General features: G+C 34.4%; 52 protein-coding genes and 1 other annotated feature. Of the genes, 5 read left to right on the top strand and 47 right to left on the bottom strand.

The window, feature by feature from the left end; genetic code table 11:
• Positions 1-45 precede the first annotated feature (45 nt).
• From P6936_RS06175 to P6936_RS05975, 41 genes are all read right to left on the bottom strand, one after another.
• Positions 46-1,815, bottom strand: a complete 1,770-nt coding sequence (locus P6936_RS06175; protein WP_276881131.1) for an acyltransferase family protein — start codon at positions 1,813-1,815, stop codon at positions 46-48.
• Positions 1,805-2,173: a hypothetical protein gene (locus P6936_RS06170; RefSeq protein WP_276862618.1), complete on the bottom strand. Its 369-nt coding sequence runs from the start codon at positions 2,171-2,173 to the stop codon at positions 1,805-1,807. Before P6936_RS06170 ends, P6936_RS06175 begins: the two co-directional genes overlap by 11 nt.
• Entirely contained in the window at positions 2,170-3,186 is a 1,017-nt protein-coding gene (locus P6936_RS06165) for a threonine aldolase family protein (protein WP_276881130.1), read from the bottom strand. The genes P6936_RS06170 and P6936_RS06165 overlap by 4 nt, the downstream gene beginning before the upstream one ends.
• 182 nt (positions 3,187-3,368) lie before the next feature.
• Complete coding sequence (locus P6936_RS06160) at positions 3,369-3,953, bottom strand: DJ-1 family glyoxalase III (protein ID WP_276881129.1); 585 nt, start codon at positions 3,951-3,953, stop codon at positions 3,369-3,371.
• 23 nt (positions 3,954-3,976) lie between these two features.
• On the bottom strand, positions 3,977-4,459 hold the full coding sequence (rlmH, locus tag P6936_RS06155) for a 23S rRNA (pseudouridine(1915)-N(3))-methyltransferase RlmH (RefSeq protein WP_060929825.1): 483 nt from the start codon (positions 4,457-4,459) through the stop codon (positions 3,977-3,979).
• On the bottom strand, positions 4,459-4,857 hold the full coding sequence (locus P6936_RS06150) for an ATP cone domain-containing protein (RefSeq protein WP_004837467.1): 399 nt from the start codon (positions 4,855-4,857) through the stop codon (positions 4,459-4,461). Before P6936_RS06150 ends, rlmH begins: the two co-directional genes overlap by 1 nt.
• A gap of 437 nt (positions 4,858-5,294) precedes the next feature.
• Positions 5,295-6,662, bottom strand: a complete 1,368-nt coding sequence (locus tag P6936_RS06145; RefSeq protein ID WP_276881128.1) for an ABC transporter permease — start codon at positions 6,660-6,662, stop codon at positions 5,295-5,297.
• Positions 6,649-7,674, bottom strand: coding sequence for a COG1361 S-layer family protein (locus tag P6936_RS06140; protein WP_276881127.1), 1,026 nt, complete (start codon positions 7,672-7,674; stop codon positions 6,649-6,651). The genes P6936_RS06145 and P6936_RS06140 overlap by 14 nt, the downstream gene beginning before the upstream one ends.
• Positions 7,664-8,380, bottom strand: a complete 717-nt coding sequence (locus P6936_RS06135; RefSeq protein WP_004837464.1) for an ABC transporter ATP-binding protein — start codon at positions 8,378-8,380, stop codon at positions 7,664-7,666. Before P6936_RS06135 ends, P6936_RS06140 begins: the two co-directional genes overlap by 11 nt.
• Positions 8,380-9,405 (bottom strand): lipid II:glycine glycyltransferase FemX, encoded by a 1,026-nt coding sequence (locus tag P6936_RS06130; protein WP_276881126.1) that lies wholly within the window; start codon positions 9,403-9,405, stop codon positions 8,380-8,382. The genes P6936_RS06135 and P6936_RS06130 overlap by 1 nt, the downstream gene beginning before the upstream one ends.
• A 109-nt stretch (positions 9,406-9,514) precedes the next feature.
• Positions 9,515-9,958, bottom strand: coding sequence for an 8-oxo-dGTP diphosphatase (locus P6936_RS06125; protein ID WP_060929821.1), 444 nt, complete (start codon positions 9,956-9,958; stop codon positions 9,515-9,517).
• 231 nt (positions 9,959-10,189) lie between these two features.
• Positions 10,190-10,450: a M48 family metallopeptidase gene (locus P6936_RS06120; RefSeq protein WP_276862627.1), complete on the bottom strand. Its 261-nt coding sequence runs from the start codon at positions 10,448-10,450 to the stop codon at positions 10,190-10,192.
• A 391-nt stretch (positions 10,451-10,841) separates the two neighbouring features.
• Positions 10,842-11,927: a 1-propanol dehydrogenase PduQ gene (locus tag P6936_RS06115; RefSeq protein WP_276881125.1), complete on the bottom strand. Its 1,086-nt coding sequence runs from the start codon at positions 11,925-11,927 to the stop codon at positions 10,842-10,844.
• A complete protein-coding gene (locus P6936_RS06110; protein ID WP_276881124.1) occupies positions 11,924-12,784 on the bottom strand; it encodes a MerR family transcriptional regulator in 861 nt (286 codons plus the stop codon). Before P6936_RS06110 ends, P6936_RS06115 begins: the two co-directional genes overlap by 4 nt.
• Positions 12,785-12,786: 2 nt before the next feature.
• Positions 12,787-13,416 carry a DUF4125 family protein gene (locus P6936_RS06105; protein WP_276881123.1) on the bottom strand — a complete coding sequence of 210 codons (630 nt, stop codon included), beginning with the start codon at positions 13,414-13,416 and terminating at the stop codon, positions 12,787-12,789.
• 1 nt (position 13,417) lies between these two features.
• Complete coding sequence (locus P6936_RS06100; protein WP_276881122.1) at positions 13,418-14,344, bottom strand: DUF4037 domain-containing protein; 927 nt, start codon at positions 14,342-14,344, stop codon at positions 13,418-13,420.
• A 1-nt stretch (position 14,345) separates the two neighbouring features.
• Positions 14,346-15,131, bottom strand: coding sequence for a hypothetical protein (locus P6936_RS06095; RefSeq protein ID WP_004837456.1), 786 nt, complete (start codon positions 15,129-15,131; stop codon positions 14,346-14,348).
• Positions 15,132-15,136: 5 nt separating this feature from the next.
• Positions 15,137-15,412, bottom strand: a complete 276-nt coding sequence (gene eutM / locus P6936_RS06090; RefSeq protein ID WP_276863928.1) for an ethanolamine utilization microcompartment protein EutM — start codon at positions 15,410-15,412, stop codon at positions 15,137-15,139.
• A 39-nt stretch (positions 15,413-15,451) separates the two neighbouring features.
• Entirely contained in the window at positions 15,452-17,044 is a 1,593-nt protein-coding gene (locus P6936_RS06085) for an acetaldehyde dehydrogenase (acetylating) (protein WP_276881121.1), read from the bottom strand.
• A 31-nt stretch (positions 17,045-17,075) separates the two neighbouring features.
• Positions 17,076-17,357: an ethanolamine utilization microcompartment protein EutM gene (gene eutM, locus P6936_RS06080; protein ID WP_026065049.1), complete on the bottom strand. Its 282-nt coding sequence runs from the start codon at positions 17,355-17,357 to the stop codon at positions 17,076-17,078.
• Between the two features lie 138 nt (positions 17,358-17,495).
• Positions 17,496-18,140, bottom strand: coding sequence for a phosphate propanoyltransferase (locus P6936_RS06075; protein ID WP_004837449.1), 645 nt, complete (start codon positions 18,138-18,140; stop codon positions 17,496-17,498).
• A gap of 1 nt (position 18,141) precedes the next feature.
• Positions 18,142-18,438: a hypothetical protein gene (locus tag P6936_RS06070; RefSeq protein ID WP_276881120.1), complete on the bottom strand. Its 297-nt coding sequence runs from the start codon at positions 18,436-18,438 to the stop codon at positions 18,142-18,144.
• A gap of 9 nt (positions 18,439-18,447) precedes the next feature.
• Complete coding sequence (locus P6936_RS06065; protein ID WP_004837443.1) at positions 18,448-18,717, bottom strand: EutN/CcmL family microcompartment protein; 270 nt, start codon at positions 18,715-18,717, stop codon at positions 18,448-18,450.
• The gene (locus P6936_RS06060; RefSeq protein WP_276881119.1) at positions 18,711-19,004 is read right to left on the bottom strand and encodes a BMC domain-containing protein; all 294 of its coding nucleotides are present in this window, start codon (positions 19,002-19,004) and stop codon (positions 18,711-18,713) included. Before P6936_RS06060 ends, P6936_RS06065 begins: the two co-directional genes overlap by 7 nt.
• A 3-nt stretch (positions 19,005-19,007) precedes the next feature.
• Positions 19,008-19,769 carry an ethanolamine utilization protein EutJ gene (eutJ, locus tag P6936_RS06055; protein ID WP_423775388.1) on the bottom strand — a complete coding sequence of 254 codons (762 nt, stop codon included), beginning with the start codon at positions 19,767-19,769 and terminating at the stop codon, positions 19,008-19,010.
• A 64-nt stretch (positions 19,770-19,833) separates the two neighbouring features.
• Positions 19,834-20,382 (bottom strand): cobalamin adenosyltransferase, encoded by a 549-nt coding sequence (locus P6936_RS06050; RefSeq protein WP_276861761.1) that lies wholly within the window; start codon positions 20,380-20,382, stop codon positions 19,834-19,836.
• On the bottom strand, positions 20,370-20,825 hold the full coding sequence (locus tag P6936_RS06045) for a EutP/PduV family microcompartment system protein (protein ID WP_060929814.1): 456 nt from the start codon (positions 20,823-20,825) through the stop codon (positions 20,370-20,372). Before P6936_RS06045 ends, P6936_RS06050 begins: the two co-directional genes overlap by 13 nt.
• Positions 20,822-21,160, bottom strand: a complete 339-nt coding sequence (locus P6936_RS06040) for a BMC domain-containing protein (RefSeq protein ID WP_004837438.1) — start codon at positions 21,158-21,160, stop codon at positions 20,822-20,824. The genes P6936_RS06045 and P6936_RS06040 overlap by 4 nt, the downstream gene beginning before the upstream one ends.
• An 8-nt stretch (positions 21,161-21,168) precedes the next feature.
• The gene (gene cutD / locus P6936_RS06035) at positions 21,169-22,131 is read right to left on the bottom strand and encodes a choline TMA-lyase-activating enzyme (protein ID WP_004837437.1); all 963 of its coding nucleotides are present in this window, start codon (positions 22,129-22,131) and stop codon (positions 21,169-21,171) included.
• A gap of 17 nt (positions 22,132-22,148) precedes the next feature.
• Positions 22,149-24,698: a choline trimethylamine-lyase gene (cutC, locus tag P6936_RS06030; RefSeq protein ID WP_276881118.1), complete on the bottom strand. Its 2,550-nt coding sequence runs from the start codon at positions 24,696-24,698 to the stop codon at positions 22,149-22,151.
• A gap of 8 nt (positions 24,699-24,706) precedes the next feature.
• Positions 24,707-26,140, bottom strand: a complete 1,434-nt coding sequence (locus P6936_RS06025; protein WP_276881117.1) for an aldehyde dehydrogenase family protein — start codon at positions 26,138-26,140, stop codon at positions 24,707-24,709.
• A gap of 10 nt (positions 26,141-26,150) precedes the next feature.
• Complete coding sequence (locus P6936_RS06020) at positions 26,151-26,441, bottom strand: BMC domain-containing protein (RefSeq protein WP_004837434.1); 291 nt, start codon at positions 26,439-26,441, stop codon at positions 26,151-26,153.
• 8 nt (positions 26,442-26,449) lie between these two features.
• A complete protein-coding gene (locus tag P6936_RS06015) occupies positions 26,450-26,743 on the bottom strand; it encodes a BMC domain-containing protein (RefSeq protein ID WP_004837433.1) in 294 nt (97 codons plus the stop codon).
• A gap of 8 nt (positions 26,744-26,751) precedes the next feature.
• Positions 26,752-27,015, bottom strand: coding sequence for a hypothetical protein (locus tag P6936_RS06010; protein ID WP_004837432.1), 264 nt, complete (start codon positions 27,013-27,015; stop codon positions 26,752-26,754).
• Positions 27,015-28,109, bottom strand: a complete 1,095-nt coding sequence (locus P6936_RS06005; protein ID WP_004837431.1) for a hypothetical protein — start codon at positions 28,107-28,109, stop codon at positions 27,015-27,017. The genes P6936_RS06010 and P6936_RS06005 overlap by 1 nt, the downstream gene beginning before the upstream one ends.
• A gap of 476 nt (positions 28,110-28,585) precedes the next feature.
• A complete protein-coding gene (gene ileS / locus P6936_RS06000; RefSeq protein WP_276881116.1) occupies positions 28,586-31,699 on the bottom strand; it encodes an isoleucine--tRNA ligase in 3,114 nt (1,037 codons plus the stop codon).
• Positions 31,700-31,978: 279 nt separating this feature from the next.
• Positions 31,979-32,464 (bottom strand): hypothetical protein, encoded by a 486-nt coding sequence (locus tag P6936_RS05995; RefSeq protein WP_004837428.1) that lies wholly within the window; start codon positions 32,462-32,464, stop codon positions 31,979-31,981.
• Positions 32,465-32,467: 3 nt separating this feature from the next.
• Complete coding sequence (locus P6936_RS05990; RefSeq protein ID WP_004837427.1) at positions 32,468-32,944, bottom strand: glutathione peroxidase; 477 nt, start codon at positions 32,942-32,944, stop codon at positions 32,468-32,470.
• A gap of 199 nt (positions 32,945-33,143) precedes the next feature.
• Positions 33,144-34,025 carry a MetQ/NlpA family ABC transporter substrate-binding protein gene (locus P6936_RS05985; RefSeq protein WP_004837426.1) on the bottom strand — a complete coding sequence of 294 codons (882 nt, stop codon included), beginning with the start codon at positions 34,023-34,025 and terminating at the stop codon, positions 33,144-33,146.
• A gap of 69 nt (positions 34,026-34,094) precedes the next feature.
• The gene (locus P6936_RS05980; protein ID WP_004837425.1) at positions 34,095-34,760 is read right to left on the bottom strand and encodes a methionine ABC transporter permease; all 666 of its coding nucleotides are present in this window, start codon (positions 34,758-34,760) and stop codon (positions 34,095-34,097) included.
• On the bottom strand, positions 34,747-35,778 hold the full coding sequence (locus P6936_RS05975; RefSeq protein ID WP_004837424.1) for a methionine ABC transporter ATP-binding protein: 1,032 nt from the start codon (positions 35,776-35,778) through the stop codon (positions 34,747-34,749). Before P6936_RS05975 ends, P6936_RS05980 begins: the two co-directional genes overlap by 14 nt.
• Positions 35,779-35,829: 51 nt before the next feature.
• Positions 35,830-36,059: a binding site (T-box leader), on the bottom strand.
• 199 nt (positions 36,060-36,258) lie between these two features.
• Here P6936_RS05975 and hydG point away from each other — a divergent pair.
• Both hydG and hydF read left to right on the top strand, forming a co-directional pair.
• A complete protein-coding gene (gene hydG, locus P6936_RS05970; protein ID WP_276881115.1) occupies positions 36,259-37,677 on the top strand; it encodes a [FeFe] hydrogenase H-cluster radical SAM maturase HydG in 1,419 nt (472 codons plus the stop codon).
• Position 37,678: 1 nt separating this feature from the next.
• On the top strand, positions 37,679-38,827 hold the full coding sequence (hydF, locus tag P6936_RS05965; RefSeq protein WP_276881114.1) for a [FeFe] hydrogenase H-cluster maturation GTPase HydF: 1,149 nt from the start codon (positions 37,679-37,681) through the stop codon (positions 38,825-38,827).
• A gap of 55 nt (positions 38,828-38,882) precedes the next feature.
• Here hydF and hydE read toward each other — a convergent pair whose 3' ends face one another.
• The 6 genes from hydE to P6936_RS05935 all read right to left on the bottom strand — a co-directional run bounded on the left by hydE (position 38,883) and on the right by P6936_RS05935 (position 44,255).
• A complete protein-coding gene (gene hydE / locus P6936_RS05960; protein WP_004837419.1) occupies positions 38,883-39,926 on the bottom strand; it encodes a [FeFe] hydrogenase H-cluster radical SAM maturase HydE in 1,044 nt (347 codons plus the stop codon).
• Positions 39,927-39,932: 6 nt separating this feature from the next.
• Entirely contained in the window at positions 39,933-40,190 is a 258-nt protein-coding gene (locus tag P6936_RS05955; protein ID WP_276881113.1) for a hypothetical protein, read from the bottom strand.
• A 154-nt stretch (positions 40,191-40,344) separates the two neighbouring features.
• Positions 40,345-40,962, bottom strand: a complete 618-nt coding sequence (locus P6936_RS05950; RefSeq protein ID WP_060929803.1) for a hypothetical protein — start codon at positions 40,960-40,962, stop codon at positions 40,345-40,347.
• Positions 40,955-41,650 (bottom strand): acyl-[acyl-carrier-protein] thioesterase, encoded by a 696-nt coding sequence (locus tag P6936_RS05945; protein ID WP_276881112.1) that lies wholly within the window; start codon positions 41,648-41,650, stop codon positions 40,955-40,957. Before P6936_RS05945 ends, P6936_RS05950 begins: the two co-directional genes overlap by 8 nt.
• 25 nt (positions 41,651-41,675) lie before the next feature.
• Positions 41,676-43,046 carry a magnesium transporter gene (gene mgtE, locus P6936_RS05940; RefSeq protein WP_276881111.1) on the bottom strand — a complete coding sequence of 457 codons (1,371 nt, stop codon included), beginning with the start codon at positions 43,044-43,046 and terminating at the stop codon, positions 41,676-41,678.
• 3 nt (positions 43,047-43,049) lie between these two features.
• The gene (locus tag P6936_RS05935) at positions 43,050-44,255 is read right to left on the bottom strand and encodes a S41 family peptidase (RefSeq protein WP_276881110.1); all 1,206 of its coding nucleotides are present in this window, start codon (positions 44,253-44,255) and stop codon (positions 43,050-43,052) included.
• Positions 44,256-44,442: 187 nt separating this feature from the next.
• Between P6936_RS05935 and P6936_RS05930 the strand changes: the two genes are divergently transcribed.
• The 3 genes from P6936_RS05930 to P6936_RS08185 all read left to right on the top strand — a co-directional run bounded on the left by P6936_RS05930 (position 44,443) and on the right by P6936_RS08185 (position 46,335).
• A complete protein-coding gene (locus P6936_RS05930) occupies positions 44,443-45,486 on the top strand; it encodes a hypothetical protein (RefSeq protein ID WP_276881109.1) in 1,044 nt (347 codons plus the stop codon).
• Between the two features lie 11 nt (positions 45,487-45,497).
• The gene (locus P6936_RS05925; protein WP_231723887.1) at positions 45,498-46,040 is read left to right on the top strand and encodes a hypothetical protein; all 543 of its coding nucleotides are present in this window, start codon (positions 45,498-45,500) and stop codon (positions 46,038-46,040) included.
• 217 nt (positions 46,041-46,257) lie between these two features.
• Positions 46,258-46,335 (top strand): hypothetical protein, encoded by a 78-nt coding sequence (locus P6936_RS08185; RefSeq protein WP_423775344.1) that lies wholly within the window; start codon positions 46,258-46,260, stop codon positions 46,333-46,335.
• The last annotated feature ends 98 nt before the right edge of the window (positions 46,336-46,433 follow it).

The raw sequence follows: 46,433 nt of genomic DNA, 5'->3' as shown, positions 1-46,433 counted from the left end.
CAGAAAAAAAGTGATGAGCAGAATAGATTTACCTATTCTGCAACATCACCTTTTGCTTGCTTCTAGGATAGCTTTTTTAAGTAATTTGTTGTAGGCCTCGTAGGCGTCAGTGTGGCCATAGAAGTGAACCCCATCTGTTCCTTGATAGTATTCTGGATGCTTCATAGCTTCTTCTTCCCAAGGCATATAGGTTACGAATTTGTATTTTTCTGCTATTTTCTTCATGGCGACACTAACCCTGTGAGGTTGTTCGTAGCGATTGTCGTAGCAGGAAACTACAATTACTTTTGTTCCCTTTGGCACAGCCTTAATCATCTTATCTAATGATGTTTCTGGGTCTTCAATAGCGTTAGTTCCTAGGGCGATAACTACTATTTTTCCTAGATTGTTTTCTTTTACTGCTTCTTTTATCAAATCCTCGCCTGTTTCAAGGAGTCTGCTTCCTTCGGCATTTACTGAAGTTCCCTTTATATTTTCTTCTATATATTCCCTATTACCCAAAAGAACTGAGTCTCCAAAGACGGTCGTATTTACTTCTCCATCTTTTAATGCTTGGTCAGGATTTTCTTCTTCGAATATCTGCCTATCCAAGTCTTTCTTATCCTTCTTTATTTGATCAAGGTCTTGTTTGACAGAAGATATCCAAATATTTTTTTCTAGACTTACCATATCAGCTGAAGCAAAGCTTAGGCCTGATGCACTTACAAAAGAAATAAGCATAATTGCTGAAATAGTTGCCATTCTTACCCTTGCCTTTGGATTTACTTTAAGCTTCATAAAGCTTATCTCATCTCCCCTGAAGAATGGTTCGAATATGTGGTAGTTAATGGCAACCAGAAGGCCTGTAAAAATTAAGGTTAACAAGAAGGCTGTTGGCTTGTTGGCAAAACTTTTCATGATGACAAAGATTGGCCAATGGGTGAGGTAGATTGAATAAGTGTAAGGTGAAATTCTCTTAACTATTCCTACTTCATCTGTGTCTTGATTAGAAAAGGCTGCAAGAATGGCTATAATAGTCAACAAGTCTGTTAGGAAAAATCCTAGAATGTAGGTTATTTTCATATCATAGGAAAGAGCGAAGGACATTATTAGGATGATGATAGCACATCCTATAGTCGCCTTGCTATAAGGAATCTTCCTAAAGCCAAATCTTTTGACAAAACAAGCAACAATAGCTCCCATAAAGAAGGAAGACAATCTTGTAAAGTCTGAGAAATAGACGAAAGACCTATTTTTATCAAGGGCTGTAAGAATTATAGTAAGGCCTAGGCTTAATACATAAAGAATAAAACTTACAAGGAAAAACCTATTGGAAAAGGTCTTTTTTACATTCTTACTTTTTTCACTCATCCTGTAGATAAAGTTAGTTATAATTGGCCAGAGCAAGTAGAAATGGATTTCTATTGCCAAAAACCAAGTATGAAGGAAGATGTGGCTTATAAATTGGGATTCATAGGAGCCTCCTGTAAGAATTTCGTAGTAGTTACTTGTAAAGGAAAGGGCTGCTATAAACTGGTCAAAAAAGTGGACAGTGTAGTCCCTATTTATGAAAATTGCCAAAATACTAACGACAAAGACCATAAAAAACACCCCAGGAAAGATTCTAATAAATCTCTTCTTGTAGTAAGAAACTAGGTCGATTTCATCCTTAGTATAGACTTCATCAAGGAGGTGAAAGCTTACCAAAAATCCTGAGAGGACAAACATTATATTTACTCCAAGAAAACCTGCTGGGAGAAATTCCTTGAAAATATGATAGACTAGGACGAGTCCTATGCCATAGACACGCAAATAGTCCAAACCCTTAATTCGCATTTTTTTCTTCCTCCCACTTGCCATTTACCTTCTTGTAAACTCTACCATCGTTATACTTTATCTTAACTTCCTTCTTATCCTTTATATAATAATAAGAATCTCCTATGTAGACTCCTTCACCAACAAGACGTCCCTTTTTGAAATCTCCCTTATAAAGACCTTCCTTAGTCTTTAGGACTCCCTTGCCTTGAAACTTACCCCTATAAAGCTTACCTGTATAAAGCAAACCATCTGCCAACTTGTAGTTAGTAACATTTTTAGTCTTTGGCTTTAAAATCGTATAAAGACCACCGATAATAAAAATTCCAAGACAGAGTTTGGCAAAATATGATAAAAACTTCTTATAATCCATAATCATTCAATCTCTTCCAAAAATCCTTCCACGTCACTCTTCTTTGTCCTAAAGGTCGTTACAAGCCTAATCCTATGACAAGTATCAAAAGAATCCACTATTTCAAACTTAGCTAGATTTTGCCAAAGCTTTAGCTTATCATGGTCTAAGTCTAGAAAAATTTGGTTAGACTCAAAAGCAGGATTTAGCCTATAGCCTTTTTTCTCAAGACCTTCTGCCAAAAGTTTTGCCATAAGATAAGCATGCCTTGAGCCCTTTAAGTAGAAATCTTCTTCTGAAAAGACCCTCTCCCACATAAGCCCTGAGATAAAACCCTTGGCAAGCATGGCGCCTTTTTGCTTGATAAGTTTTAGGACGTCCTTTTTTAAGTCATCATTAACTATTACTAGGGCTTCCCCAAAAAGAAAGCCTACCTTAGTCCCTCCCAAGTAGAAAATATCGCACATCTTAGTTAAATCTTTCATAGTATAATCGCACTTATCACTAGCAAGGGCTGCTGCAATTCTTGCTCCATCTATAAAAAGATACATGTCATGGGCCTTGCAAAAATCGTATATATCCATAAGCTCGGCTTTGCTATAGACTTCTCCAAGCTCTGTCGTATTTGAGATATAGACCTTCTTGGGCATAGTTGTAAACTCTGTATCAAACTTTCCAATTTCATTTTCAAGAATTTTTCTACTAAGCTTACCCGAATCAGCATAACAAAGCTCGACCTTTATTCCTGTAGCTTCAATTGAGCCTGCCTCGTGGCCCTTGATATGACCAGTCGCAAGGGCTAGGATAGAATCCTGCTGACGCATACCACAAGAAGCTCCAATAATATTTGCAGAAGTTCCGCCAGGAAGAAAATGAATATCGACACTATCATCCGCCAAGGCCTTCCTAATAAGAGCTTTGGCCTTGTCACTATGATAGTCAAAACCATAGCCGATATTAAATTCATCCATATTTTCTTTCAAAAAATCCAAAATTTCTGGATAGCAAATCGAATTATAATCGTTAACAAAAAAATACATAAAAACTCCTTTCCTATATTATAACAAAGTGCTTGGAAATATGGAAAAGTTTTTAAAACAAAATTTTTATCATCGGAAAAAATATTTTAGTTTTTCCTTACTTTTGCAAAAATAATTCTCTTTACATAAAAAACCATGGATAAGCTAATCATCCATGGAAATTTTCGAGTGATTGTAAACTATTAGAATTTAAAATCGAAATATCTTTCTACAGCCTCTTGTTGGGTGCCATATTTTAATTTTTCTACCGCCTCTTCTCCCTCTATTATACGAGCTAGTTCTAGGGCTAGATAATTTGTAACTGCTGCTCCCCTTCCTGTAGTGATATTTCCATCTGTCACTACAATCTTATCATCAATATAAGTTCCCGTCTTATCCATCTCTTCCTTCATAGCTGGAAAAGAAGTTGCTTTTTTGTCTGTCAAGATTCCTGCCTTGTTTAGGACAACTGGGCCTGCACATATTGCTGCGATAATTTTTCTTTCTTTATTAAAGTTTTGGATAAGATTAATGACCTTCTTATTATCTCTCATTGAGTAAGCGCCATCAGTTCCACCAGGTATATATAGACCAAAGTAGTCATCTGCTACGATTTGATCAAAGGTTAAATCAGCCCTAAAGCTTACCCCTTGGCTAGTTTTTAAATCTAGGCTTTCTTCAGTAGAGACTATATCGACACTTAGGCCTAATCTTCTGAGATAATCTACTGGGGTAAAAAGTTCTATTGTTTCATTTCCATTTGTTGCTAAAACTAAAAATTTTTTCATCAAAACTCCTTATATTCATAATCCTACTTATGGTAGGGATGGCCATTAATAATCCTAAAGGCCCTATAAATTTGCTCGGCAAGTATAACCCTCATTAGCTGGTGGGGATAGGTAAATCTGCCAAAAGAAATCTTCTTATTCGCCCTTTGGCTTACCGACTTAGCTAGGCCATTTGACCCACCTATTACAAAAACTAAATCACGACCTGCCCCATCTAGCATTTCTTCTTTGATAAAGCCTGCAAATTCTTCGCTAGTCATCTCCTTAGCTAGGATTTCTAGACTTACTAGATAGGCGTCATCCTTTATTTTGGAGAGGATTTTCTCTCCTTCCTTAGCCTTAATCTCTTCTAATTCTTTGGCTGAAAGACTCTCTGGAGCCATCTGGTCAGGGACTTCTATGATTTCAAGACTATTGTAGCTAGCCATTCTCTTTAAGTATTCAGAAAGGGCATCCCTGAAAAATTTCTCCTTGATTTTTCCTACAGCTACTATTTTTATATTCATTAGTCTTCCTTGATATAGGATATAAATTCCTTATAGACTTTGGAGTAGCCTTCCTTGAGTAGGGCGTCCTTGATATAGTTTTTGATTTCACTAGTCTTATAAACTTTTCTAGGATCATTATCTAGACTGTCAATCACATCGTCTACTATTATTCCTATATCAGATGTAGTCATAGCTGCCTTTTGAGAAGCTACTGCATCTTTTATTGACCTTTCTATCTTTTCTTTGGAAAACTTCTCCACAGAACCAGACTTCTTGATAACATAGGTGTTAAGCTTATCTTCCAACATATCCGCTACTAGGTCGACATCTAGACTTTGTAGGTCTTTTTTTATATCATCAAGACTTAACTTATTTTCTAGTAAATACTTCTTAATCTCTGCACTTAATTTACTCATCATTTCCTCCTCGCTTTATATATTTATACCCACTGTGATTTATAAGCACAAAAAAACGAGCTTAATTTTTCGCCCGTTTGCCTATTTATATGAAGATTGATTTAAAAAGTAAATCCAAGCTAGAGTCGAGGTAGAAGCTTTGCTTCTTACCTGAGTATCTTTTCTTGATCTTTTGTTTGCTTGGATATTAGATTTGCTAGTTAGATCTCTCCTAACTTCGTTAGTTCGAAATGGCAAGGCGGAGTCTGCCATCAATTCACTAATGTTCATTGTGGCAAGGACCATTAGAAATGACCGGTGGGCAAACTCTCTCCTTTCGCTTCGCTCGCTCTGTCGAGATGATTTTTAAAATTTATTTTCCTCTCTAGATCTCTCGTCGCTTCCTATGGAAGCTCTGTCGAGATGATTTAACTTGCTTTTAATCAAAGCAAGTTAAATCAATTTGCTCTTAGGGCTTCTATTGCTGATAGTTTTGTTGCTCTTCTTGCTGGGATGTAGCCTGCGAGTACTCCTACCATTGATGAGAAGCCTACTCCTACTAGGGCAAGCCAGATTGGTATTAGGATAATTTTATTAGATGCTTCTCCCGCAAATATACCTGAATTTGCTGCCAGTTTGTTTATTACAAGTCCTATGGCAAGGGAGATTATTAATCCTACAATCCCACCGAAAAGTCCTATAAAGCCAGATTCGATTAGAAACATAGACCTGATATCTCCAATGGATGCTCCTATTACTTTCATTACTCCTATTTCTTTTTGTCTTTCATAGATACTCATAAGCATGGTGTTGATTATGCCTATGGCTGATACTATGAAGGCAACCGATCCTATTCCGCCAAGGATTAGGGTTATTACAAGACTTGTTTTTTTGACTTCTTCGGCAGAGCCTGCTTCTGATTGAGTTTGAAAGCCAGCTTTTCTGATTTGCTCTTCGACATTTTTAAGGTCATCGACATCTCCTACTACTACTTTGAGATTGTCATAGTCGATTTTATCCCTGCTTTTATGTTCAATCGGTTTTCCCTGATTATCAAAATTTTGGTTAAGTTGGGAATTGGCAAGTTTTTTGTCTTCCTTTTGAAGTTTTTTGTAGAAATTCTCATTTATTAGAGAAGTCCATCCCGTGATAAAGGATTTGGCATTCATCTTTCCAGCAAGTTCTACTGCTAGGTCTACGAATTGGGGCTTATTGTCCTCATTATTTTGCTCATCCTTGCTTGTGAAATTGACTCCATCGTCACTTTCATCTCTCCATCCTAGCCTAAGAATGTACTTGTGTTTTTGGTAGTCAAAGTCATTGACCGGTTCTTCTGAGTAGCCACCATTAGACCTTTTAATCTTAGATGCTTTAACTTGCGAACCTAGGAGGATTTTATCTTCAGATTTATTCATCTTACTTCCCCAATCAAGCATATCGCTTGTAATTTTGTCTATGACCTTGTCGGGAACAACTTGGATTTCACCATCTATGCTATATGATTCGTCATCTTTAAGTAAAATTTGACTGTAAAAGGACTTGTAGGGAACAACTACCTTTACTCCTTTGATTTGTTCTAGCTTAGAAATGCTCGCTTCATCAACCTTTGTACTTCCACCATTATTTTCCGTTAGAATGGTGATAGAGGTTAGCCCACCAAAGGAGTCTATCATGTCCTTTTGTTTTTGGTTGATGCCTAGGGCAAAGGCCATCATGAGGATGATGGAGCTTGCACCGATTACTACGGATAGGATGGTCAAGATAGTCCTCGATTTTCTTCTGACTAAGTTTCTTAGGGCCATCGTAAGTCTATCACTGATCTTCATCTTCTATTATTAGCTCCTCGTCTTTCTTAGCTTTCATTTTCTTTCTTATTAGGATTAATAAGAGGGCAGCTATGATTATTATTCCTATCCAGAGGAAGGGTGAAGCTAAGACTGATGAATTAGTTTCTTGAGGGGCATCTCCCATCATTTCTCCAGTTTTAGGATCGACTGATCCTTCTTTACCTGGCATAGATCCCATTACTTCTCCCTTAAATTCCTTGGTCTGCTTGAAGATTTTACCCCTTGAGTCTTCGTAGATTATTTCGATTTTGCCAGATATCTTGCCTTCTTTTGTTGGAGTGATGTTGCAAGAGAAACTTTCCTGACTTCCTGCATTGAAGTTTCCTATGAATCTTTCGTCTTCATCGGCTGTAAAGCCTTCTCCCTTGACCCTTACCATAACTGTGCTTAGGTTATCCTTGCCAGTGTTGTAGATATTTACAGAAAGAGAGCTTGGTGTACCTGCACTTAGGTCATTTAGCTTTACCTTACCAAAGTTTACTCCCGACCTTTGGGTAACTGGGATGCCTATAGTTTCGACACTCTTGTATTGGTTGCCGAGATAGTCTTCATACTCCATAGTCAAATTAACTACATAGGGACCAGGATTTGCGTTTGGTAGAACGCTCATTGTTATATCCTTGCTAGTCCAGTTGCCAGGATAAATGGCTGATACATAGAAGGTATTTGACCTATCTACTGGAGTAAAAACTGATCCATCGGATACAAGGTTGTTATTATTTGAGCCTGAGCTTTGGGGAGCTTGGGCTAGGGTCTGTTCCAAGGTTACCTTTAGATTGTAAATAGTATTTTCATTGTTGGTGTTGTAGAGGGTGAAGGATAAATCAAAATCTTCACCTGCTTGGACAATCTTGGGATTTAGTTCGTAATCTGATATGATTAGCTTAGGTTGATTTCTAATAGGGCCTTGTTGGACAGATTCGGAAGCATTTTCTTGGCTTTCTGTCCTACTTGTTTGGCTTTCGTTTGCGGTGTTTGCATTACCCATCATTTTCTAATACCTCATCTATTGTTAGTTTCTCGTGGATTTTATCTAAGTGTCCATCTCTCATAAAGAGGACTTTGTCTGCAAATTCTGTCATTTCATCATCATGGGTTACCATAATGAAGGTTTGTTTGTTCTCTCTTGTAATATTTTTAATAAGCTTCATTACCTCAAAGCTAGTCTTGGTGTCAAGGTTTCCTGTTGGCTCGTCCGCAAAAATTATCTTTGGCCTTCCAACAAAGGCACGAGCAATAGATACCCTTTGCTGTTGACCACCAGATAGCTCGTTCGGTCTATTGTCCATCCTATCAGCTAAACCTACTTGCTTTAAAATTTTATAGGCTTCCTTCTTTCTATCTTCCTTATTTAGGCCCTTAAAGGTTAAGGGAAGGGATACATTCTCCCAGGCTGATAGATAGGGAAGGAGGTTGTAGGACTGAAAGACGAAGCCGATATTTAGATTCCTAAACTTAGTTATCTGCTCTTCGTTAAGATCAGTTAGGGAAATATTACCATACTTGATAGTCCCCTTGGTCGGTCTTTCAAGGCCTGCTAGCATATTTAGGAGGGTAGATTTACCAGAACCACTAGTTCCTAAAAGGGCAACAAACTCGCCCTTTTCTATATCTAGGTCTATCCCATCTAGGGCCTTTATAACATTACCGCCTAGCTTGTAATATTTTTTAAGCCCCCTAATCTCAATTAGGCTCACTAATTTTCCTTTTCTTCTTCTCTCTTAAAGTGAGGATTTTTCTCCTTGATATATTCTTCATAAAGCTTATCATCTAGAACTATATCTATTTCACCGATTAGATTTTCTACATTCTCTTCGGTAAATTTTCTCTTAAAACTGTAAAGACCATCACTATCATCAGCCTCAAAAATTCCGCCCATATCATAATAAGCATAGTCATTTTCTGAAGCGTACTTAACTTCTTCGTAGTTTATCTGATAATTTTGACCCATATCCTTATGCTCATCACTAGAGCCACCATAAAGGGCAAGGGCCCTGTTTCCATAACAAATTAGCATAGATGAGCAAAGGGCATCATCCTCATAAAAACAAGCTGATAATCTAATCTCGTCCTTGTAATTATCATAAAGGGCCTTGAAATACTCATAAGGTCTGTGGTTGATTCCAGCTCTTTCGGCAGTTTCTACTACTTGTTTGTAGAGAATATCCACCCCTTCTTCGCCCAATTCCTTAGTAACTATCCCATCCCTGTAAGACTTTCTTGTATGCTTTCTCGTATTTTTAGAAAAATTTGCAAAAATTTCTTCCGCATCTCTTCCCTTAATATCCAAAACCATATTAAGAAGGGGTTGGGAAGATGTGGTCTTATCGTGCCTAATTACAATCCCCTCATCCTCATAAAGTTTAACGAGCTTTTCGTCAAATCTTACAAGAGGATCAATACGAAGGAGGAAGCCGTCATTTTTCCTAGCAAAATCGCTAGCCTCTCCTATAAGTTTTTTCACAAGGTCTATATCATGAAGGTCTGCAACAGGCCCTCTTGTTGCATAGAAGAAATTCTTTCCAACCTTGCCATCCCTAATATAAATAACAGAAAGAGCTCCCTTAATCTCGCCTTCCTCTTCGACATAAAAATATACGCTATTCCAATTCGCCTTAATATTTGCCCAACGCATATCCTGCATAAAATTTCCATATTCTGAATTTTTAATAAAATCATTATATTTTTTCACTAAATCAGGATTATTTTTATCTAAAATCATATATTACTCACTTTCAATTTTTAATAACCGAACTGTTATGGTCTGTACCATACACTAACTAAAGTATAACAGAAAGCTAATCACTTTTCAATAATAACTTTCCTAGTTTCTATTGATAAATAACTCTTCCTTCATCATAAAACCAAGTAATCTCCCTACACTTTCCATCATAGATTTTAAAAATCTTATCCATGGATTCTGATAGGCCATCCATAGCCTTCATCTTTTCATAAGAAGCCCAAAAAAGTCTTCCCTCACGATTTTCTTCGATAAGCTTTCCAGAAAACTCATTAGTCTTATAAATAAAGCCCAAATCCCTATTCTCTCCATAAATCCAACTAATCACACCAACAAGCTTAGGATTTTTGATATCGAGGTTAGTTTCCTCCTTGGCCTCCCTTATCACAGAATCAGTAAGGCTTTCGCCTTCCTCGACCTTGCCCCCAGGAAAAGTAAGCCCTTCCCAGCCATACTTTTTAACCTTATCAAGAACAAGAACCCTCTCATTAACATCATCACAAATCATTACCATATTCATTAACTTTATATTCATAACACCCTCACTAACTTTTTCTTATCTTATTATTATATATTAATAATAGCTGAGTTAAAAGGAAAAAGGATAAATCGAGAATAAGACCTAGTTGCTTTGGATTTTTGATTTGGGATTTATTAGTTGGTATTATAAAAAGCTAAGAGCTTAAATGCTCCTAGCCTTTAAAAATTCATCCATATTGTAATAACAAGATTTATAGGATTTTCATCCTTTTATCGCAATAAATCGCTAGATGTCTTTATCCTCCTTGTTATTGTCCTTTTCCAGATGATCTAATGGCATTTGCGATGATAATTTTCTAGCCTCTTTCCATGTGGGATAAAATTCTTCTACTAAAGCATGAAATCTATTAGTGTGATTTTTTTCTATCAAATGAACCAACTCATGAGTAATGACATATTCTAAACATTCCATGGGTTTGTTTACTAATTGAAGATTTATCCATATTCTTTTCTCAGCAATGTTACACGTCCCCCATTTTGTTTTCATATTCTTAACCCTATACTCATTAGCTTTTAGGTCTGTATTTTTTTCACATTTAGCAGTAAAGTCTTTTGGAATAATATTTCTTCTGTCTATAATTTTTTCAATGTTTGGATTTGTAATTTCCTATAAATCTTTAAAGATAATAGGACTTAACTTTTTGGCAATTGAATCAAATAACTTTAGATTTATATGTCCACATTCTTTAGTCTTATTATGATTTTTTGCAATAGGAGAGCTTATAATATTTTTATAATAAATTTTTAAATACGAACGTATATAATTTTTCTATATTTTTCATAAAAAAACTGACCTCCTTTAGTTAGTTTTTAGGTCTAACTTTTGGGGGGGCAGTTCAACTTTTAAGGTCATTTTTTTACACATGAATTTTGAAAATTTAAAAAGCATCCCTTAGGATATTTGCTAAATCAAATTTTGTTACCAAGGCTGGATTTGTTGGTGTGCACCTGTCATTTAGGGCTGTAAGTGCCATTTTATCTATTGAATCTTGGTAAGTTTTTTCATCGATTTTCCCAAGGCCACTTAATTTTTCTGGAATATTGAATTTTTTATTCATTTCTTTAATGACTTTAATAAGGCAAGTGTAATCCCTATGATTTAATTTTTGAGCTAAATCATCTAATTTTTTTCTAGTATCATCGGAATTTTTGCAATTATATTCTATTACGTAAGGAAGAAGTATTGCATTTAATCTTCCGTGAGAAATATGGAAAGTTCCGCCAATTGTATGGGCTAGGGAATGGTTTATTCCAAGTCCTGCATTGTTAAAGGCAATTCCTGCCATATTTGAAACTTCGAGCATTTTTTCTCTAAGTTTTAACCTATCTCCATCATCATATACTTTTGGCAAAATTTCAAATACTGTTTCTATGCAAGTTTTTGAAAATGTATCAGTATATATTGATGCGTTTTTACTAATATATGCTTCTATTGCGTGAGTTAATACGTCCATTCCTGTATCAGCAGTAATAAAATTTGGCACGGTTTTTGTAAATTTTGGAATTAATAGGGCATAATCTGGAAGCATTATATCATCTATTAATACTTTTTTATCACTTCCAACAGTTACAACTGCAAAATTCGTTGACTCACTTCCTGTACCTGCTGTAGTTGGTATGGCAACAAAAGTTTTCTTTACTTTTTCTTCCTTGTATATATCAAAAATAATAGCCTTTGTAGCATCTATCGCAGATCCTCCACCAATTGCACAAACCAATTCAGGATTTGAAGCTTTTAAAGCTTTTTTTCCTTCTTCAACTAATTCTTGGCTTGGGTCTGGTTTGATTTCACTAAAAATATCATAAGAGATATTTTTATTTAGCAGGCTTGTTACTTGGTCTATCATTTTGCTTTCTACTACAAATGGATCTGTTACAAAAAATATTTTATTTACGTCTAAAGAATTTAAAATTTTTAGGCTATCATCTCCAACATTTATAGTAGGTTTTACTGAAAATGTCATTTATTTTCCTCTACTTTCATTTCTATCGGTATTAGTATCTCTGTTACATATTTTTCTTCATCTCTAAAAGTCCAAGAATCCACTACAAATCTTTCTATAACCTCTTTTGATAATTTATACCTATATTTTTTAGCCCAATTTATAAGTTTTTGATAGGATTTACTTAAATTTTCATATTTTCCAAAATGATAAATAGATCCATACATTCCATCTTTTATGGTGAAAATATCTTTTTGATCTTTGATAGGATTAACAGTTCTTTGAATGTATCGACCCTTTATAGGTCTATTATCGTTTTCGCACATTAATCTATCAATATAAGAATCAAAATAAAACATAACAGGACCTGTGATCTTGTTATCTTTACTTTTTACAAAATTTGCAAAGTCTAAATCTAGGACAGTATCTTCATAGTAAAAATCAAAATCCATAGGATAGGAAATTAATTCGCTTTCCTTTATGTATTTAATACTTGGAGTGTTGTTTCCTATTAGGAAGGCAGACGAAGCCTCTGATATTAGCTCGTTCCAATCTTTTATTATCGTTAATCTTTCATCTAATCTTTTTATTTCTTCACTAGTTCTTTTAATAAGTTCATTAAAGGTCTTGCTAACATCATTATATTCTGTATTAGAAATAAAATTTCTAATCTCATCCAATGTGAAATCCATAAATTGTAAATATTTTATTAAAGAAATTACAAGTATAGTTTCATCTGTATAATATCTATATCCATTTTCTTTAACAAAATCTGGTTTAATAAGCCCTATACTTTCATAATGTCTTAAGGTTCTCGTAGATACTTGTGCTTTATTTGAAGCTTCACCAATTGAGTATGGTTTTTCTTTTTTGATCATTCTTACTCCTTAATATTTAGTCTTCCAAATAAATATTTTGTATTATCATAAATATTCTCTTCTAAGTTAAAAGGAGGATGATTTATCATCTCTTCAATAGCCCACAAAGTTTTTAAAGACAAAGAAGAAATTTCAGCTATATAATAATCATAAGATGAAATTTTCTTATCTTCAGACTCTCTAGGCCTTATTTTTTCTAGTTCTTTTGGAGTATCTGTTGACTTTGACTTTAGGATATTTTTAATTTTTTCTAAAAGATGAATCTTAACCGGTGATAAGTCTTCTAAGTTTTCTTTAATAATTTCAAACTTATCCTTATCTGTAAATTCCATCATTCTAGCATACTTATCAAAAATGGGATTAAAATCATTTTTTTCTGCTTTTTTTAAGTCCTCGTATAAATAATTTATAACTTTTTCATTATAGGCTAAATATTGAGCAAGCCTCATAATAAAAAATTCTTTAGGCGAATCTTGGCAAATTGCCCTACCATTTAATCCCCTAATCTTGTCAAAACTTTTCCATTCAAAGTCCAAAATCCAAGAAAGCTCATCGAAAATACAAGATAATTTATAATCATTAAGTATATATTTCATCAAGTTTTTGTCAATATTTTTAAATAAGTACCTCATATTAATTTCCTTTCACCAAATTAATAGCCCTAATTTGTGGATTTTTAATAGAATTTTGCACCTCAATTGCATGAGTTAATAAAAAATCATCATTTGACCTAGTGATTGACCTATATTTTAAAATGTCTTTTACATAAATACTTAACTTTTCACTCAAATATAAAAGATCTTTTTTACCATTTGCTAGGATAAATTTATTCATATCTTCAAATAATTGGCTAGGATAATAATTAATTTGTACTAATCTTTTGTATCTTAACTTATAATAAGGCATATAGACTTTTGCAAATAAAAAAAGTACTCCAAATAAAGCTTCCATAAACTCAGCCTTTGCAAAAAATGTTGCTGAAATATCACTTCTATCAAGAGACCTCTTCAAGTTATATTGTCCAGCTTGAGCCATTTGAAAAAGATAGGCAGCAAGTTTTTTTCTAATTACATCTTCTGGATAAAAATCTAATAAATATTTTCTATAAGCTGAAAATAATTTACAATTATCTAAAAAAATTTCTCCATTAGTGACAGTAGCAAGAAAAGATTCTGGAATTTTTAAAAAATCTATATCATTAATTGGAAACTTTCTAACTGATGTATATTTTTCATAAAAATCTTCTACAGAAAATAAACCTACTCTTTTATCTGTAATTTGTGAATCAATTCTTTTATATCCCAAAAATTCCTTTGGTAATTTTTTCAAAACAGATTCAATCCTATTTTTATAAATTTTAACATCATCTTCACTTAGCCAAATACAAAATCCAGGACCAAAATCATGATCTTTTGATATGTCATCATCTAGGCCAAAACACTCAGATCCTTCCCCAACAAGACCAATTGATGAAATATCTAAAATTTCAGGACAATTTTTTTTGAAAATAGGATAAGCTATATCATAAAAATATTTTTTTGATAAATCTATACCATTCATTCTATATCCCCTTTTTTTTAGCTTGCTTTAAGTTTTTAATTAAAATATCTTTAATTGGACCTTCGCCGACGGTTTCGTCAAATACTTCTAGAGCTTTTTCGTAATAATATGCAGATTTATAATATTGTTCATTATTATAATAAATATTTGCGGCTGTTGCGTAGGCATTAGCCAGGTGAGGAAGTCTTAAATTGTTTTTTTCATAATACAATATAGCCTCATTAGCATTTACCAAGGCGTCAGCAAATTTCTTTTTGAGTGTCAAAATTTCTGCAAGATTAATTTTAGATACAGCTATTTTTTCTTTATTTTCTATAATTTTTAGAGCATTTTCAATATCTTTTTGTGCTAAATCAAGCATATTTTTTGCCCTATAAGCTTGGGATCTATTGTTATATACACTTGCCATAAGATATTGTGTATCTTCTAATTGATTTAAAATATTTTCAGTTTCATACAAAACATCAATTGCCAGATCATAATTTTTAGCAACTATATGACAATTTGAAATATTTATTAAAAGACTAGCATAGTCTTTTGAAATAAATCCATAGCTCTTTAATACTAATTTTTTTATTACTTTATAAATCTTATAAGCAAAGTCTGTTTGTCCCTTTACTCTAAGAAAAGATGCGAGCTCATTACCGACAGCGATAATGGCTCTTTCATCTTTCAAACTTATAGTTTTGGAAAATTCTCCCATCAAAAATAGAAGAATTTCCTTGCCATTTGATTTATTAAACTTTAGCTTTAAATCTTTATAAAAGTTTGATAAATCATATTCCATGATTTTTATTTATTTTTTGGTAAAATTGATTCTACTTCTGTGTGTGGTCTTGGAATTACGTGAACTGATACTAATTCTCCAACTCTTTGTGCTGCTGCAGCTCCTGCATCTGTTGCTGCTTTTACTGCTCCTACATCTCCTCTAACTAATACTGTTACAAGTCCTCCACCAACGTGTTCTTTTCCTACAAGAGTAACGTTAGCTGCTTTTACCATTGCATCTGCTGCTTCAATACTTCCTACTAATCCTTTTGTTTCAATCATTCCTAAAGCTTCGTTCATTTTTTTCTCCTTTATATTTTTATTTTTTTATAAACTTATTTATTTACCTTTGAAGGCATTTACTAGTGAGTCAACCATTTCTTTTAATTCTTCTAAGTTTATCTCACCTGTTTCATTAAAGTTTGAAGATCTTCTTTCTTCTTCTGTTTTACAACTGTTACAACCTGTTGAATAGTCAAAATATTTTGCTTGATTTCCATAACATGGTAATGAGTTATTATTTAATGAAGAATTATTTCCATGATATTTTTTGAATATTTTATCTTCTTCAACAACTCTATCAGCATCTATTGTTCCATAAACTAATTTTTTTAAATTAACAAGGTGTTTTGGACCAACATTTTCAGATACGCTTGATCCTCCCATTGTTCCACAACCTAAAGTTAGGGCAATTGGAAGTCCTGTTGTAAGTCCTGTTCCTCCCATTGTTCCACCAGTATTTACAAGAATTCTGCTTGCTGGTTTTATAGCAAATTTTCTTGCTATTTCTTTATCTTCTGTATGTAGGCTCATTGTATGACCTATACCATTTTCTAAAAGTTTAAATGAGAGATCACAAGCTTCCCTCCAATCATTTACTGTATAAAAACCAAGTACTGATGTTAATTTTTCATAAGATAATGGATATTCTTTTCCAACTCCATATTGTTCACCAACAAGAACTCTAGTTCCACTTGGTATGCTAATTCCTGCAGCATCTGCTATAACTTCTGCACTTCTTCCTACAAAGTTAGGATTCATTGCAGTTCCATTTCTAAATAATAAGGCGCATACTTTTTTACATTCTTCATCAGTCATGAAATATGCTCCAGCTTTTTCAAATTCTGAAATAACTTCTTGTCTATTTGACCTTTCAACAATCAATGATTGTTCTGATGCACAAATTGTGCCGTTATCAAAAGTTTTTGATGCCATTATATTTCTAACAGCTTTTTTGATATCAGCAGTTTTTTCTATATAAGCTGGAGAGTTTCCTGCTCCTACTCCTATAGCTGGTTTTCCAGCAGAATATGCTGCTTTTACCATTGCTGGACCACCTGTAGCTATAATTAATTTAACTTCATCAGCATGCATCAACTCATTTGTTGCATCCATTGAAAGTTTTGTTAATCCTTGTACTATATTTTCTGGTGCTCCTGCTCTTACAGCTGCATCATTTACAATTTCAATTGCTCTTGATGTACATATCTTAGCTTTTGGATGTGGGCTAAAAATTATAGGATTTCTAGATTTTATAGCAATCATTGAATTGTATAAAACTGTTGCTGTTGGATTTGTTGATGGAACAATTCCCATTATCAAACCAACTGGATCTGCTACAGTAATAACTTGACCTTTTTCGTCAGCATCTACTATTCCTATAGTTTTTTGATTTTTAATTTCTTCATATAAAAGTCCACTAGCCATGTGGTTTTTATATATTTTATCTTCTACTTTTCCAAATCCAGTTTCTTCTACAGCAATTTCTGCTAATTCTTTTGCGTGAATTTCTCCAGCTTCTGCGATTGCTTTTATAATTCTATCAATTTGATCGAATGTATAATTTCTTAATTTCTTTTCTGCTTCAGCTCCTTTTCTAGCAAGATCTCTTGCCGCTTGGATTGAAGATAGATCAAAATCGAATTCTGTCATACTTACCTTCTCTCTATATTAATATTTTAAATTATTCTTTGTGTGGTAAGATTGTTTCAACTTCTGTGTGTGGTCTTGGGATTACGTGAACTGATACTAATTCTCCAACTCTTTGTGCTGCTGCAGCTCCTGCATCTGTTGCTGCTTTTACTGCTCCTACATCTCCTCTAACTAATACTGTTACAAGTCCTCCACCAACGTGTTCTTTTCCTACAAGAGTAACGTTAGCTGCTTTTACCATTGCATCTGCTGCTTCAATACTTCCTACTAATCCTTTTGTTTCGATCATTCCTAATGCGTCTAATTGTGCCATTTTTTTATTCTCCTTTTTTTCTTCTTTTTTTATATTTTTATTTGCAATTTTTTTTGTTACTTCTGCCTTTGCCTCTTCATCTTTTGCAGGCTCAGTTTTTCTTATTAGTTCTTGTTTTTTTTCTGTCATCTAAACCCCTTATATAACAATTTCTATAAAGTCTTTAGGACCTAAGCCTAGAGCATTGGCTTCTTCTTGATCAATATGACAATCAAGATATCCATTGTCTCCAACCCTAACGCTTACATTTTCAAGTACTGCTGATCTTTCGCCTCTAGTTCTTATTGAAACTATATCTCCATTTTTAAATCCCCTTTCTTTTGCTTGAAAATTATTAAAATGAATATGTCTTTGAGCAACTATTGCGCCTTCATTTAAAATAACAGATCCTTCTGGTCCTATTATTGTTACTCCTGGAGTATCTTTTAAATCTCCAGATAATCTAAGTACAGGTTTTATACCAAGTTTAAAGGCATCTGATCTTAGTATTTCTACTTGAGTTTTTTTTCTTGTTGGTCCTATTATTCTAACCTTCTCTATACAACCTTTTTTTGCTGCAATTGTTAGGCATTCCTTGCATGCAAATTGTCCTGGTTGTGATAGGCTTTTTATTGGTGTAAGCTCATATCCTTTCCCAAAAAGAGTATCTAAATCTTCTTGAGATAAGTGAATGTGTCTTCCTGATATTCCTACAGGAATTTTATAAAGGTCTATATTAACTTTTTGCTTATTTTTTTTGTAATTGTCTACTAGACTTTCTAGCAACTGACTTAATTCATTCATCCTATCCTATCATCCTTTCAATATCATTTTCAGATAATAGGCCTTGTTCTATACCTTGTTTTAGTATCTTATAAATTTGATCTTCTGATAAGACTGCTGATGATTGTTTATGGTCTTTGCTTTCTTTTTTTTCTTCTATATCATTTTTTTGATCTTTACAATCACATTTTTTAAATTCTATGCCAAGATCTTTTGCCAAGTCTTTGGCAGCAGCTGTGATTATTGTATTGTCATCGATATAGATTTCTTTTTCATTTTTTTTATTTAAGACTTCTTCTTGACTTATGAGTCTTTTCATCAAAACCTCCTAGAAATCACAATCCTCATCTATTATTCCAACTATAACAGCATCTACAGGAATTTTTTGATTTTGATTTTCCTCAAGAATTGCTCTTGCGGATGAGCCTTGGGTTATAATAACCCTATCTCCTCTACCGGCTCCTATTGTATCTACTGCTACTATTTTTTTATTTTTTTCACTTCCATCTAAAATTTCTACTAACATAAATTTAAGACCATTAAGTGAATCGTATTTTCTTGTAGCCCATACATTGCCTATAAGTTTTGCAATTACCATATATCTTTTTCCTTAATTTTTTCTTCAATATTTCTTAGGGCAACTTTAACTTCTTCCATCTCTCCAATTATTGCAAGCATAATCATATTTTGTGGACATGAGCCTCTAACATCTACTACTTCTACCCCACTAGTTTTGTAGGCTATATCACTTGCCACAGTCATTTCTATTAATTTCCCTTGAACAAGCCCTAAAGCTCCAGGATTATTTTCCAATTTGAATTTTGATCTATTTTTTATAATATCAAGTGTGGCTGGGCTTGGTGCTTTTATAAGTTTAATATCCATTTTTTAATCCTCTATAAGAGATAAAGCTATTCCTATTGGAGTTACAAACATAGGATTTGATGGCTTTAATATTTTTATTTTTGTCTTTTGACCAACATAATCTTCCATTCCACTTAAAAGTGCTGTACCACCTACCAAAACAATTTTATCTATTTTTTGGTCTTTGCTTGCATTTTCGATTATGGAAATTATTTTATCTATAACAGGTCTTACAACAGGAAATATTTCTTGGTGTTTTGAAAAATCTCTTTTTAATTCTTCTGCTTTATCAAAGTCAATTTTATATGCTCCTGATAATACTAAGGAAAAATGTGTTCCACCTGTGGCTTCGTCTAAAACTTTTACTACTTTTTCATTCTTTACTATTGATATTCCAGTTGTACCGCCACCGATATCTACTACAGCTCCATTATCAAGATTTAATAATTTATTTGCAGCTGTTGGCTCGTCTAAAACTTTTTCTACTATAAAACCACTTGACTCTGCTACATTTTTTACTGCTCCGCCGTCTATATTTTCTGTTCCTGGTGGGATAGCGCATCCTGCTATGAGAAGTTCTTCTCCTAGTTTTTCTTCTAGTTGTTTTTTTAACTTTCTTACAATATCGCAAGCTCCTATATAATCCACAACCATTCCATCTTTAACAACTTGAGCAAATTCGTATGCTCCTGCAACTGGTCTTTTATCTTCATCAAATACACACAAAACTATAAAAGCAGTTCCTATATCTATGCCTGTGTAAAGTTTTTTATTTTTTGTTTTTATAGGCTTTTTTATTGATTCTTCGAAGTCTTTTATGACTTTATTAACATTTTCTAAATTGATAAGCTTATCCTCCTTTGCTAATGTTTATAAACCAGATATAAAGTCTAAGAGCTATTTTATCTATAAAATCTTCATTGTTTTTTTCTTTAATTTTATTAAGTTTATCAATACCTTCTTCTATACTTATAAAGCTTTTAAGATATGGATTATCAAGATTCATATTCATATAAATATCTATAGCTTCACTTTTTTTACAATCTATTTTCTCTAGGTCTATAATTTCATTTTTAAAAATTTTTATCGCTAAGTCATTTAGATAAGTTGCAAATTTATGGTCAAAATCTCTAAGCTCAAAAGCAATTTTTTTAATTATTAAACTCACTTCTTCATCTAATTTTTCCTCATCCAAATTTTTACAAATCAGATTATCCCCAAGCTTATTTTGTTTCTTTTTTGTGTTTTTAGACTTTGTTTTATCAACTATATCTATCCTAAAATCTAAAAGAAATTGTCTAGCTTGTGGAGTTAGCTTACTACCTTTTTCAATGATGTATGAGTCAAAAGGGCTTTTTTTGTATTTATATCTTAAATTATCTTCTGTTATAAAAAGCATCTTTTTTCCTCAGTTTCTTTTATATATTTTCTTAATTTTTCTAGTCCCTTACCTGTCTTTAGTGATATCTCAAATATATAATCACTTCCAATAGCATTTGCTATTTGTCTTAATTTTTCTAATTTTACATCATCATAAAGATCAATCTTATTGATTATTGTAATTGTTGGTCTGGTAAATGATTTTGCAAAATTTGGTGGAAAATGACAATCTTTTTGTAAATCTATCATAAAAATATTTACTAAAGATTGATTTTGTCCAACCATAATCAAGGCACTATTTAAGTAGGGATTTTCTATATATCCTTCTGATACTTCAATAGTTTTTTCTCTAAATTGAAGATCTAAACTTTTTTTTGATTTGATATTTTCATCTTCAATTAAGCTTGCAAGACTTGTCTTTCCTACTCCATCATTTCCAGCTATTAACCACTTTCTTCTCATGACATTGTTACGGAACAAGAAGTAAATTTTAACATACTTTCAAAAGTATCTTTAACTGCTTGTAGGGACTGTTTTACGCTTTCATTATCGCCTTGTAAAAGAACGCATCCATTAAATCTGTCAATAAAGCAAACTTCAACGCTTGCAGCCTTTGCTGCTACATCGGCTGCTATAATTGAGCTTTCTGTTGGGGTTAAGGTCATAATTCCTATGGCATTTCCCTTATCCAAACCAATTTTTTCATTTACTGATGGATCTGGAGATGAAATAAGATGAAGAAGTGTTATTTGTTTACCTGGTACCGATTCTTGAACTATTCTTTGCAAATTTTCCATCTTATCACCTAATGCCTTACTAAATTCACTTCGATTTTCTTTTCATCAATCCACTTTTGGATTTCATCTAACTGTTCATTGGACAAGGCAAATTCACCCTCCATTTCAGAATCCATTGGATAATCCATATCAAGCTGTACATATTTGCCAACTCCATACCTATGATAAGGAAGTAAATCTATGCCATCGAAATTTTTAAAACATTTAAAATCTTCTAAGAAATCTACGACTGCTTTTATTTCTTCGTGGCTATCATTTACACCTTTTAAAATTGGCATCCTTACCCTAACTTTTTTTCCATTTTCGAGTAAATATCTTAAATTGGATAAGATTCTTTCATTATTTACTCCAGTCCAATATTTATGTTTTACAGGATCCATTTGCTTAATATCAAATAAGAATAAATCTACATGATCTTTGATTAAATCTAAAGATTTTCTTGGAGTGTAACCACAAGTTTCTATGGCTGTATTAATTCCATCCATGTGGCTTGCTTCAAGTAGGGATTTTAAACTTTCAGCTTGAGCAGTGCATTCTCCACCGCCAACTGTTAGCCCTCCACCGCTCATCATGTAAAAATCTTTATCTTCTTTAACAACATCCATCAATTCTGTTATTGTTTTATCTTCACCTACAATTTCTATGGCTTTTTGAAGGCAATTTTTTTCACATCTTCTGCAACCTATACAAGTTATATCTCTATGAACTTTGTGTATCCCATTTTCCATATAATGAATTTTTTTGGGACAAACATTAACACATTGACCACAATTTATACATGCATTTTTTTTAAGCATTACTTGATATTCGCTTTTTAATCCTTCAGGGTTGGAGCACCACTTACACCTAAGTGGGCAACCCTTGAAAAATATTAAAGTTCTTACTCCTGGACCATCATGGACGTTGTACTTTTGAGTATTGAAAATTCTAGCAGTTCTTTCAATCCCTTCTTTTTTTGAATCTACATCCATTTATATTCCTTTCTAATTTAGAAATGTTCAAGCATTGTACGGCTTATAATTTCGTCTTGAACATCCTTACATAATTCAACGAAGAATGCTGAATATCCAGCAACACGAACTACTAAATCTCTGTGTTTTTCTGGATGAGCTTGGGCATCTAGCATAGTTTCATTATCTAAGTAGTTAAATTGCATTTCTCCATTTCCATACATACAAGCTGTACGCAATAAGGTTACAAGAGCATTTTCTCCTTCTATTGAATCTAAAATTCCTTTTTGAATTTTGAAATTGTGTACCATACCCATATTCATTGAATCATTTGCCATTTTTGATACTGATTTTATAATTGCTGTTGGGCCATTGAAATCAGCTCCTTGAGTTGGTGATATACCATCTGATAGAGGTGTCCATGCATCACGACCGTTAGCTGATGCTCCTGTCATTTGTCCAAATGGTGTATTGTTAGATATTGAAAGTGTTCCATGGCAAAGTCTTGAATAAAGTGTTCTATATTTTGCGTGTTCTCTTTCTGTAAAGTTTATAATATCGTTACAAAACTTATCTGCATAATCATCATCGTTACCATATTTTGGAGCGTCTAAGCAGTCTCTTTTGATTTGTTCATAACCTTTAAATTCTGCTTTTAAAGCTTCATTTAGTTTTTCTAGGCTATATTTTTTATCGTCATAAACTAATTTTTTAATTGCTGCCATACTATCTGCATAAGTTGCAAGTCCTGACCATACAACTCCTGGACCAAAATTATACATAGCTCCACCTGCTGAAACATCTTTACCATGTTCCATACAGCCTTCATACATTATTGACATTAAAGGCTTTGGTGCCATATCTCTGTGAACTCTTTGAGAAATTGTTGTTGCTGCTGCAGTTAATTTTGTTATATATGAAACTTGTTCTTTTACGGCTTTTTCAAATTTTTCCCAAGTATCAAAGTTTGAAAGACTTCCTAAATCAGGTGTAACTTGTTTTCCATACCAAAGTGGAACACCGTGGTTTAATGTTAATTCTATTGCTATTGGCCATTGTGTATATGAAGTTGATGTCCATTGATATAATCTTCCAGATTTTTGTGGTTCAACGCATCCCATCATACAATAATCTCTAGCATCTTCTACGCTTACTCCTTTTGCAAGCATCATTTTAATGTGAGTGTCATCAAAGTGGCAAGCAGGGAATCCCATTCCAGCTCTTACTACGTCTACGATTTTTCTCAAATATTTTTCTGGGGATTTATTGTGTATTCTTGTTGCAAGTGATGGTTGATATACTTTTACATGTCTTACTGCATCCATCAAAAGATATGTTAAATCATTTGTTGCATCTACACCTTCTCTTGTGATTCCACCGATTGTCATATTAACGAATGGTTGGTATCCTGCAAAGAATTTTGATGAACCTTCGCTTGTTAGCCACATCATTTCGCTCATTTTTATTAGCATACATCCCGCAAGTTCAAAAGCTTGGTAATCATTCATTCTTCCGCTTTCAATGTCCGCTTTGTAGAATGGATACATATATTGGTCAACTCTTCCTATTGACATTCCTGTTTGGTTTTCTTCAACTACAAGCAAGGATTCTATTGTCCAAACTGCTTGAATTGCTTCCCAAAATGTTCTAGGTTTATTTGCTGGAACATGAGCATTTACTTCTGCTATTTTTTCCAATTCCATTTTTCTTTTTGGGTTTGTTTCTTTTTGAGCTAATTCATTTGCATATTCACTTAGTCTTTTAGCATAAATCATTACTCCTTCAGTTGTTTCAATAACTGACTTGTAGAAGTAAATTTTATCTATATCTTCTGGATTTGAATAATCAAGTTTTTCTAAGTGATCTTTCGCTTCTTGTTGGATATCTTTCATTCCTTTTTTCATTAGGATTACATCATATCCTGGGTTTGAATCTCCTCCTCCGTTTACTTGGTGGTAAGAACAGTCTGATACGAAAGATTCTCCTGATAATTCCCATACTCCTGCATCTCTATATTGGTCTTCACAAACTTCATCAAGACTTCTTCCTTCCCAAAATGGGAATAATACATCTTTACAATATTGTTTGTCTTCTTCTGAAATGTGGAATGGATCTTGAGGTCTATTTTCAATTGTATCTAATTCATCTCTTAACCATCTCCAAGAAATATCTGGAGAAAATGCTCCGCTTCTTGGGGCTCCACAAGGTGAACCTACTATTAATTCATTATCTTGAATAACAAGTGGTGCTGTTTCACAATTTTTTCTAAAGGCTTTTGCTCTTAATACATTTTTTGGCATTCCTGGATTTTCTTTTGTTAGTTCTGTTACTATTTTTGCCCTATGCAAGGTTATAGTTGGAACTTGTTTTAAAAAGTTTGCCTTTAAATCAATAAGTCTTTGAGTAGGTCCATTAGGAATTTGTGTTCTTTCACTTTGTATTCCCACACTTAAATCACAATTTTTGTTATCTTCTTTGTTTAATTGGTCTTGTACTTTTTCAAATAACTTGCGTACACTTTCTTTTTCTGAATCTGACATATGCTCTGTTGCAATTGCCAATTTCTTAGAAAATTCTTTTAAGTCCATTTCTCCTCCTAATAATTTTTTTCTAATGAATTTAGTATTTTTTCAAATAAATCTCTATCTTTTTTGACAGTTTTTTCGCTTAAAAAGGAGCTTATATCTTTTTGATCACATATACCTATTTCTCTAAATTTCATAAAATGATTTGGTGTTAGTGATGTTTGTTCGCATCCTTCTATTTTTTTTGTTGATAAGCTAAAACTTATGGGAAGGTTTGTCCCTATTCCTACTGAGCCTAAACCAGTTGGAGAGTTTACTAAAACTCTTGCTACAGGTTTTTTTTCTATGAATTGTTCTATCACATATGCATCGTTGGAATATATTGAAAGGCTTTGACCTTTTTTGTCGTTTAAAATTAATTCAACGCATTTTTCGCAAGCATTTAACCAATCATTTTCTATATATAGGGAAAGTATAGGATTATATTTTTCTTTTGAATAAGGGCTTTTTTCTGATACGTATGGTTTTGTAACAACTAAAATTTTTGTATCTGAACCAACTTTTATTCCTGCAATTTCGGCGATTTGCCTTGCGCTTCTTCCTATAAGTTCCTTTCTGCAATTATGGTCTTGATCATATAATATTTTTTCAAGTTTTATATGTTCGTCCTTGCTTAGAAAATACGCTCCATATTCTTTGAATTTTTCTACAACCTTTTCATAAGCATTTTCTTCTACTACTATTGATTGCTCAACTCCTGGCAAAAGGCCGTTATTAAATGCTTTTGAATTTATAACTTCACAACTTGCCTTATCTATATCACAATCTTTGTCTATAAATACTATGTTATTTCCTATTTCCGCTTTAAAAATTTGAGCCTTATCGTTTCGGATTTTTCTTTTGTTTTCGCTTAGAAGATTTTCTAATATGAATGAAACTTTTTCACTTTCATATAAGGTTTTTTCTCCTAAGTCCGAGTTATAGGTTAAAATATCTAAAAAACCTCTTGGATAAAAATTTTCTTTTAGGATTTTTTTTATATCTTCAACCATTTTTGTTACAGTCTTATCACATCGTAAATCACTTACTACAATAAGAGGGTTTAAAGCTCTTATCGCAAAATATATGGCTTGAAAACTAGTAAGTGTTGATAGGTATGGGGCTATGAATACAAGACTAACACCTTTTGAAAGAGCTACTTGTTTTGAATTTTTTCCATTTACTATGTCGAATATTTGAGGATAGGCATTTAGTTCATCATCTAAATTATCTAAATAATAATTTCCAAGTTTTATCTCATCCTCATATTTTCCATATGATGTTTCTTCAAAAGACATTTTTGCAAGTTGGTCTATGTTAGTTTTGTAATATTGTTTTATTTTTTTTAATAGTTCATTTCTTGTTTCTTTGTCAATACCAAGAAGAATTTCCCTAGAATTTTCTGCCTGTTCTAATAAAATTCTTGCTTGTTGAATCGAAAGAAGATCTGTATCTATTACTTTCATAGTCCACCCCTTAAATCAAATTATCTAAATTATAAATTTCGGTTACTTTTTCTAATTCTGGATGTGGGCTTGGTATTACTAATGACGAGTAAACTTCTGCTCCCATAGCTTCTACTGCCTTAACTCCTGCTTGTACTGCTGATTCAACTGCTGACACATCTCCTTTTACAAGTATTGAAATATATCCACTAGCTACGTTTTCGTAACCAATAATTTCTACACTACCTGCTTTTTCCATTGCATCTGCAGCTTCTAGCACATATACTAAACCGAAAGTTTCTATGCCTCCTAATGCTTGCATCTTTTCTCCTAATCTTCTACTTTATGAACTGATATTACCTTGCTTACATTTGTTACTGGTCGTTTCATAACATTATGAGCTGTTATTTTTCCAATTTTTTCGCCTTCAGCTACTCCAGCTTTTACTGCACTCATACATGATGAAACATCTCCTCTTACTATTACAGTAACTAGAGTTGATCCTACGTTTTCATAGGATACAAGTTTTACATCTGCTGCTTTTAGCATAGCATCTAATGCCTTTATAGCTGGCAACATACCCAAAGTTTCTATAAGACCTATTGCTTGTGATTCGTACTGCATATTTTCACCTACTTAATATACGAATTTATAGTTTGTTTTTGTTCTTCGCTTGCTTTATAATATACGACTAGTTCGTCATTTATTAGCGTATATGAATCTTCATCTACTAGGCCATTTTCTTTTGCTGTCATTAGACTTTCCATTATGTTTGCCTTAGTAAAAGCTTTGTGATCTTTAAATTCATTTTCTAAAGCTTGATAAACATCGTTTGCAGATGCCTTATCAACCTTAGTAAAATGTTTTAATATTTCATAGTTTAATGGTCTTCTCATTATCTGTTACCTCTTTTTAAATAATCAAGCGGATTTACACTCATTATGAATATTCCTAATGCCATAAGAAGTGAGCCGAACCATGCTATTGGTGCTATTTCATAACCTGGATTTTTTAAAATTATTCCAAGTATAATCCAACAGAAAAAAGGTCCCCAGAAAGTGTATGTACCATTACATGCCATACCCAAGGCTGCTCCACACATTGAAGTTCCTTTATACCAAAAAGCAAATGATATAAAAGTAAAAAATCCACTGGCAAATAAGATCAAAATAGTTGGATCAGTGAAAGCTTTTATGAAAAGACTTGATATAAGGTGGATTCCACTTCCTTCGATTAATCCAAAAATTGGTAAGACTATAAATAGGTTCGCTAATGAAGATGTTGTTTGTCTAATTGCAATTCCAATTTCAGAATCAATCATTGATGTACCAAATCCTGCTATTACTCCTTCAAGTCCCCAGCCAAAAGCTGCAATTATTGCAAGAATTATTCCTAAAATCATTCCATCTTTAACTTCTCCAGTAAGGCTTGTTGCACCTATTAATAGAGATGATGCTAGGCAAATAACAATTCCTAAAATTGTTCTTGCTGATAATTCTTGTTTCAAAATTACTCTTCCAAGAATTGCTCCGATAGCAACATTAAGACCTGCTATAGGTATAACAACTGGTCCTCCCATTTGAACAGCAAGAATATATGTAACTCCTGCTATAGGTCCTCCGACTATAGCTGCAAACACCATTATCATTCCAGGCTTTGTTTTTAAAGTTTTTATAAAATCTCCAAATTTCCCTTTAAAAATTGAATTTGCTAAAGCCCAGATTGCTGATGTTAAATCGTTTATTCCTGTCGCAAGAGTTCCAAGAATAAAAGATAATGTAATATAGGAAAGTCCTGCTTTTCCAGAATACCAAAACTTCCATATTCCATATACTGTGGCTGTAGTTACTAATGCTGTATAAAGTCCATAGTAAATACCAGATTGAATTCCGATATTCAATCCCCTATTAAAATACTTTTTATCAAGTTCTTTTTTAGTGGATTCTGCTTTACTAACAGCTGCCGAATAATCTTTTGTTTTTTCCACCACTTTGTCTCCTTTTTCTTATTTGAAAACATACAAATGTTTTCCTTGATTAAATATTAACAATTTACCTAACGTAAAAGTCAACTTTTTTCTTAAAATAAATTTCCTAATTGAAATATCAGGTTTTAATTGATATTATTTTGTCATTGAGCTAACTATTTTTTCGTCTAGCTTTTACCTAAGCGTAAAAGTTTTTGTATCATTCCTAATTTTTTTTAGATATTTTTACTCAAGAAAATTTATAAATCAATAAATTTCTTTTATTTTTGTCTATATTCCAATAAATTTCCCTATATTTTTCATCATGAATTTTTAAAATCTCTGGCATGGATTCGCTCATCTTGTCCATTTTTTTCTTTTTATCTAAAACTAAAACTTTTTTTATCGTGAATTTTTACCATATTCATAAGTTTGAGTTTCATTTTTTTCCAAGCCATAAAAAAAGAAGCAAGTTTCCTCGCTTCCCTTTGTTTTTATTCTTACTTTCTTTCTAGTTCTATTTTTACTTTTTTGTCATTTAGTTCTAATTGTTCACTAGCAAGATCTTTTCTTTCGAATTTATCTGCTAGGGTTTCTTTTTTGATTTCTTCTTTGAATTTTTCTAGAGAGGCTTCTAGTTCATCATCTGCTTGGTAGTAGATGTTTATTCTATCTGTTACTTCAAAGCCACTATCTTTTCTCATGTTTTGAACTTTTGAAGTAAATTCTCTTGCGTAGCCTTCGTCTAGGAGGTCTTTAGTTATTTCTGTATCTAGGATTAAAAAGACATTGCCGTCCATTTCTACATCGAAGCCTTCTTTGGCGGTGATTCTTATGTCGAGATAGTCTTTGCTTACCTCATATTTTGCATCTGCTAGGGTGATTTCTTGTGGAGCTTTTTCTACAGCTTCAATAAATTCTTTGGCATCTACACTTGCTAGGAATTTGGCAAAGTCGTTAACCTTGGATTGGAAGATTTTTCCTACTACTCTAAAGTCTGGTTTTAGGAAGTAGTCCATAAAGTCTGATAGGTCATTTTCGAAGTCGACTTCTTTGATGTTTAGCTCTTCTTTGATTAGGCCTGTAAGATCTGCGATTTTATCTTTGTAGGCTCCATCTACTATGATTTTTGATAGAGGTTGACGAACCTTGATTGATTCTTTTTCTCTTGAAGCACGTCCTAGGTTTACTATTTTTCTTACAAGGTCCATGCTAGATTCGATTTGTGTGTCTATCAAGCTCTCATTTGCTTCTGGAAGGAGGCTTGTGTGAACTGTTTTTTCTCCTGTAAGTGACCTATAGACTTCTTCGGCTATAAATGGTGTTACTGGAGCTATTAGCTTGGATATGGTTAGTAGGGCGTCAAAGGTGGTCTTATATACGGCTTTTTTGCTAGCTGTTAGGTCTTTTGACCAGAATCTCTTCCTATTTCTTCTGATATACCAGTTAGATAAGTCTTCTACTACAAAGTCTGATATCATGTGAACGACTTTGTTGTAATCAAAGACTTCCATGGCTTCGGTGTAGTTTTTGATTAGGGAATTTAGCTTAGAGTAAAGCCACTTGTCTATTTTTTCTAGTTGACCATCTTCAAATTTTGCAATTTCTTCTGCGCTTAGCTTATCGGTGTTGGCATAAAGAGCGAAGAAGTTGTAGACATTTTCGAAGGTTCTAAAGAAGTTGTTTTTAACTTCGACTAGACCCTTTTCGTCAAATTTTGTTTGCATCCATGGTGGAGAAACGTAGAGGGAGTAGAATCTTACGGCATCTGCTCCATATTTGTCAAAGAGGGCAAATGGGTCTAGGGTGTTGCCCCTTGATTTACTCATTTTTTGACCATTTTTATCGACTACAAGGTCATTAACTAGGACGTTTTTGTAAGGTGCTTTTCCTAGGGTAATGGTTGATATTGCCATTAGGGAATAGAACCATCCCCTTGTTTGGTCAATTCCTTCAGATATGAAATCTGCTGGGAAGTAGTTGTCAAGTTTTTGGCTCTTGTCGAATGGATAGTGGATTTGGGCAAATGGCATAGCTCCTGAGTCAAACCAAACGTCTATTACATCTGGCACCCTGTGCATTACTCCTCCGCACTTATCGCACTTAATACTTACATTGTCAACATATGGTCTGTGAAGTTCTATGTCTTCTGATATGTCTTCGATCGCACGCTCTTTAAGCTCAGCTCTTGAAGCAACAGTATCGGTGTGGCCACAATCATCACATTTCCAAATATTTAATGGAGTCCCCCAATATCTTGATCTTGATATAGCCCAGTCCTTGACATTTTCTAGCCAGTTGCCGAATCTCTTATCGCCTATGGTTTGTGGGAACCAATTAACTTCGTTGTTGTTTTTTACCATGGCATCTGAGAATTTGCTCATTTCTATATACCAAGATGGTTTTGCGTAATATACAAGTGGGGTATGACATCTCCAGCAGTGTGGGTAGTTGTGCTCTATAGTTTCTTTAGCAAAAACTTTTCCTTCTTCTTGGAGGTGTCTCCAGATTTTCTCGTTGGTATCGAAGATAAATTCGCCCTTCCAAGGAGTTTCTGTAAAGTTTCCTTCTAGGTCAACTGGTTGAACGAAGGCAAGATTATATTTTCTTCCTATTTGATAGTCGTCCTCACCAAAGGCTGGTGCTGAGTGAACTATTCCTGTACCATCTTCTGCTGATACATAATCGGCAAGGGTTACTATAAAGGCCCTATCTTCACCAACTTTTACATAAGGCATAAGTTGGTCATATTGCCAATATTCCATATCTTTTCCAGGAAATTCATCTACGATTTCATATTCCCTTTCTCCCATAAGTTTTTCTACAAGAGATTTGGCACAATAGTAATAGGCGTCATCTTCTTTTACGAAAACTTTGGCATAGGTTAATTCTGGATGAACGGATAGGGCGACGTTTGATGGAAGGGTCCATGGGGTTGTTGTCCAAGCTAGGAAATATTCGTTTTTTGTATCTTTTTTCTTGAATTTAACTGTTAGGGTTATAGTCTTATCCATTTGATAGCCTTGGGCAACCTCATGGCTTGCAAGACCTGTACCACAACGAGGGCAATATGGCATAACCTTTGCTCCCTCGTAGATGTAACCTTTTTTGAAGGCTTGATCTAGAAGATACCATTCTGTTTCGATGTAGTCGTTATCCATTGTTACATATGGCTCGTCCATATTGTAGAGATAGGCCATTCTATCTGACATTTCTCTCCAAAGGTCTGAATATTTCCAAACAGATTCCTTGCAAAGCTTATTAAATTTCTCTATACCATAGGTTTCTATGTCGTTTTTATCATGAAATCCCAAGGATTTTTCGACTTCGATTTCTACTGGAAGACCATGGGTATCCCAACCTGCCTTTTTTAAAACTTTGTAGCCTTTCATGTTTTTGTATCTACTTGTCATATCCTTTAAGGTACGGGCTATAACGTGATGGATTCCTGGCTTACCATTGGCTGTTGGTGGACCATCAAAGATTATATATTCCTCGGCATCTTCTCTTGTTTTGAAGGTTTCGTCTAAGAGGTCGATATCTTGCCAATATTTTTCTAATACCGCTTCCCTTTCTCTTACATTTTTACTGTCTAAAGATTTGAATTCTGACATTACTAACTCCTTTTTTTGTAAATTTTCAAAAAATAAAACCGTCCTTAAAAAGGACGGTCCACCGTTTTAATAAACAATTTAACGCAATTGTAACGTAATAAACTAATAATTCATTTATTAGACTAGAAGATGATCTTCGCCCAGTACGCTTCTAGCAGCTTTCACCTAACCTGCCTCTCTTTTAGATTAATAAAGGGTTACTCTTCTTCATAACATCATATTTATAATATAATATAATACTAACAAAGTTTTTTGTCAAATATAATTGTATAGGCTTGACTATATATGTCTGATTATCTTAAATTTCTCCAAATTATAGACATCAAAATCATCTATGTTGGCCCTATCCTTGGCATCCTCAAACATTTGATAGTCGCTTTCGTAATCATTCCTATAAACTATAACAGGGTTATTTTTGTAATTTAGTAAGAGTCCATGATAGACTCCGAAGTCTTCGATTTTTCCAATTGGTGTTACCTTGTTTATTTCCAAAACTTGGATGTAAACATCATCTAGGTCTTCTTTTTTGAGGGCTAGGGCATTGTTGAAGATGCCGAGATTTACTGTTTCGTTTATTATATCTAGGGCGATATTTTTCCTAGTTGGATATATTGAGCCAGCTCTTTCCCTCTTATCTCCTATATTAATTTCGATTAATACTCCGTTGTGATTATTTTCAAATTCTTTATCATAAGTACTTAGGTAGCTTCCAGTATCTAGGTAGTGCTTCAAAGAATCGAAAGCAAGTTTTACAAATTTATCCATGATTTATCCTAACAATTTTTCTATATCTTTTTTCATATTTTCAGGTTTTTTGTTTGAACCAAAGCGACTTACTACATTTCCTTCTCTATCAATCAAAAATTTTGTGAAATTCCACTTGATAGCCTTGCCAAGACCTGGCTTTTCTGTTTTTAGGAAGCTGTAGAGGGGTGCTTCGTTTTCACCGTTGACATCTATTTTTTTGAATCTATCAAAGCTTGTCCCAAAGTTTAAGGCACAGAAGGAGTCTATTTCTTCGTCAGATTCTGGAGCTTGATTTGCAAATTGATTGCAAGGAAAGTCCAAAATCTCGAAGCCTTGATCCTTGTATTGTTTATAAAGATCCTCAAGAGAATCGTATTGCTTAGTAAAGCCACAGTGAGTTGCAGTGTTTACTATAAGGAGGACCTTACCCTTGTATTTTTCTAAACTTATTTCATTATCATTTTTATCTAAAACTGTAAAATCATATACGCTTGTCATAATTTCTCCTTTTTAGCTATTCTCTATTGATTATACTGTTAATTTCCTTCTCATCTATTTTATAAGGCTTCTATTTTCTAGGCTATTTTCCTTGTAAAAAAAGCTGTTGCAAGATCTCTTGTGATTTTGCAACAGCCTCTTAGTTTATTATTCACCTAGCTTAGCTTGTATTTTAACAAGTCTAATTAGCTTTTAGATTTTACCAAGCTGGTAACCAAGCTCCTTTTGTGATTTTTTCCATGTCTTTTTTAGTTTCTTCTGTTTGATAATATTTTACAAATTCTTTGTAGTCTTCGTTGTTTTCGTCTTCTTTTCTTGCTGCTATTAGGTTGATATATTGTTTTACAGAGTCAGTTTTTGGATTCTCTTTAAAAATTGCAGTGTTTTTATCAAGGCCTGCGTCAAGAGCGAAGGTGTCGTTTACTATTGCTACTTGGCAATCGTCTAAGCTTCTTGGTGTTTGTGATGCGTCCATTTCAACTAATTTTAATTTTTTAGGATTTTCTTTTACCTTATCTATGGTAATTATATCTCCTGGATTTCCGTCAACTTTGATTAGACCTGCTTCTTGAAGTAGGAAGAGGGCTCTTGATCCGTTTGATGGGTCGTTTGGTAGGGCTACCTTATCGCCTTCTTTTAGTTCATCTAAAGATTTAATCTTGTTTGAGTAGATGGCAATTGGTGCAAGCATTGTATTTCCGATAGATACTAGGTCTGATCCTTTTGATTGGTTAAATTCTTCTAGGAATTTATAGTGTTGGTAAGCGTTTAGGTCGATATCTCCTGCTAGAAGGGCTTCATTTGGTTGGCTGTAGTCAGAAAATACTACAAGTTCTGCCTTCTTGCCTGTTCCTTTTTCATATCTTTTGATTACTTCTTTTAGGACGTCGTTGTATTCTCCAACAACACCGATTTTGATTACTCCACTATCTTTTTTTCCTGACTTTTCTTCTGGCTTTGCCTTTTCTTCGGTCTTTGCTTCTTGTTTGCTATCTTGTGCCTTCTCGTTATTTTTTGCCCCACAAGCGCTAAAGCCTAGGACTAGGGCTAGAGTTAGTGCGATTTTTGTAAATTTTTTCATTATGTTCCTCCCTTAATTTACATATATATTATTAAAGATTTTCATCTTAATAACCACGATTGTTAGTCTTTAGTGACTAGTTTTTCTTATGAGTATGTTTGATACTCCTTGGATGATAAATACCATTATTAAAATTATGATTACTGATATCAAGACTACATCATCCTTGTATCTTTGATATCCAACTGCTATGGCAAGGTCTCCTATACCGCCACCACCTATAAGTCCTGCCATTGCTGTAAGGCCTAATAGTGAGATTAGGGTAATGGATGCTGCCCTGATTAGTGAAGGAAGTCCCTCCCTAAGGTAAACTGAATAGATTATTTCGACTGGTCCCTTGCCCATTGCTTCAGCAGCTTCGATTACTCCTGGATCAACTTCTGCTAGGGCTTGTTCAACCTGCTTTGCAAAAAATGGAACTGCCGAAAATATTAGTGGCACTATAGCTGCTGTAGGGCCTATTCTTGTGTGGACTATGGCCTTGGTAATTGGAGCTACTAGAGCTAGTAATATTACAAAGGGAATGGCCCTAAAGGTATTAGTTAGTTTATCTAATATCGAATAGAGTTTCTTATTTTCGAGTAATCTTCCCCTGTCTGTTACTACTAGGATTACTCCAAGTATAAGGCCAAATATTCCTGCGAATATAGCAGAAACTACTAGCATATACAAGGTTGCCCAGGTTTCATCTACTATCCTATCTGATATGGATATGGCATAATCAAAGTATCCCATCTTTACCTCCCAAGATTTTAATTCTTACATCTTTGTCTTTCAAATAAGTTAAGACATTATCCAAGCTTCCTTCAGAACCCTTGAAGGTTACTATTAGATTTCCTACAGGAGTTGATCCTATAAACTCTATATTGGCAGCTAGGATGTTGGTCTTTATTTTAAACTTCTCGTAAATTTCATTGATAAGTGGCTCGGTTGTGCTAGCTCCCTTGTAGTTAAGCTGAACAAGGATTTCATCATCTCTAAGGATTCCTATATTTTCCTTAACATCTGCTATGGTTTGTTCGACATTTGTAGAAGTTTCTACGAACTCTCTTGTCAATTTTTCCTTAGGATCTGAGAAGATATCGAGGGTTGAGCCTTCTTCAACAACTTTTCCATTTTGCATTACTGCACATTTGTTGCAAAGGTCTTTAACAACTTCCATTTGGTGAGTGATTATCACAATAGTAAGCTTTAGCTTCTCATTTAGTTCCTTTAAGAGAGCTAGAATTTGCTTAGTTGTCTTTGGGTCGAGGGCACTTGTAGCCTCATCGCAAAGAAGGATTTCAGGATCAGAAGCGAGGGCACGAGCTATGGCACATCTTTGCTTTTGTCCTCCAGAAAGCTCCCTTGGATAGGAATCTATCTTATCAGCAATTCCAACTAGCTCTAGGAGGTCTTTGGCTTTTTTGATTTTCTCCTCCTTGCTTGTCGATTTATCTCTTTTGATTGGAAAGATTACATTATCCAAAACTGTAAGATTATTCAAAAGATTGAAGTGTTGGAAAATCATGCCGATTTTTTTTCTTCTTTCCCTAAGTTCCTTGTTGGATAAGTCTAGAAGCTTTTCTCCCTTAACTATAACTTCCCCTTGGCTTGGCCTTTGGAGAAGGTTTATAGTCCTAACTAGAGTTGACTTACCAGCTCCAGAAAATCCTACGATTCCAAAAGCATCTTGCTTTTCAATTTTAATGCTTACATTATCGACTGCCTTAAAGCCATCGAAGTCGACTGTAATATTGTTTAACTCTATCATATCTTCCTTCCTATTGTCTCAATAAAAAAAGTCCCCAGCTTCCCGAAGGAAACTAAGGACGAAAATTCGCGTTACCACCTTAATTCACAAGTGCTCGCACACTCATGCTCTCATCAAGTACATACATACTCTAATTCTATAACGGGAATTCCCGTGCGACTCTAATATCGAATCGCCCCATCAAAGGCCATCTTCATCTAAATCCTTATCCACCCCTTTCACCAAAACGGGGCTCTCTGTAGAACGAAAATCTAGATTACTCTTCTTTTCTGTTGGTTTGTTAAGTTTATCTTGTCGATAAAGATATATTACCATGGATTTTTTTACTTGTCAAATAAAATATATGTATTTTTGTATAAGCATTAATTTTTAGAGCTTTGGTAGAATTTTTTAGAAAAAATTTATCCATGAAAGATAGGTAAATTTCCTTTTTAAGCCCATAAGTATTATAATATTAATGAAATAATAAAGGGAGGTAATATGGTAGTATATAATCCAAAATCAAAAGATGCTAATGAATTTATAAACCATGAAGAAATTTTAGAAACTCTCGATTATGGTAGATCTAATGCCCATAATAGAGAGCTTATCATAGATATTTTAAATAAGGCAAAAGAGGCTAAGGGCCTAAGCCATAGAGAGGCCTTTGTACTTTTATCTTGCAAGGAAGATGACCTTAACGAGGAGATTTTTAATCTAGCAAGAGAACTTAAACATAAGTTTTATGCCAATAGGATAGTGCTTTTTGCACCCTTATACCTATCAAATTATTGTGTAAATGGCTGTTCTTATTGCCCATACCATGGTCAAAACAAGACTATACCTAGAAGAAAATTAACTCAAGATGAAATCCGTGAGCAAGTTATAGCCCTACAAGATTTGGGTCATAAGAGACTTGCCCTAGAAGCTGGAGAAGATCCTATCCATAACCCACTCGAATACATACTCGAGTCCATTCACACAATCTATAATATCAAACATAAGAATGGCGCTATCAGGAGGGTTAATGTAAATATTGCTGCAACTACAGTTGAAAATTATAGGAAGCTTCACGAAGCAGAGATTGGAACTTATATTCTCTTCCAAGAAACTTATAATAAGAAAAATTACGAGGCTATTCACAAGTTTGGACCAAAGTCTAATTATGAATACCATACCGAAGCCATGGACAGGGCCTTTGAGGGTGGCATAGATGATTTGGGCCTTGGAGTTTTGTATGGGCTAGATTCTTATGAGTATGAATTTGTAGGACAATTGATGCACGCTGAGCACCTCGAAGCTAGATTTAATGTAGGTCCTCACACAATTTCTGTTCCAAGAATTCAACCTGCTGATGATATTGACCCTAACGACTTCGACAATTCCCTCTCAGATGAGATGTTTGAGAAAATTGTAGCCTGCATAAGGGTAGCTGCTCCTTATACTGGTATGATTGTGTCAACTAGGGAAAGTGAAAAGGTTCGTGCTAAGCTCCTTGAGCTTGGAATTTCACAAATTTCTGGCGGTTCAAAGACTTCTGTCGGAGGCTACACCGATGATGAAACCAAGGGAAGCGATCAGTTCGAATTGTCTGATAATAGAAGTCTTGATGAGATTATCGACTGGCTAATAGCTAAAGACCATGTTCCAAGCTTTTGCACAGCTTGCTACAGAAAGGGAAGAACAGGAGAGACATTCATGGGTATGGTTAAACAATTTGGTATAGGAAATATTTGTCATCCAAATGCCATAACTACCCTCGAAGAATACCTCGTTGATTATGCTAGTGATAAAACTAAAAAGGATGCCGAAGCCCTCATACAAAGAGAGCTTGATAGTATTCCAAACCCTGAAATTCGCAAATCAACTATAGAAAAACTAGAAGAAATAAGACAAGGACAAAGAGATTTATATATCTAATATGAAAGTACAAAATAGCGAAAGGCTCCATATAGGAATTTTTGGTCAAACAAATTCTGGTAAATCGAGCCTACTAAACTACATGACAGGAACTGATACTGCTATTGTTTCAAATATAGCAGGAACTACGACAGATCCTATTAGAAAGGCCATGGAGATAACAGACTTTGGCCCAGTTCTTTTTATAGATACAGCTGGAGTTAATGATAAGACTAGCTTAGGCCAAGCAAGGATTGCTAAAAGCAGGCAGGTTATTGATAAGTGCGATGTCTTCATCTACTGCCTAAGCCTAGATGATGATATGAAAATCCTAACTGAGCTAAAGAAAAAGGAAAAGCCAATAATTTATGTAGCTAGCAAGCAGGATTTGCCAGTAGGCAGCGAAATAAGTGAGCAATATAAGGACCTTGCTCCTCTAAAGATTGATATAAGAAATAAGGATGACAGGCTAAAGATTTTTGCTAGGATTAAGAGCTTAGAAAAAAAAGATGAGCCTACTATCACCAAAAATTTGGTCAAAAAGGGCGACTTGGTTGTTCTTGTCATCCCCCAAGATAAGGCCGCCCCAAAGGGAAGGCTAATTAAGCCCCAAGTAATGACTATTAGAGAGCTTATTGATAAAAAGGCTACAGCTATTTGCTGTGATTTGACAAGTCTAGAAAATACTTTAAGCTCCCTTAACAAAAAGCCCGACCTAGTAATCTGCGACTCCCAAGTCTTTAAGGAAACTAGCGAAATAATAGAAGAAGGCACAAGCCTTACCAGTTTTTCCATACTTTTTTCTGCCTTTAAGGGAGATTTACCTTATTTTATAAAATCTGTAAAAAGACTCGACATGCCCCTAAGGAGAGTTTTGATAGCAGAAGCCTGCACCCATCCTCCTATTGATGAGGATATTGGAACAGTAAAAATTCCAAGGATGCTCAAGAAAAAATATCCAGACCTTGAGATAGAATTTGCTAGGGGCGATAGTCTTATAGACTACGATAGATACGATTTGATCATATCTTGTGGAGCTTGTATGTTTAATAGAACTACTATGCTAAGCAAGGTAGAAAAGGCAAAAGAAAAATCTATAGCAATGACAAATTATGGCATCACCATAGCCTATCTTAAAGGAATCCTCGATAAGGTCGTCCTTCCAGATTAGATACTAAAGACCCAAAAGCTTAGCTTTCGGGCCTTTTTCTATGTTTCTTTAAAAATTAACTGTATCTTCTTGTTTTTTTATCGTAAGTTATCACATCTCCCCTGTCGGTTACGATTTGATAGCCTGCATTTTTTATCCTAAGTTCAAGGCAGGCCCTACATTCGGCCGCCTCATCTCCTGTACAAATTTTGTTATCATAGAGGGAATATTTTTCCCTAACCATGGTTGGGGAAAGGTTGGGCATAAGGACATTTGCTCCAGCTTGAAGACCTCTTTCCCTGCCCAGCGGATTAATAGTTCCAAGGGCAGTTGTAGCCGGTATTAGGGCATAGGGAAAGAGGATTCTAAGGATTGACACTAGCCTTAGGGTCATCTCAAATGACCCATTAGGAAAGTCCTTGAAGGGAGTATCGTGCTGGGTCATATAAGGGCCTATGCCTATCATGGCTGGTTGTAATTCTTCTAAGAAGCGTAGGTCTTTAATAATAGACTCTGTTGTTTGGTAGGGAGAGCCTACCATGAAGCCACCACCTACTTGAAATCCGATTTCCTTTAGCTTCCTTAGGGCATCTCTCCTATTTTCAAAGCTCATTGAAGAAGGATGGAGCTTTTGGTAGTGGTCTTTATCTGAAGTTTCTTCTCTTAATAAATATCTGTCGGCCCCTGCCTCAAACAATCTCTTGAATGATTCGTAAGACCTCTCCCCAAGGGAAAGAGTGATAGCTATATCGTCATGGAGGGCCTTGATTTTTTTAACTATATCTACCATGATATCATCAGTGAAATATCCATCTTCGCCCCCTTGGAGGACGAAGGTCCTATATCCAAGCTTGTAACCCAGTTTGGCACAAGATATGATATCCTCCTCGCTTAGCCTATATCTTTCTACATGATAATTTGACTTTCTAATTCCACAATAATAACAATCATTCTTGCAAATGTTAGAAAATTCAATTAGACCTCTGACATAGACCTTATCTCCATAAATCTCTTTTCTGATAGCATCTGCCCTCTTGTTGAGGACTTCTGTTAGAGAGTCATCTTCTATCCATCTTTTAAGGGTCGAATCATCATAATAAGTTGTGTTTTTAACCTGCATAAGCTTTTATTTTTCCTTCTTGTCCTTTGACTTATCTTTTTTAGCCTGTGCCTTCTTGGCCTTCTTTATTAGCTTTTTGAAAAATTCATCTTGGTCTTTGACCTTTAAAAACTTTGATTTGATTTCTCCAAAAAAATAATCTTTTTTCTTCTCTTTGCAATGACCTAAACAAGTTTTCTTTAACTTAAAGCCGTATTTGTTACTCAGGTCTTCTAATTTATCTATGTCAAGCTTTGAACACTTTTTGCATACTTTGACTTTCATAAAAACTCCTATAAAAAAAATCAGGAGACCAAAGCAAAAGTTCTATTCACTTTTGCAACAGTCTCCTTGGGTTTGGTAAAATAAATTCATTTATAATATACTGCTATAAGCTATATTTGCAAACTAGATTTCTTATCGAAAGTTTTCTTAACTCCTAGTCCTCTTTGACAAAAAGCTTGTAGGGAAATTTAGATTTTTTAATCTTCGGCAAATATAATTCTATATCTTGCCCTAATTTTCCCTTGAAATAAGCTTCAAGGTCTATATATCTTTGCCTCAATTTATCATTGTCATATCCTAAATATAGGTCCATCCCCCTACTTAGACCTATATATTCATCAGAAAAAATCATATAGAGGTATTGGACTAAAAGGTCGTAGTCAGTGTAGCTAAACTTGTAGAAGAAATTTTCTAAAAATTTCTTCTCTTTATCGTCTAATTTGTACAAGTTTTCATAAAGACCTAGATCTTTTATAGCAAAAGCCTGACTAAGGGCAAGCCTTGCTGGAAAAAAATATGCCTCATCCCTAAGGATCTTATAGCCATATAGAAAATCCTTATCATTTGACTTCATTAGGCCGATTTTTCCTAGGGCCCCACAAGCAAAGGCCAAGTCCTTATCAAGACCTAGGTCTTCTGCCATAGCCTCTGCCGTTTTTCCTACAAGAAAGAGGCGAGCAATCCATCTGCCAGGCCTTGCCTTATAGGCCTCTTCCAAATAATTTATTATCTTGTCCTTGTTGGGAATATTCCCGAAGCCTTTTTTATACATTAGTTTTAATCTTTCCTAAACAATAATCTCTTCCATCTTCCCCTCTTAGGGCAAAGTCTATGGACTTATCTTCTCTTCTTGCGAAAGCTTGAACTTGTTTTTTATCCCTAATTTCATTTCTGTAAATTAGCTTGATATAACTTATATCCTTGTCATAAATATCGACAGTTTCTTTAATCAAATCAAAATAGACGGCATTGTTTATGTGGAAATTATTATCCAAATCTGCTCTTCTTAACTGAATATCTTTGATAAAGGCTAAGTCATTTCTTATTTCCATATCGTAGATATCAAAGATTGGATTTTCCTTTCCATAAGCTAGGCTTAGATTTTGGGGGATTTTTATAGGACGAAGCCTAGTAATGTCCATCAATAGGAAGGTCGCTTTAGCCCTTGCTAGGATATTTCCCCTACTTTCAACTATAAAGTCCCTATAAGCATAAAATTTATCCATATGGGTGGGAATTGTGGTGATTTCTATTTTTTCTCCCAGTCTAATATTGTTTTCGATTTGTATATCCCAAGAGTAAATTATCCACCTTAGATTTTTCATATCTATGTCTTTTTCAAGTATCTCTGCTTGATCAAAGGCAACTTCATTCATAAGGGCAACTAGATATCTCATTGAGATATAATTAAAAGGATCTACATGCATCCTTCCTATTTTGAATTTCTTCTTGAATTTCATAGGGCCTCCTTTTCTAGAGATATATTTATAGGGGAGCTACACTGATGAACATTTGAGCAATGTTGAAATAAACAATTAGTCCAACAGAGTCAACAATGGTAGTTATAAGTGGACTTGCCATGATGGCAGGGTCTGCTCCTAATCTACTTGCAAGCATTGGAAGGAGGGAGCCTACGACTTTTGCTGTTATAACCACTAATAGCAAGGTTACTGCTACTATAAGGGATATCTCTACTCCAACCTTATCAAAGAACATACACTTTAGAAAACTTACTAGACCAAGCGATAGACCACACACAACCCCTACCCTAAATTCCTTCCAGAAGACCTTCATCCAATCCGATAATTCAACATCATGGGTTGCCATGGCACGAATGACTAGGGTCGAAGTTTGGCTTCCTGCATTTCCACCTGAGTCTGTAAGCATTGGTATAAACATATTAAGGGCAATTATTGATTGGATAACTGCCTCATAGCTTCTAAGGATTGTAGATGTGAAGGCTGATGATATCATCAAAAACATCAACCAAGGAATCCTGTTTTTCGCTAATTTCCATACGCTCATCTTACTATATTCTTCCTCTTCTGGAGTTGTAGCTGCCATGATTTGGAAGTCTTCGGTCGCCTCTTGCTCGATTATCCACATGATATCATCAACTGTGATTATACCTACCAGCATATTTTCCTTATCCACAACTGGAAGGGCGGTAAAACCGTATTTTTGGAAAGTCCTCGCAACTTCTTCTTGGTCTTCATCTGTCCTTACAGAAATTACATCCTCATAGAGGAGGGATGATATCAAGGTATTCTCATCGCTTGTAACAATATTTCTTAGGGAAACGTAGCCAAGAAGCTTTTTGGTAGTATCAGTTACATAACAAGTATAGACTGTTACCTTGTCCTTACCTATTCTTTTTATAGTGGCTAGGGCTTCTTTTACTGTCATGTTGATTTTTAACTCAACAAATTCTGGAGTCATAAGACTTGCTGCTGAGTCTTCAGGGAATTTTAGGTATTGGTTGACCCTCTTTCTTATTTCAGGGTCGGTATTTCTTAGTATCTTTTGGACAACTGATGCTGGCATCTCTTCTAGGGTGTCGATCATATCGTCGAAGTCCAAGCCTTCAAGAAGATCTGTAAACTCAGCATCATTTAAGCCCTTCTTTATCTTATCCTTATCGGATGGGTCAAGCTTGGCAAATACTTCTATAGCATCTTCCTTTTTGAGGAGCCTAAAAACTAAAAGAGCATCATCAGAGCTAAGGGTCGATATAAATTCTTCTATATCGACCGGATTAGTCCTCCTTAATAATTTTGAAAGATTTACTCCATCTTTCTTAGCTAGAAGTTCTGCTAACTCCTCTACCCTCTTTGAATAATCCATATATTTTTGCATCTATTAATCCATCTCTGAAAAAAGAACTTGAACAGCCTTTTTGAATTGTATATCTTTAGATAGGTTTTGCTTGTTTATTTCTTGATTTTGATCTTCAACATCAACTTCTACATCAGGCTTGACACCAATTTTATTAATCTTTGCTCCTGATGGGGTATGATATTCGCTGATTGTAATTTTTGCTCCAGAACCATCTTCTAGTGGGAAAAGTTTTTGAACAATACCCTTACCAAAGGTCTTCTTTCCTATAATTTTTGCTCTTTTTCTATCCTTAAAGGCCCCAGATAGGATTTCACTTGCTGAAGCAGAGTTTTCGTTTACGAGAACAGTCATAGGGATATCATCATTAGCCTCGTCTGATTCTTCAGTTATGACCTTTCCCTTCTTATCTTCTGTTGTAACTATAACTCCCTTACCCAAGAACTTATCAGCTATGGCAAGGCAAACATCAAGTGATCCGCCTGGATTATTTCTAAGGTCTAGGACTAGGCCCTTTATACCTTGATCTTTTAGTTTCTTGTAGGAAGCGTTGAAGTCCTCACCTGTTACATCGTCAAAAGATTTGATGTGAATATAGCCTATCTTCTTACCCTTAATGGTAAAGCTTGCGTCATCTATGGTATCTACCTTAACATCACGTCTTGCTACCTTTAAGTCAATATCCTTAAAGTTTTTGCCATCTTTTTCCATCCTACGGATAGTTATTTTGACATCAGTATCTTCTTCGCCCTTCATAACAGCCACTGCATCTTCCATTTGATCTGCACTGTATTCCTTGCCTTCGACTTTTATGATATAGTCTCCAGCCTTTAGTCCTGCTTCAGCAGCAGGAGAATCGTCAAATACTTGGACAACTTTAATAAAGCCTTCCTTGCTAGCTTGAACCAATACGCCTATTCCCTTATATCTTCCATCTAGGGTTTCCATAAGTTTCTTAAACTCATCGGCAGTGTAGTATTGGGTGTAGGGATCACCTAGATTAGCGAACATTCCCTTTAGAGAACCTTCATACAAGTCTTCTTCCTTGTAATCGAAAAGGAAATTCTTATCGAGAAGATCTCTTAGCATATGCATATCTTCCAAATGAGCTTGGTCTGTCTTAGTAATTTGTCCATTAGTTGATGGATGGTTGAGGCCAACTATATAGCCTGTAAAAGCAAGCCCTGCTGATAAGGCGAGAGCTAAAAATATTTTTCCTAATTTTTTCATAAATCCTCCGTCTTAAAGTATATACTATATCATATCACAAAAATTACCAAGAATACATAAAGGAAATGAAAAATAAGCTTATAACAATAAAGAAATAACTACTCCACAGAAGAAAAGATAAATACTGTAAATAAAAGCCTTATATGGTATAATGTAGGAAAAGAAAACGTAATTTAAAGGAGTTTTTATGAAGAAAAATAATATCACAAAAGGAATAATAGCCCTAACACTCGCAACAAGTTTCGTCCTAGGAGCAGGTCAAAGCTCATTTGCAGCAGAAGCTACAAGTATAAGTCAAAAAGAAGATGTTAAAAAAGCTTTTCTAGATGCTTATAACGAACTAAACGGAACTTATACAGAATGTTTATCTTTAAGAAATAAAGACTATACTTATATTAATGCAACTTCCTATTCTAAAGCAGCTTTTGATGGAACAATGACTCAAATCGCAAACTATATTGGTTCTATAAACACAGATAAAGCAATGACAGATGCTGAAAAAAAGGCATATATACCTGAAATGAAAGCTAAATTAGAAGAACTAAAAACTGCTAGAGACAGACTAGATGGTAAACAAGTTGACTCCCAAACCTTAACTAATCTTATAGATGATGCACGAAGCTTTATTAGAAATGATGAAAATTACAAGGCAGCATCCCAAGACCTAAAGGCTGCTTTTGACCTAGCTCTTACAAATGCCTATACAGTTTATGGCAAAGGTGATAGCCTATCAAAAGGTGAATACGAAAGGGCTGTAAGTGAACTTAGAGATACTAAGGCTGCTATAATTAGATATGTAAAGACAGAAGATACTAAGAAAGTCTTGGCTAAGAGAATTGAAGAGGCAGAATCTTTATTAAAGGATAAGAAAAAATACTCAGCTGATAGCGTAAAGATATTTGAACTTGCCCTTACAGCTGCTAAGTCTACAGCCGCAAATCCTAAAGCAAGTCTTGAAAATTACGAAGATATCATCCAAAAACTTGATACAGCTAAGGAAGATATGCTTGGAAGCGATAAGGATGCAAAAATAAAGAAGGCTCTAGATAAGTTAAAGAAAGCAAAAAGCGAAAGCGAAATTACAGTAAAAGCTTGTAAGACCCTTCTTGATTTCCCAGCTATAGCTAAAAACTACGGAGATAAGATTAGAACTTATCTTGTAAAGGCTGAAAAAGTAATCAAAAATGCTGAAGAAGTTATAGCCAAATACGAAAAACCAGCAAACAAATAAGAGGAGTAATGATGTTTAAGAAAAGATTAATAGCAGGACTTCTTGCATTTAACTTTGCTTTTCTAGGACTAGGCCCTGTTTTTCAAAAGGTTAGCCCAGTTAATATAAGCTATGCTGCTGAGGATGATGCTACAAAACTTAAAACTCAAAAAGAGCAATTGCAAATTGGAGTTGATGATAGTGTAAATATTTTCGCTTCTGAAACCTACAATTTGATTAAAAAGCAAAGCCTAAAGGCTAATTATGTTGAAGCCTTAGAATATGCGAAGACCTTGTTAAATAAAGAAGATCCAAGTTATGAAGAATTAAGAAATGCTACCATAGCCCTAAATAATGCTAAAAGCGAGATAAGAGAATATGGCAAAAAAATCTTGGCAGTTCAAAAGCTAAAGGCTGCTGTTGAAGAAAACAGGATAACTATTAAAGCTATTAAATACCTTATGAATACTTATCCTGCCATAGCTAGAAGTATTGGACCAAAGGCTAACGCTATAATAGAAAAAAGTAATAGAGTTATTGCTAATGCCCAAAGAATCATTAGTCAATTCGAATAATATCAAGAATCAACCGGTCAGTTTGACCGGTTTTTCTTTTTCCAAACTTGCTTTATAATATCATTAGGGTTAAGTATAGGGCCACTTATAGTATGTTAAATTAAGGTGGAGTTTTGGATACTGAATAGTTGTTAGTCTTATCAATCGATCTTGCTTTTCTTAATATAATATAGTAAGGTCAGCTTCAACTATAAGCATAGTTACAGCCCTTCTTTCCATGCTTGGCTCTAAGATAGGCTCAAAACTTGGGATGAAGAGCAAACAAGTGGCAGAGCTTGTTGGAGGTATATTTTAATGGGCATAGTATCGAAGATTCTTTTTGAGCATCTTTTTTCCAATAGACGAATTGTCAAATCAAATGCAACACCTACGGTAAGAAACCAAATAGTTCTT

It is taken from the genome of Anaerococcus tetradius (assembly GCF_947087635.1).
Taxonomy (GTDB): Bacteria; Bacillota; Clostridia; order Tissierellales; family Peptoniphilaceae; genus Anaerococcus; species Anaerococcus tetradius.
The sequence above is the reverse complement of the archived record's forward strand: the minus strand, read 5'-3'. Positions and strand labels throughout refer to the sequence as shown.

Bases quoted from the DNA above. Each gene is read 5' to 3' on its own strand.
- P6936_RS06175 (WP_276881131.1), bottom strand. From the start codon at position 1,815: ATGCGAATTAAGGGTTTGGACTATTTGCGTGTCTATGGCATAGGACTC.
- P6936_RS06170 (WP_276862618.1), bottom strand. From the start codon at position 2,173: ATGATTATGGATTATAAGAAGTTTTTATCATATTTTGCCAAACTCTGT.
- P6936_RS06165 (WP_276881130.1), bottom strand. From the start codon at position 3,186: ATGTATTTTTTTGTTAACGATTATAATTCGATTTGCTATCCAGAAATT.
- P6936_RS06160 (WP_276881129.1), bottom strand. From the start codon at position 3,953: ATGAAAAAATTTTTAGTTTTAGCAACAAATGGAAATGAAACAATAGAA.
- rlmH (WP_060929825.1), bottom strand. From the start codon at position 4,459: ATGAATATAAAAATAGTAGCTGTAGGAAAAATCAAGGAGAAATTTTTC.
- P6936_RS06150 (WP_004837467.1), bottom strand. From the start codon at position 4,857: ATGAGTAAATTAAGTGCAGAGATTAAGAAGTATTTACTAGAAAATAAG.
- P6936_RS06145 (WP_276881128.1), bottom strand. From the start codon at position 6,662: ATGAAGATCAGTGATAGACTTACGATGGCCCTAAGAAACTTAGTCAGA.
- P6936_RS06140 (WP_276881127.1), bottom strand. From the start codon at position 7,674: ATGATGGGTAATGCAAACACCGCAAACGAAAGCCAAACAAGTAGGACA.
- P6936_RS06130 (WP_276881126.1), bottom strand. From the start codon at position 9,405: ATGATTTTAGATAAAAATAATCCTGATTTAGTGAAAAAATATAATGAT.
- P6936_RS06125 (WP_060929821.1), bottom strand. From the start codon at position 9,958: ATGAATATAAAGTTAATGAATATGGTAATGATTTGTGATGATGTTAAT.
- P6936_RS06120 (WP_276862627.1), bottom strand. From the start codon at position 10,450: ATGAAAACAAAATGGGGGACGTGTAACATTGCTGAGAAAAGAATATGG.
- P6936_RS06115 (WP_276881125.1), bottom strand. From the start codon at position 11,927: ATGACATTTTCAGTAAAACCTACTATAAATGTTGGAGATGATAGCCTA.
- P6936_RS06110 (WP_276881124.1), bottom strand. From the start codon at position 12,784: ATGATCAAAAAAGAAAAACCATACTCAATTGGTGAAGCTTCAAATAAA.
- P6936_RS06105 (WP_276881123.1), bottom strand. From the start codon at position 13,416: ATGAGGTACTTATTTAAAAATATTGACAAAAACTTGATGAAATATATA.
- P6936_RS06100 (WP_276881122.1), bottom strand. From the start codon at position 14,344: ATGAATGGTATAGATTTATCAAAAAAATATTTTTATGATATAGCTTAT.
- P6936_RS06095 (WP_004837456.1), bottom strand. From the start codon at position 15,131: ATGGAATATGATTTATCAAACTTTTATAAAGATTTAAAGCTAAAGTTT.
- eutM (WP_276863928.1), bottom strand. From the start codon at position 15,412: ATGAACGAAGCTTTAGGAATGATTGAAACAAAAGGATTAGTAGGAAGT.
- P6936_RS06085 (WP_276881121.1), bottom strand. From the start codon at position 17,044: ATGACAGAATTCGATTTTGATCTATCTTCAATCCAAGCGGCAAGAGAT.
- eutM (WP_026065049.1), bottom strand. From the start codon at position 17,357: ATGGCACAATTAGACGCATTAGGAATGATCGAAACAAAAGGATTAGTA.
- P6936_RS06075 (WP_004837449.1), bottom strand. From the start codon at position 18,140: ATGAATGAATTAAGTCAGTTGCTAGAAAGTCTAGTAGACAATTACAAA.
- P6936_RS06070 (WP_276881120.1), bottom strand. From the start codon at position 18,438: ATGAAAAGACTCATAAGTCAAGAAGAAGTCTTAAATAAAAAAAATGAA.
- P6936_RS06065 (WP_004837443.1), bottom strand. From the start codon at position 18,717: ATGGTAATTGCAAAACTTATAGGCAATGTATGGGCTACAAGAAAATAC.
- P6936_RS06060 (WP_276881119.1), bottom strand. From the start codon at position 19,004: ATGGATATTAAACTTATAAAAGCACCAAGCCCAGCCACACTTGATATT.
- P6936_RS06050 (WP_276861761.1), bottom strand. From the start codon at position 20,382: ATGCTTTTTATAACAGAAGATAATTTAAGATATAAATACAAAAAAAGC.
- P6936_RS06045 (WP_060929814.1), bottom strand. From the start codon at position 20,825: ATGAGAAGAAAGTGGTTAATAGCTGGAAATGATGGAGTAGGAAAGACA.
- P6936_RS06040 (WP_004837438.1), bottom strand. From the start codon at position 21,160: ATGGAAAATTTGCAAAGAATAGTTCAAGAATCGGTACCAGGTAAACAA.
- cutD (WP_004837437.1), bottom strand. From the start codon at position 22,131: ATGGATGTAGATTCAAAAAAAGAAGGGATTGAAAGAACTGCTAGAATT.
- cutC (WP_276881118.1), bottom strand. From the start codon at position 24,698: ATGGACTTAAAAGAATTTTCTAAGAAATTGGCAATTGCAACAGAGCAT.
- P6936_RS06025 (WP_276881117.1), bottom strand. From the start codon at position 26,140: ATGAAAGTAATAGATACAGATCTTCTTTCGATTCAACAAGCAAGAATT.
- P6936_RS06020 (WP_004837434.1), bottom strand. From the start codon at position 26,441: ATGCAAGCATTAGGAGGCATAGAAACTTTCGGTTTAGTATATGTGCTA.
- P6936_RS06015 (WP_004837433.1), bottom strand. From the start codon at position 26,743: ATGCAGTACGAATCACAAGCAATAGGTCTTATAGAAACTTTGGGTATG.
- P6936_RS06010 (WP_004837432.1), bottom strand. From the start codon at position 27,015: ATGAGAAGACCATTAAACTATGAAATATTAAAACATTTTACTAAGGTT.
- ileS (WP_276881116.1), bottom strand. From the start codon at position 31,699: ATGTCAGAATTCAAATCTTTAGACAGTAAAAATGTAAGAGAAAGGGAA.
- P6936_RS05995 (WP_004837428.1), bottom strand. From the start codon at position 32,464: ATGGATAAATTTGTAAAACTTGCTTTCGATTCTTTGAAGCACTACCTA.
- P6936_RS05990 (WP_004837427.1), bottom strand. From the start codon at position 32,944: ATGACAAGCGTATATGATTTTACAGTTTTAGATAAAAATGATAATGAA.
- P6936_RS05985 (WP_004837426.1), bottom strand. From the start codon at position 34,025: ATGAAAAAATTTACAAAAATCGCACTAACTCTAGCCCTAGTCCTAGGC.
- P6936_RS05980 (WP_004837425.1), bottom strand. From the start codon at position 34,760: ATGGGATACTTTGATTATGCCATATCCATATCAGATAGGATAGTAGAT.
- P6936_RS05975 (WP_004837424.1), bottom strand. From the start codon at position 35,778: ATGATAGAGTTAAACAATATTACAGTCGACTTCGATGGCTTTAAGGCA.
- hydG (WP_276881115.1), top strand. From the start codon at position 36,259: ATGGTAGTATATAATCCAAAATCAAAAGATGCTAATGAATTTATAAAC.
- hydF (WP_276881114.1), top strand. From the start codon at position 37,679: ATGAAAGTACAAAATAGCGAAAGGCTCCATATAGGAATTTTTGGTCAA.
- hydE (WP_004837419.1), bottom strand. From the start codon at position 39,926: ATGCAGGTTAAAAACACAACTTATTATGATGATTCGACCCTTAAAAGA.
- P6936_RS05955 (WP_276881113.1), bottom strand. From the start codon at position 40,190: ATGAAAGTCAAAGTATGCAAAAAGTGTTCAAAGCTTGACATAGATAAA.
- P6936_RS05950 (WP_060929803.1), bottom strand. From the start codon at position 40,962: ATGTATAAAAAAGGCTTCGGGAATATTCCCAACAAGGACAAGATAATA.
- P6936_RS05945 (WP_276881112.1), bottom strand. From the start codon at position 41,650: ATGAAATTCAAGAAGAAATTCAAAATAGGAAGGATGCATGTAGATCCT.
- mgtE (WP_276881111.1), bottom strand. From the start codon at position 43,046: ATGCAAAAATATATGGATTATTCAAAGAGGGTAGAGGAGTTAGCAGAA.
- P6936_RS05935 (WP_276881110.1), bottom strand. From the start codon at position 44,255: ATGAAAAAATTAGGAAAAATATTTTTAGCTCTCGCCTTATCAGCAGGG.
- P6936_RS05930 (WP_276881109.1), top strand. From the start codon at position 44,443: ATGAAGAAAAATAATATCACAAAAGGAATAATAGCCCTAACACTCGCA.
- P6936_RS05925 (WP_231723887.1), top strand. From the start codon at position 45,498: ATGTTTAAGAAAAGATTAATAGCAGGACTTCTTGCATTTAACTTTGCT.
- P6936_RS08185 (WP_423775344.1), top strand. From the start codon at position 46,258: ATGCTTGGCTCTAAGATAGGCTCAAAACTTGGGATGAAGAGCAAACAA.